52 protein-coding genes (2 of these 52 cut by a window edge) are annotated in these 57,671 nt (G+C 49.2%); 21 read left to right on the forward strand and 31 right to left on the reverse strand.

Annotated features, from left to right (window positions below; all coding sequences use genetic code 11):
• Positions 1-579, forward strand: partial view of an MGDG synthase family glycosyltransferase gene (locus tag AC27N8_RS20715; protein WP_487069305.1) — the 3' portion only. Its footprint begins 567 nt before the window's first position; only the last 579 of its 1,146 coding nucleotides appear in the window; its start codon lies beyond the left edge, outside the window; its stop codon occupies positions 577-579.
• Here AC27N8_RS20715 and AC27N8_RS20720 read toward each other — a convergent pair.
• The 6 genes from AC27N8_RS20720 to AC27N8_RS20745 form a co-directional block, all read right to left on the reverse strand.
• A complete protein-coding gene (locus AC27N8_RS20720) occupies positions 576-1,721 on the reverse strand; it encodes an acyl-CoA dehydrogenase family protein (RefSeq protein WP_487069306.1) in 1,146 nt (381 codons plus the stop codon). The two genes, AC27N8_RS20715 and AC27N8_RS20720, sit on opposite strands and share 4 nt — an antisense overlap.
• A gap of 224 nt (positions 1,722-1,945) precedes the next feature.
• On the reverse strand, positions 1,946-4,024 hold the full coding sequence (locus AC27N8_RS20725; protein WP_487069307.1) for a protein kinase domain-containing protein: 2,079 nt from the start codon (positions 4,022-4,024) through the stop codon (positions 1,946-1,948).
• Positions 4,025-4,168: 144 nt separating this feature from the next.
• Positions 4,169-5,038, reverse strand: coding sequence for a hypothetical protein (locus tag AC27N8_RS20730; protein ID WP_487069308.1), 870 nt, complete (start codon positions 5,036-5,038; stop codon positions 4,169-4,171).
• Positions 5,039-5,224: 186 nt separating this feature from the next.
• The gene (locus tag AC27N8_RS20735; RefSeq protein ID WP_487069309.1) at positions 5,225-6,289 is read right to left on the reverse strand and encodes a MerR family transcriptional regulator; all 1,065 of its coding nucleotides are present in this window, start codon (positions 6,287-6,289) and stop codon (positions 5,225-5,227) included.
• Positions 6,290-6,532: 243 nt separating this feature from the next.
• On the reverse strand, positions 6,533-7,570 hold the full coding sequence (locus tag AC27N8_RS20740; RefSeq protein ID WP_487069310.1) for an aldose epimerase family protein: 1,038 nt from the start codon (positions 7,568-7,570) through the stop codon (positions 6,533-6,535).
• 144 nt (positions 7,571-7,714) lie between these two features.
• On the reverse strand, positions 7,715-8,641 hold the full coding sequence (locus AC27N8_RS20745) for a ketopantoate reductase family protein (RefSeq protein ID WP_487069311.1): 927 nt from the start codon (positions 8,639-8,641) through the stop codon (positions 7,715-7,717).
• A gap of 160 nt (positions 8,642-8,801) precedes the next feature.
• On the opposite strand from AC27N8_RS20745, the gene AC27N8_RS20750 reads away from it, so the two are divergent.
• The 5 genes from AC27N8_RS20750 to AC27N8_RS20770 all read left to right on the forward strand — a co-directional run bounded on the left by AC27N8_RS20750 (position 8,802) and on the right by AC27N8_RS20770 (position 12,691).
• Entirely contained in the window at positions 8,802-9,392 is a 591-nt protein-coding gene (locus AC27N8_RS20750; RefSeq protein WP_487069312.1) for a TetR/AcrR family transcriptional regulator, read from the forward strand.
• 365 nt (positions 9,393-9,757) lie between these two features.
• Positions 9,758-10,099, forward strand: coding sequence for a 50S ribosomal protein L21 (gene rplU, locus AC27N8_RS20755; protein ID WP_487069313.1), 342 nt, complete (start codon positions 9,758-9,760; stop codon positions 10,097-10,099).
• Positions 10,100-10,132: 33 nt separating this feature from the next.
• Positions 10,133-10,450: a 50S ribosomal protein L27 gene (rpmA, locus tag AC27N8_RS20760; RefSeq protein ID WP_487069314.1), complete on the forward strand. Its 318-nt coding sequence runs from the start codon at positions 10,133-10,135 to the stop codon at positions 10,448-10,450.
• A 331-nt stretch (positions 10,451-10,781) separates the two neighbouring features.
• Positions 10,782-11,759, forward strand: coding sequence for an ABC transporter ATP-binding protein (locus AC27N8_RS20765; RefSeq protein ID WP_487069315.1), 978 nt, complete (start codon positions 10,782-10,784; stop codon positions 11,757-11,759).
• 2 nt (positions 11,760-11,761) lie between these two features.
• Positions 11,762-12,691, forward strand: coding sequence for an ABC transporter permease (locus tag AC27N8_RS20770; protein WP_487069316.1), 930 nt, complete (start codon positions 11,762-11,764; stop codon positions 12,689-12,691).
• A gap of 50 nt (positions 12,692-12,741) precedes the next feature.
• On the opposite strand, the gene AC27N8_RS20775 is transcribed toward AC27N8_RS20770, so the two are convergent.
• The 3 genes from AC27N8_RS20775 to AC27N8_RS20785 are packed head-to-tail and all read right to left on the reverse strand — an operon-like array spanning position 12,742 to position 15,583.
• Positions 12,742-13,110 carry a hypothetical protein gene (locus tag AC27N8_RS20775; protein WP_487069317.1) on the reverse strand — a complete coding sequence of 123 codons (369 nt, stop codon included), beginning with the start codon at positions 13,108-13,110 and terminating at the stop codon, positions 12,742-12,744.
• An 11-nt stretch (positions 13,111-13,121) separates the two neighbouring features.
• Positions 13,122-14,867: an ATP-binding protein gene (locus AC27N8_RS20780; protein WP_487069318.1), complete on the reverse strand. Its 1,746-nt coding sequence runs from the start codon at positions 14,865-14,867 to the stop codon at positions 13,122-13,124.
• 14 nt (positions 14,868-14,881) lie between these two features.
• Positions 14,882-15,583 (reverse strand): DUF8166 family protein, encoded by a 702-nt coding sequence (locus tag AC27N8_RS20785; protein ID WP_487069319.1) that lies wholly within the window; start codon positions 15,581-15,583, stop codon positions 14,882-14,884.
• 267 nt (positions 15,584-15,850) lie between these two features.
• On the opposite strand from AC27N8_RS20785, the gene AC27N8_RS20790 reads away from it, so the two are divergent.
• The gene (locus tag AC27N8_RS20790) at positions 15,851-16,213 is read left to right on the forward strand and encodes an ArsR/SmtB family transcription factor (RefSeq protein ID WP_487069320.1); all 363 of its coding nucleotides are present in this window, start codon (positions 15,851-15,853) and stop codon (positions 16,211-16,213) included.
• Positions 16,214-16,262: 49 nt separating this feature from the next.
• Here the strand turns inward: AC27N8_RS20790 and AC27N8_RS20795 are convergent, their stop codons facing one another.
• Positions 16,263-16,661 carry a response regulator gene (locus AC27N8_RS20795; protein ID WP_487069321.1) on the reverse strand — a complete coding sequence of 133 codons (399 nt, stop codon included), beginning with the start codon at positions 16,659-16,661 and terminating at the stop codon, positions 16,263-16,265.
• A gap of 464 nt (positions 16,662-17,125) precedes the next feature.
• Here AC27N8_RS20795 and AC27N8_RS20800 point away from each other — a divergent pair, with 464 nt between their 5' ends.
• The 3 genes from AC27N8_RS20800 (at position 17,126) to AC27N8_RS20810 (ending at position 21,130) form a co-directional block, all read left to right on the forward strand.
• On the forward strand, positions 17,126-17,740 hold the full coding sequence (locus tag AC27N8_RS20800; RefSeq protein WP_487069322.1) for a superoxide dismutase: 615 nt from the start codon (positions 17,126-17,128) through the stop codon (positions 17,738-17,740).
• A 192-nt stretch (positions 17,741-17,932) separates the two neighbouring features.
• On the forward strand, positions 17,933-19,213 hold the full coding sequence (locus AC27N8_RS20805; protein ID WP_487069323.1) for a glycosyltransferase family 9 protein: 1,281 nt from the start codon (positions 17,933-17,935) through the stop codon (positions 19,211-19,213).
• A gap of 345 nt (positions 19,214-19,558) precedes the next feature.
• Positions 19,559-21,130, forward strand: a complete 1,572-nt coding sequence (locus AC27N8_RS20810) for a DUF4129 domain-containing protein (protein WP_487069324.1) — start codon at positions 19,559-19,561, stop codon at positions 21,128-21,130.
• 14 nt (positions 21,131-21,144) lie between these two features.
• Here the strand turns inward: AC27N8_RS20810 and recF are convergent, their stop codons facing one another.
• Positions 21,145-22,335 (reverse strand): DNA replication/repair protein RecF, encoded by a 1,191-nt coding sequence (gene recF / locus AC27N8_RS20815; RefSeq protein ID WP_487069325.1) that lies wholly within the window; start codon positions 22,333-22,335, stop codon positions 21,145-21,147.
• Between the two features lie 164 nt (positions 22,336-22,499).
• Entirely contained in the window at positions 22,500-23,633 is a 1,134-nt protein-coding gene (gene dnaN / locus AC27N8_RS20820) for a DNA polymerase III subunit beta (protein WP_487069326.1), read from the reverse strand.
• A 370-nt stretch (positions 23,634-24,003) separates the two neighbouring features.
• Here dnaN and AC27N8_RS20825 point away from each other — a divergent pair, with 370 nt between their 5' ends.
• Together AC27N8_RS20825 and plsX are read left to right on the forward strand one after the other, a co-directional pair.
• On the forward strand, positions 24,004-24,390 hold the full coding sequence (locus AC27N8_RS20825; RefSeq protein WP_487069327.1) for a response regulator transcription factor: 387 nt from the start codon (positions 24,004-24,006) through the stop codon (positions 24,388-24,390).
• A 20-nt stretch (positions 24,391-24,410) separates the two neighbouring features.
• Positions 24,411-25,469 carry a phosphate acyltransferase PlsX gene (gene plsX / locus AC27N8_RS20830; protein ID WP_487074717.1) on the forward strand — a complete coding sequence of 353 codons (1,059 nt, stop codon included), beginning with the start codon at positions 24,411-24,413 and terminating at the stop codon, positions 25,467-25,469.
• Between the two features lie 88 nt (positions 25,470-25,557).
• Here the strand turns inward: plsX and AC27N8_RS20835 are convergent, their stop codons facing one another.
• The 11 genes from AC27N8_RS20835 to AC27N8_RS20885 form a co-directional block, all read right to left on the reverse strand.
• Complete coding sequence (locus AC27N8_RS20835) at positions 25,558-26,298, reverse strand: response regulator (protein WP_487069328.1); 741 nt, start codon at positions 26,296-26,298, stop codon at positions 25,558-25,560.
• A 29-nt stretch (positions 26,299-26,327) separates the two neighbouring features.
• Positions 26,328-27,119: a phosphate ABC transporter ATP-binding protein PstB gene (pstB, locus tag AC27N8_RS20840; RefSeq protein WP_487074719.1), complete on the reverse strand. Its 792-nt coding sequence runs from the start codon at positions 27,117-27,119 to the stop codon at positions 26,328-26,330.
• 139 nt (positions 27,120-27,258) lie between these two features.
• Positions 27,259-27,483 (reverse strand): hypothetical protein, encoded by a 225-nt coding sequence (locus AC27N8_RS20845; RefSeq protein WP_487069329.1) that lies wholly within the window; start codon positions 27,481-27,483, stop codon positions 27,259-27,261.
• A gap of 73 nt (positions 27,484-27,556) precedes the next feature.
• Complete coding sequence (pstA, locus tag AC27N8_RS20850; RefSeq protein ID WP_487069330.1) at positions 27,557-28,483, reverse strand: phosphate ABC transporter permease PstA; 927 nt, start codon at positions 28,481-28,483, stop codon at positions 27,557-27,559.
• Positions 28,480-29,439, reverse strand: coding sequence for a phosphate ABC transporter permease subunit PstC (pstC, locus tag AC27N8_RS20855; RefSeq protein ID WP_487069331.1), 960 nt, complete (start codon positions 29,437-29,439; stop codon positions 28,480-28,482). Before pstC ends, pstA begins: the two co-directional genes overlap by 4 nt.
• Positions 29,440-29,567: 128 nt before the next feature.
• Positions 29,568-30,497, reverse strand: a complete 930-nt coding sequence (locus AC27N8_RS20860) for a substrate-binding domain-containing protein (protein WP_487069332.1) — start codon at positions 30,495-30,497, stop codon at positions 29,568-29,570.
• Between the two features lie 415 nt (positions 30,498-30,912).
• A complete protein-coding gene (locus AC27N8_RS20865) occupies positions 30,913-31,287 on the reverse strand; it encodes a hypothetical protein (protein ID WP_487069333.1) in 375 nt (124 codons plus the stop codon).
• Between the two features lie 397 nt (positions 31,288-31,684).
• Positions 31,685-33,049 (reverse strand): glycosyltransferase, encoded by a 1,365-nt coding sequence (locus AC27N8_RS20870; RefSeq protein ID WP_487069334.1) that lies wholly within the window; start codon positions 33,047-33,049, stop codon positions 31,685-31,687.
• Positions 33,050-33,150: 101 nt separating this feature from the next.
• Positions 33,151-33,795: a 50S ribosomal protein L25 gene (locus AC27N8_RS20875; protein WP_487069335.1), complete on the reverse strand. Its 645-nt coding sequence runs from the start codon at positions 33,793-33,795 to the stop codon at positions 33,151-33,153.
• A 114-nt stretch (positions 33,796-33,909) separates the two neighbouring features.
• Positions 33,910-35,670: a DNA polymerase/3'-5' exonuclease PolX gene (polX, locus tag AC27N8_RS20880; RefSeq protein WP_487069336.1), complete on the reverse strand. Its 1,761-nt coding sequence runs from the start codon at positions 35,668-35,670 to the stop codon at positions 33,910-33,912.
• Between the two features lie 118 nt (positions 35,671-35,788).
• Positions 35,789-36,253 (reverse strand): hypothetical protein, encoded by a 465-nt coding sequence (locus AC27N8_RS20885; RefSeq protein WP_487069337.1) that lies wholly within the window; start codon positions 36,251-36,253, stop codon positions 35,789-35,791.
• A gap of 216 nt (positions 36,254-36,469) precedes the next feature.
• On the opposite strand from AC27N8_RS20885, the gene AC27N8_RS20890 reads away from it, so the two are divergent.
• The 3 genes from AC27N8_RS20890 to AC27N8_RS20900 all read left to right on the forward strand — a co-directional run bounded on the left by AC27N8_RS20890 (position 36,470) and on the right by AC27N8_RS20900 (position 38,136).
• Positions 36,470-37,096, forward strand: coding sequence for a chromate transporter (locus AC27N8_RS20890; RefSeq protein WP_487069338.1), 627 nt, complete (start codon positions 36,470-36,472; stop codon positions 37,094-37,096).
• Between the two features lies 1 nt (position 37,097).
• Positions 37,098-37,610, forward strand: a complete 513-nt coding sequence (locus tag AC27N8_RS20895; RefSeq protein WP_487069339.1) for a chromate transporter — start codon at positions 37,098-37,100, stop codon at positions 37,608-37,610.
• A gap of 229 nt (positions 37,611-37,839) precedes the next feature.
• Complete coding sequence (locus AC27N8_RS20900) at positions 37,840-38,136, forward strand: GlsB/YeaQ/YmgE family stress response membrane protein (RefSeq protein WP_487069340.1); 297 nt, start codon at positions 37,840-37,842, stop codon at positions 38,134-38,136.
• Between the two features lie 106 nt (positions 38,137-38,242).
• On the opposite strand, the gene AC27N8_RS20905 is transcribed toward AC27N8_RS20900, so the two are convergent.
• The 4 genes from AC27N8_RS20905 to AC27N8_RS20920 all read right to left on the reverse strand — a co-directional run bounded on the left by AC27N8_RS20905 (position 38,243) and on the right by AC27N8_RS20920 (position 43,681).
• Positions 38,243-39,679, reverse strand: coding sequence for a replication-associated recombination protein A (locus AC27N8_RS20905; RefSeq protein ID WP_487069341.1), 1,437 nt, complete (start codon positions 39,677-39,679; stop codon positions 38,243-38,245).
• Positions 39,680-39,785: 106 nt separating this feature from the next.
• Positions 39,786-40,667, reverse strand: a complete 882-nt coding sequence (locus tag AC27N8_RS20910; protein WP_487069342.1) for a DMT family transporter — start codon at positions 40,665-40,667, stop codon at positions 39,786-39,788.
• A 49-nt stretch (positions 40,668-40,716) separates the two neighbouring features.
• Positions 40,717-41,769: a hypothetical protein gene (locus tag AC27N8_RS20915; protein ID WP_487069343.1), complete on the reverse strand. Its 1,053-nt coding sequence runs from the start codon at positions 41,767-41,769 to the stop codon at positions 40,717-40,719.
• Complete coding sequence (locus tag AC27N8_RS20920) at positions 41,750-43,681, reverse strand: AAA family ATPase (RefSeq protein ID WP_487069344.1); 1,932 nt, start codon at positions 43,679-43,681, stop codon at positions 41,750-41,752. Before AC27N8_RS20920 ends, AC27N8_RS20915 begins: the two co-directional genes overlap by 20 nt.
• A 338-nt stretch (positions 43,682-44,019) precedes the next feature.
• Here AC27N8_RS20920 and AC27N8_RS20925 point away from each other — a divergent pair, with 338 nt between their 5' ends.
• A complete protein-coding gene (locus AC27N8_RS20925; protein ID WP_487069345.1) occupies positions 44,020-44,955 on the forward strand; it encodes an alpha/beta fold hydrolase in 936 nt (311 codons plus the stop codon).
• Positions 44,956-44,975: 20 nt separating this feature from the next.
• Here AC27N8_RS20925 and priA read toward each other — a convergent pair whose 3' ends face one another.
• From priA to AC27N8_RS20940, 3 genes are all read right to left on the reverse strand, one after another.
• Entirely contained in the window at positions 44,976-47,600 is a 2,625-nt protein-coding gene (gene priA, locus AC27N8_RS20930) for a replication restart helicase PriA (protein WP_487069346.1), read from the reverse strand.
• A 6-nt stretch (positions 47,601-47,606) separates the two neighbouring features.
• Positions 47,607-49,787 carry a DNA mismatch repair endonuclease MutL gene (mutL, locus tag AC27N8_RS20935; protein ID WP_487069347.1) on the reverse strand — a complete coding sequence of 727 codons (2,181 nt, stop codon included), beginning with the start codon at positions 49,785-49,787 and terminating at the stop codon, positions 47,607-47,609.
• A 225-nt stretch (positions 49,788-50,012) separates the two neighbouring features.
• Positions 50,013-50,147 carry a hypothetical protein gene (locus AC27N8_RS20940; RefSeq protein ID WP_487069348.1) on the reverse strand — a complete coding sequence of 45 codons (135 nt, stop codon included), beginning with the start codon at positions 50,145-50,147 and terminating at the stop codon, positions 50,013-50,015.
• A 524-nt stretch (positions 50,148-50,671) separates the two neighbouring features.
• Here AC27N8_RS20940 and AC27N8_RS20945 point away from each other — a divergent pair.
• Together AC27N8_RS20945 and AC27N8_RS20950 are read left to right on the forward strand one after the other, a co-directional pair.
• On the forward strand, positions 50,672-52,039 hold the full coding sequence (locus tag AC27N8_RS20945) for a dipeptidase (RefSeq protein ID WP_487069349.1): 1,368 nt from the start codon (positions 50,672-50,674) through the stop codon (positions 52,037-52,039).
• Between the two features lie 154 nt (positions 52,040-52,193).
• On the forward strand, positions 52,194-52,970 hold the full coding sequence (locus AC27N8_RS20950) for an enoyl-CoA hydratase-related protein (protein WP_487069350.1): 777 nt from the start codon (positions 52,194-52,196) through the stop codon (positions 52,968-52,970).
• Between the two features lie 142 nt (positions 52,971-53,112).
• On the opposite strand, the gene AC27N8_RS20955 is transcribed toward AC27N8_RS20950, so the two are convergent.
• A complete protein-coding gene (locus AC27N8_RS20955; RefSeq protein WP_487069351.1) occupies positions 53,113-53,574 on the reverse strand; it encodes an NUDIX domain-containing protein in 462 nt (153 codons plus the stop codon).
• Positions 53,575-53,684: 110 nt separating this feature from the next.
• Here AC27N8_RS20955 and AC27N8_RS20960 point away from each other — a divergent pair, with 110 nt between their 5' ends.
• The 3 genes from AC27N8_RS20960 to AC27N8_RS20970 all read left to right on the forward strand — a co-directional run.
• Positions 53,685-54,953 carry a glycosyltransferase family protein gene (locus AC27N8_RS20960; protein ID WP_487069352.1) on the forward strand — a complete coding sequence of 423 codons (1,269 nt, stop codon included), beginning with the start codon at positions 53,685-53,687 and terminating at the stop codon, positions 54,951-54,953.
• A 256-nt stretch (positions 54,954-55,209) separates the two neighbouring features.
• Positions 55,210-56,772, forward strand: coding sequence for a ribonuclease Y (rny, locus tag AC27N8_RS20965; protein WP_487069353.1), 1,563 nt, complete (start codon positions 55,210-55,212; stop codon positions 56,770-56,772).
• A 163-nt stretch (positions 56,773-56,935) separates the two neighbouring features.
• A protein-coding gene (locus tag AC27N8_RS20970; RefSeq protein ID WP_487069354.1) for a PHP domain-containing protein crosses the window boundary here: on the forward strand, positions 56,936-57,671 show its 5' portion. Its footprint extends 149 nt past the window's final position; the window shows 736 of its 885 coding nt (coding positions 1-736); it begins with the start codon at positions 56,936-56,938; its stop codon lies off the right edge, out of view.

A 57,671-nucleotide genomic window follows, 5' to 3' on the forward strand; every position in this document is an offset into this window, starting at 1 on the left:
AATCTGGGCCTGATTCCAGGTCGCTTCACACTCTTTTTGCAAGGTGGTGGCGAGGGATCAGCTCAATTTGGACGGACAGTCGAAAGCATACTCAATATTGATCCCGACCTCCAAATCATTTTAGCCACGGGCACCAATCGAACACTGTACACACGCTTTCAGCACGTAAAAAATGTCACGCCGTTACCGTTCACCAAAGATATCGCTACCTATATGGCCGCAGCAGATGTGATCATGGGCAAGGCTGGACCCAATATGCTCTTTGAAGCTGTGACGCTGGGCAAGCCATTTATCGCCACAACCTACATTCCCGGGCAAGAGGAAGCGAATCTGGATTTTATTCGTCAGCATCAATTGGGCTGGGTCGCCCTTACGATTGAGGAGCAGATCGCGTTACTACAAAAAATCGTAGCGCAACCCGCAGAGCTACGAAATATGGAAGCCAGCGTCAAAGTATATCAGGAAGAGAACACAGCCCAGACCGCTCTCATCCTGCCCATACTGGAAGATTTATTAAGGGTCAAAGCACTGGCAACGAGCCATATCAGCGCTCATGTCTCTTCGATGCTCGATAGCTAGCGGAGATTGCCCAGGAGCGCACGCGCAATCACCAGACGCTGGATCTGATTGGTGCCTTCAAAGATCTGCGCTACTTTGATGTCGCGCATATAACGCTCTACAGGATAGTCATGCACATAGCCTGCGCCTCCAAGCACCTGCACCGCATTGGTCGCCACCTCCATCGCCATATCGGTCGCAAAGCACTTCGCCATCGAGGCATGCATGCTGGCAGGCTCGCCACAGTCCATCTTGTAGGCCGCTTGATACACGAGCAAGCGTGCCGCCTCAATTTTCATCGCCATATCGGCCAGCATAAATTGTATCCCCTGAAAGAGGCCGATTGGCTGGCCGAACTGCTCACGCTCACGTGCATACGAGCAAGCCACATCAAAAGCAGCCTGAGCCACTCCAACCGCAATCGCACCCAGATTGACCCGCCCACCATCGAGAGCAGAGAGCGCGATCTTAAAGCCCTGTCCCTCCTCGCTCAGACGATTCGCGACTGGAACCGCGCAGTGAGAGAAGATCAGCTCTCGCGTCGGGGAAGCATGGAGCCCCATCTTGCGCTCACGCTTGCCAAAGGAGAAGCCCTCAGTGCCTTTCTCAACTATCATGCAGGAGATGCCAGCCGACTTGGTGCCGGCAGAGCTTCGGGCCATCAAGAGATACACATCAGCCTCGCCACCGTTAGTCACCCACATCTTGGAGCCATCAACCACATAATAATCATCCTGCCTCTGCGCCTGACATTGCAGACTCGCCGCATCTGAGCCCGATGAGGCTTCACTTAACGAAAAGGCTCCCAGGATTTCTCCCGATGCCAGATGAGGCAGCCACCGCTCACGTTGCTCGACATTGCCAAAGCGTCCCAGCGTATGAGCAACCATATTGTGCACACCAAAGCCAACAGCAGTCGCCATATCACCGCGAGCTAATTCCTCATAGACCAGTGCACCCGTCAGGCGATCAAGCGGCGTCCCTCCATAGTCTTCAGAGATAGTCATCCCCAACAAACCAAGCGCCGCCATCTTAGTAAAAGTCTCGCGAGGAAAATGATTCTGTTCATCCCAGTCATCAGCGTAAGGAATAATTTCCTGCTGTGTAAAACGGCGCACCATGTCACGCACATCAACTTGCTCTTCGTTGAGACGAAAGTCCATCGCAATACTCCTTCTTCATCTTTTACAAAGGGAAACATATCACAATTAGTGGTAACATATACCGCAATAATATGCAAGACAAGGCCCAGCGAAGCGAAGACCTCGTAGCGTCGGACGCTTGCGTACGATGTCCCAGTGACTCGTACAAGACAGTTGATCTCGGCACGCAGCGCTGGCCTGCCCGATCATACGTCGAGTGGGATATCGTACGCAAGCGTCCGACGCTACTGGGCCTGCCAGACCTGGATAGTACGGTCGACGCCAGCTGAGGCCAATTGGCTACCGTTGGGAGACCAACAGACGCTCATCACGTAGCCGCTATGACCATGATAGATATATGTTTCTTTTAGCTTGGCGATACTCCATAAGCGTACAAGCTTATCGTTGCCAGCTATCGCCAGATGCTGCCCATTGGGGGACCAGGACAGAGCATTTTTAAAGGTCGAATTATCGATTTTCAGGGCCATCGAGAGGTATCCAGCATGCAGGCCACTGATACGCACCTGATGATCGTTACAGGCTGAGGCGAGACGCTCCCCATTAGGAGACCAGGCCAGCGATGTAATCAGGCCTCCATGGCCTCCCAGACTTTTTTGTCCGGTAGTGGGGAAGAATAAGGTAGTCAGGAAAGAGCGTTTCTGCTGCAGACGCGCCGGCTCCCAGACTTTCACAACCCGATCGTTACCGGCGGATGCTATCGAGCGTCCATCGGGCGACCAGACCAATGTGTGAAGGTGATCGGTATGCTCTCGATAGGTGACGCTTACCTCGTGTGCCGGCGTCGTGGCTTCCCAGACTAAGACAATTTTATCGTCGCCAGCGGAGGCGATCGATTGTCCGTCAGGCGACCAGGCAACAACGTTTACGGGTCCAGTATGCTGTTTAAAGGTATAGTCAGTGCGACCACTGAGAGGCTCCCAGAGGCATACCTGACCATCGGAACTGGCAGATGCCAGCAAATGACTATCAGGAGACCAGCAGACACTGTTGACACGTCCCTGATGCTGTTTATAGGTGTACAAATGTTTACCGGTCAGGGCATCCCAGATCTGGACCGTCTTGTCGTAGCTTGCCGATGCCAGATATTTCCCATCAGGAGACCAGGAAATGGATGTGATACGACTGGAGTGTCCCATACAGACATAGAGCATGTTCGCCTGTGGATAGATCACAGGTGGACCGGTCCGTTTTACCGTTGGACGTTTATTGGCTGCTTTGTTACCGACTGGCATCGGCACAGGTAGCTGCACAGAGGAAAGGTTAGGATTCTGTGGCAACGCGGCCAGCGTTGATGAGGTTAATGGCTGCGAGATGGTATTTATGGCAAGACGTGGTAGCGTCTGTCCCATCGTATATTGCATCGTGATGCGTTGCAGTTCCTGACGCACAATCGAGACATGGCTTGGTCGCTGGGAAACGTCAACGTTCACCATGCTCATGACCAGCGGAGCCAGGTCCGCCAACCGCTCATCGTACAGGTTGATGGGCGAAAATTGAAAGGGCGTCTCCGAGGGATCTTCCCCAGTCAGCAATTGATGCAGTGTAGCTCCCAGGCTATAGATATCGGCCCGCGTGGTGGTCTGCGATTTCCCATATTGTTCGGGAGGCGCGTAGCCATATGATCCCAGCGCGGTCGTATCCTTTTCCTGACCGGGCGTAAACAGGCGCGCAATGCCAAAATCAATCAGATAGACATGGCTCTGCGAGGTGATCATGACATTGGCCGGCTTGAGATCTCGGAAGATGATGGCTGGCTGGCGCGAGTGCAGATATTCAAGCACCGAGCAGAGCTGCAAGACGATATCCATGACTTTCTCGATCGGCAACTTTCCAGTACCCAGACGCTGCAAGCGATCCTCTAAAGTTTCCCCATCGATAAAATCCATCACCAGATACGAGCGTCCCAGTTCCATAAACTGCTCATAGATGCGCGGCAAATTGGGATGAGTTAATCCAGCTAGCAGGAGAGCTTCATTTTTAAAAGCGGTTGTCGCGTCGATCAACTCTTGCCCACTGAGCGAGCTCTGACTCATCTCCTTGATCGCAACCAGACGATTGCCGAAGGAAAGATCCGAGGCCTTATAGACAGCCCCAAAACCTCCACGCCCGGCCTGTCCCAGGATAAGATAGCGCTGCTTTAACATCGCCTGAGAGGTAAGAAGTCCCGTCAACGTTGTGCTGGTAATACTGGTATCCGAGGGATCTCCCAAGCGCAAAGATGTGCCACAAACTCGACAGAAGAGAGCTTGCGTCCGATTAGCCCCACCACAATGATCACAAAATAATGGAGAAGACAGCGCCATGAACTTCCTGACTAACAGAAAACATTTGTACTAAAAAATGTTACACGGGTACAGTAGTACAAATGCAAGAGTATTGTCAAGCCATGGTACAAAGCGACTCAAGCAGGATTCCATTTATGCTCCATAAATGAGTCGCTTATCCCGCTAGATCACCAGAAAATCTTTCTGCCGACGCGTAATCCAGAGCACAAATTGATAGAGTGCAAACAGCTCAAGCGCAAACGGGAGATAGCCTGAATAGCCAAGCAAGGGCATCTCAAAAACTTTCCAGAATCCCACAAAGGGAACAGTATAGTACCATTTTGGGAGCGCAAAATAATTCCACATCTCCCAAAAGAAGCCACACATCAGGCCACCGAGCGGCAAGACAATAAAGCGCCAATCCCTGGCAACAAGATGAGCAAATACTGACTTGCGCCCAACAAAATTATTCCATGGATCCAGTAAAAAGAGGAGACTGAACCAGATCAAAGGAAAGCAATAATGTGGAAAAATCCAGGGAAGCACCAGGCAGGCAACGCCAAGCAACTCCAACCCAATCACTACCGGAAGGGCCAGTCGAGGACCTGGATCATGAGCAGAAAGGCGGGGCCGCAAGGGTTGAAAGGAGGAAAGCAATTCTGTGATCTCAAAAACCGCTGGCAGGACGGTACTGAAACATAAACTGGAGAGGAGAAAATAGGCCAGAGGACTATATGATTGATCCAACACATAGTGCCAGTTCTGTACAGGCACATTTAACTCTTCAAATATCCACCAGAAAACGCAGGAACATACAAATAATAAACTGAAACGCCAACGCATCCTCTGGAATAGCGAGGTTCCACGCCGAAAAAACACGCATGCATCCACAAAAAAAATGAAGCTCAACCAGAGCCCAAAAAAGGTATAAAAGCCAAACGGCCTGAGATGCGACCAGGAAACAATCCAGGATAACAAACATAACAGGATAGCAAAGATGCCATAGCGGGGAAAGGTCTGAAGCTGAGTCGAGGATTTAAGGTTTGCAAACACACAAATTCTCCCATAGGATACAGGCACACGCTAAATATATTACCGTACATCTATTTCGCAGGCACCCGGGTAATCTGATTGCCCACAATCAGAGACCACAGATAAACACATCTTAGCTCTTTGGATCATAGATCAAAGCCAGCTTGGTCCGAAACGCATTCCAGCGTCCAGTGGCAGATGCAACGACTAGACACTTTGTTTTACTAAACGCTTTTGCACAAGTGCTTGTATATGTGAAGTAATCTCCTGTAAATCTCCATTAAGGTAAATCCCCTCTGGAATAAGCGTTGTAAGTCTGGGAAGATCGCAAAAAGCTTGCCCACCACAAAATAAAAGCGGTTTCTCTTCAGGCAAGGTGTGTATCAACTGCGCAAGATGCTCTAAGGCTGGCGCATGATCAATATGAGTCAGCGAGACACAGATGGCCGCTGGCGAAAGCTGCCGAATGGTATGTATCAGAGAAGTCGATTCTACACTCTGCCCCAGATAAAAAATTCGCATCCCATTGCGGCGCAAAAAAAGTGAGATCATTAAAATTGCTAATTCATGTAGCTCGCCTGGAGCACAACAGGCAACGATACGCGGCCCAGTAGCAGGGAAACGCGTTGCATGCAAAAGGTTAGTCAACGTAGCCCGAAAAAAATTGCTGGCAAAATGCTCCACGGCTGGTGTCAATTCGCCAATCTCCCATAAACGTCCCACCTCCCACAACGTAGGGGTAATCAACTCACAGCATACCTGCTCAACCGAATACAAAGAAAATACAGCCCCCATCAAAACCTGTGCAGCCTGCTCATCCAGATCCTGGAAAGCCCCGATCAACTGCTCCTGCATAAGATGTAAGGTATAACCCATCGGATACGTATTCCCGGCCGGCATATGACTATAAGATGATTCCGCTGCTGGGATGTCGAAATAGACATCAGCGGTCTCTGCAACAGGATATGATCCTTGCTCGTCATACGCTCCATGCTCTTCTAGATGACGAAATAATGCCACGGCCTGACTGATCGAGATACCACTATCCACGCGCTCTTTGAGCCAGTGGATCAATGCCACGTGACGCTCTGAGTATAAACGGTAGGTATTATTGGCTCGTTCAGGTATCAGCACAGCATAACGACGTTCCCAGGCTCGCAAAGTTGGAGCCGGTACACCAGTTTGCAACACGACAGCTTTGGTATTAAATGTGGGCTGATCCGAATACTGCTTGAGATCAGGCAACGTCATCGATCTATCATAAGTAGACATACATCTCTCCAGCGATCAGGACAAGAGTGAGAAAAACAAGCGCTTCAGTGGATGTAATCCTCAGATTTTCATCTGTACTATAAGATAACATATCACATCCATACCGTCTATGCATCATAGACATGGCAGCCTGGCAGAATGGGTAAGCATACCTAAAGGTTCGCGTGGAAGCTCTCCTGGAGAAATATATTGCCGTTTTTTGCATACAAAAAACGGCAATATATTAAACTAAGCAGTAAAATACTATAAATCGAAGCTCACTCGATACTGAAGCAGGCCACTGGATGACTCTCCCGGGTCTAGCTCTAATAAATGAGCCATCTGCTGACCCTCTTCACCCTGACGAGCAAGATTAATTGCATCGGTCGAGCAGGTCTGATGCTCCAGGCAAAAATAAGGCTCATCAGGCCCTGCCGTATAGACAACCACATGGGTAAAGTCATCGGTTCCAGTGATACCAATTTTGATACCTGGCGTGCGATACTCTATCACAACTGGGGCATCCACCTGGAGCTCGGTATAGACATGATCCAGTTTCAGATGGCTGATAGGTACAGGAGTGCGTAGATCGAATGGAGCATACATCAGACCTGTCACATTAAGGATACGCCCCGTGGGTAATAAATCATCATCAGCCTCCATGACAGCGGTAGCAGGCACATGGATGTAAGTGTCATCCCTCCCATGTAGCGCTGAAAAATAGGGATGGAGCGCAAAACCATACGGCAAGGTCGTTGTGCCAAGATTTTGTACTTCATACTTGATACTAATCCCTGTGCTGGTCAGTGTATAGGTTAAAGAGAGACGGCTATCAAATGGATATGCATCGTATATGTGACCGCTCACTTGATTGACATCAACATACGTGGTCACACTCACAGCATCGGATAAGACCTGCGGCGACTCATATTGCCAGGCACGATCCATCACCAGCCCGTGAATCAGCACAGCATTACCCTGTGGACGTTTCACAGCGGCCAACGAGTACTCATGTCCACGATACGTATAACGCTTATCACGCACACGATTAGGAAACGGCCAGAGCACAAAATCCCCCGTAAAATCCGCATGTTGCAACATCTCGCGCTCGCAGTGGATAATATCATGCTCCCCCACGCGAAAACGAAAAAGATTACTCCCAAACGCAGGCGCAATACTGGCGCTCAGACTACGTTCGGGATGTTGCGTGTTCTCATAAGAGAGCGAGAGCACAATCGAACCAATCTCCGCATCGTCGATAATCTCCGCCGCAAAAGAACTCTCAAGCTGGTCCATTGACATAAATGTAGACCTCACAGATTCAAAAAAACAATCAAAAAGGGACGTACGTGATAGATATATAGTACCACTCTTCCCCGAACACCAAGTAACGCCGTACGCGAGCGCACGACGTTACAAAAGGGAATATTCTCTAAAAAGTAGTGGTCACGCTAAGAACTTCACCAGGCGATCCAGAGTCGGTGTGGCAAGAGGTGAGGAACGCAGTTGTGTCATCATCTCCCGTGCCATCTGACGTGTCTCTTCCATGTCGTCCTCAAGATGAGGGTCGATGCCAAGCCCGGAGATGCGCGTGCGAAACACAGATTGTAGGAGGATGACGGTGATCCAACGAGGAAGCCAGAGAAAGAGCACGGTCAGATAGAAGGGCGTCAGGGGCGTACCCAGCGCTCGCAGAGCCAGCAGCCCTTCACGTGTGGCCTGAACCTGCATCACTACGTTGCGGCGCGACCGCGCATGCAGTGCGCTCTTTCCGCCTGACACCATTACGGATGTAAGGATGCATATATCCATGAGTGCGTGGGTTTTCAACCACGCTTGCATGTCGGAACTCAGTTTAACGCTGAAGCCTGCCTGTTTGAAAATCCCTGCGAGTTGGTGAAGGCGCGGCGTGATACGGCCATCTGTTTCGCCCAGCATCATCGGTACCTGGCGTAGAGGGATATAGCGCACGATATCTCCTCTGCGTACACCACCAACGGATCCAAAGCCAGGAACGACACGCTGCGGATCAAGTTGCTCAAATTGCCGCATGCCAGCCAGATTGTTGAGCATAAACAGCAGGATAGGGACCTGATGGTTGGCCGCAAGGATCGGTAAGACGTCATGGAGCTGATCGAGTCGTACGGTCACAAGGACAACATCATAACTATCGGTTGGAGCCAGATGTTCAACGACGGAAACCCGGACTGTTGTCCTTCGTCCGGTCAATGCATCTTCAAGTTGAATACCATGTGTGCGTAACGACACCGCCCGCTGCCCTCGTGCCAGCAGCGATACGTTGTATCCTGCCTCTTGAAATCTGGCAGCATAGACGCTGCCAACAACACCCGCTCCATAGATCAGAATATTCATATTTATTTTTATCACTTTCTCTTTTTCTGCTTGAGATATTTCCTCAAAAGTGGCGCATAGCCAACACGCCGTTGCAAAAAAAGCGTAACCGATGGTACAATGAGCGTCAATCAGCAATGAAACGAAATGTGTTGCCTATGCAACAGGGGAGAGGAAAGTGATGCAAAAGCTCGATGCCGTTGAAGATCTGCGAGTTCGTCGCACGCGCAAACTACTTCAACAAGCGTTGATCGAGGTGACTGTGGAGAAAGGGTTTGCAGCTCTCACCGTGCGTGATATTACCAGACATGCTATGGTGAACCGCTCAACGTTTTATCGCCACTACCTTGATAAATACGATCTGCTTGAGCAGCATCTCAATGATATATACGACGTGTTGGAGAAGGAAGGAGGGATCATAGATGGGGATCATCATGAAGGGCTCATTGAGCTACTCAAGCAGATCCAACAGTTTCCCGACTTTTACCGCATGGCAATGAGTGAGAAGGCGAACGCCTTTTTGAGCCAGCGCTTTCGTCAGCAGACGCAGCGGCGTGTTTTTGCGTACTTCCAGCAGACGTTCCCCAAAGCCGTATCTGAGCCTGATAAACCACCGCTTGATCTGCAGTTTGCCACAGTCGCCTCGACAGGATGTAGCGCGCTTGCCTGGTGGCTGGAGCAGGAGCAGCCCTCTCCACCTGAACAGTTTGCCCGCTGGCTGCAACAACTCTTCCATGATATCTCAGCCTCCACGCTCAAGCCAAAAACATGAGATCCTTTGCTTTCAAATGGCGCTTCAGTCAGTTGTGAACTTGACAGTGGCTATCATCACTGCTATCATGGGGTTGCGCAAATACGACGTGGCCTTGCCATGTCTAAAAGTGCGAGGACTATCCCTCAAGAGCCACATACAGTCTAGTGATGTGGATCAGCCCCCTACGCTGGATTTGGCCGGTTTAGAAACTGTGCTATGCACGTCAGCATCGGCCAGGCGCATCTTTTGAGCCAAAAATATGAGATAGACAGCAAGAAAGTATCCAGGATGAAGTGGAACTGTTCAGGAAGGCGAGCCACCCATGCCTCCTACGTATCCCCCTGGATCTGCGCGTAGGGCAATTATAAGGAGAAACACAGAACATGTTCGCAGTCATTAAAAATGGTGGACGGCAATATAAGGTTTCAGCGGGCGACACGCTCGAGGTAAACCGCCTTGCAGTCGAAGATGGCACACAGCTCCGTATCGGTGAGGTCCTACTCATCTCCGATACCGATAAAACCTATGTTGGTGCCCCTTTTGTCGAAAACGCCGAGATTCTGGCCACAGTTGTACGCCAGGCACGCGGTGAGAAATTGATTATCTTCAAATACAAGTCCAAGAAGCGCTACCGCCACCGTCGTGGTCATCGCCAGGAACTCACCGTTCTGCATATCGATGATATTCTGGCTGAAGGTAAGAGCCTGGTCTCGAAAGAGAAGTAGGACGCTCAGGCGTATTAACGGAGGAACTATACAATGGCACATAAAAAAGGTATGGGTAGCTCTCGCAATGGTCGAGATAGCAAACCTAAGATGCTTGGCGTCAAGCGCTATGATGGACAGCTGGTAACCGCTGGCAGTATTATCGTGCGTCAGCGCGGCACAAAGATTCGCCCGGGAGTGAACATCGGCGTCGGTCGTGATCACACGCTGTACGCATTGACTCCTGGCTACGTCAAATTTGGTCACGCAACCCGCGATCGCCGTTCAGTAAGCATTCTCAGTGAATTCCCTGATCGCCCATCGTTGGCAGAATTGCTCGGTACCGAAGAAGCTGCGATCGTCGCCGAATAGTCAATCGATCTCCACAGCCACAAAAAGATCTTTTCTATCAAGACATAGAAAAGATCTTTTTTTGCGCTCCGTCCCTCGCAAAATCAGCTCCTTGAGAAGCCTCTTGCTGTTCTGCTGTCGGAAGAGCAAAATGAAATTTGCGATAGCATTCTCAGACATATACACAGAACTGCAACAAAGAAGGGCTTAGAATCGAATAAGTAAAGAGTATGTATCACATTGAAAGATGCAATTTTCTTAGACAAACTTCTTGCGCTCTCATATATGTATACATAATTATCTACATAAAAGAAATAAATATATCCAAAAGCAGAAAGGAACGGCAGTATATATGGTTTATCAGCCTTCTACTGTGACGGTATCCCCAAACCAGCTGGAAGTCACAAAGCGTTCAGATGAAGTGGTGCTGAGCATCAAAGGTCTGAGCAAACAGTATGGACAGCGTATGGCGGTCAATAACTTCAGTCTCGACGTGCATAAGGGAGACATCTTTGGTTTCCTGGGTCCCAATGGGGCCGGCAAAACGACAACCATCCGCATGGTCTTAGGCTTGATCACTCCCACGGCTGGCTCGATTCAGATTCTCGGACAAGACCTACTGCAAAACCGCAAGCGTGTCCTGCCACGTGTCGGAGCCTTGATCGAAACACCAGCACTCTACCTCTATATGTCTGGACGCGATAACCTGCGAGCGGTCGGATCGGTACTGGGAGGCGTCTCCAACGCTCGTATCGACGCGATTCTGGATTTGGTGGGCTTGAAGAGCCGTCAGAAAGATCGCGTACGTACCTATTCACTCGGTATGAAGCAGCGTCTGGGCATCGCCATCTCGCTCTTACAAGATCCCGATCTTGTCATACTGGATGAACCTGCCAACGGACTTGATCCTGCTGGTATCGTAGAGATGCGCGACCTGATGCATCAGCTCTCGTCTGAAGGCAAAACCGTGCTAATCTCCAGCCATCAATTGGCAGAGATCCAGCAGATCTGTACACGCGTGGCGATTATCTCACATGGATCGCTCATCAAAGAAACAACCATCGAAAGCATCACCAAAGGTGAAGGCGAATTCATTGTGCAACTCGAAAAGGCACAGGATGCTCTTCAATTAGTACGGCAGCAGCCCTGGGGCAAGCAAGCAGCTCTTAATGAAGATGGCGCACTGGTCACACTCGCCCCTGAAGGCAAGGGGCGCAATCTCAACCTCTTCCTCGTCCAGGCCGGCTTTGTGCCCGATACTCTGGCCCTCGAAACCAAAGATCTTGAAAAGATTTTCTTGGAATTAACAAATAATGAATCAGGAGAGTGATCGTGAGTAGCACAATCAGTTCAGCAATTAAACTCAGCGAAGCCGAACACGCACAATTACGTGCATCCACCCCCAGATTCTTCGGCATCGTGCGCGGAGAATTGCTCAAAATGTCGCGCCGCCTGTCAACATGGATTCCACTGATAATTGTCTTCTTGTTCTTGTTGGCCACAACACTTATCCAGCTCGTGAGACCACACATTGGTGATGCAATTAATAGCCAGCCACTGCCATTTCTCTACTCGGTCGTACAAGATGGTCTGGGCTTTGTACGCGCCTTTACCGGCCTGTACTTCCTGATCCTGACGGCGTATGTGATTGGTCTGGAATTTCAGATGGGAACTATTCGCGTACTCGTCTCCCGTGGTGTGGGCAAGCTCACACTGCTGTGCGCCAAAGTAACCAGCATCGCAATTGTGGCATTATTGATACTGCTTGTCACCTTTATCATTGAAGCCATCCTGATCGGCATCGTCCTTATCATCGGCACAGGCAACCTCAATGCGCTCAACGCCATTACGCCACAGTTCTGGTCTGACACCTTGGTAGGCGTCGGTATCCTACTAATCAGCACAGCCGTCACAATCCTCTTAGGAACTTTCGCCAGCGTGCTCGGACGCTCTTTGACGATCGGCTTGTGCCTCGGTCTGGCCTGGTTTCCAGCCGATAACATTGGCGCATTGTTCTTCCGTCTGGGCTATGCGCTGACGGGAAACGACTTCTGGCTCAAAGTAACAGGTTACTTCCTGGGTCCCAACTTGAACGCGATGGCTCCTTCTGTTTTACCGGCATCCCTTCATGTGGAACCAATTCTCATCGGACCACTGGTTACCGTCGACGGATCGCATACCATCTGGGTCACCGTTGTCTACGGCTTGATCTTTGCTGCGGTCGCCGTCATCCTGACCATGAGACGCGATATCAAAGAGTAATTGTTCTTACCTCCTCTCAACGGCCCGCAAACGTCGGGTCGTTGAGAGCCTTATGCTTTGCGTGCCAGGGCGAGGATTTCAATCACGATAGCGGCGGCAAGAATCACGATAGCGGTAAGCAGGTTCCAGCTATGCAGTAAGCGCAGAATCAGGTTGGCGATGATCACAAATGTGAGTAGGAGGCTCTGCCTCAAAGATTGCCCAACAATTGAGTAATTACGACGTGTAGCGAGGAACCGTTGTCCTAACATGTAGGCAAGGGGAGCAAATGTGCTGATCAAGGCAGCAGTGAGCAGGAAAAGAAATATGACCAGCACCAGTGGCGTTGATGGACGTATCTGATAGGTAAACAAAAACAGACCGCCCCAGATAAATAGGGCGATCAAGAAGATACCAATAAGAACTTCACGTTGTTTCATGAGAACTACATCTACCTTAATAAATTGAAGCCTCGATTTCCATTCAATGGCGCCTCGGTACGGCGACGACTCTCTTCAGTATCGCGTTGAAAGTACTGCTGCCACATATCGGGAGCATCTTTACTCTCACCACCGTGCTGGGTATAGCGGGTACGCACACGACAGATCACCGGAGTGTTCACGGCAGCCCCTGCCACGATAACCTGTCCTTTTGACAGGGCCGGCAAGTTATCGAGCAGATCGCGTCCGACGCCCTCGATCGCGGCCGCCACACTCTTCTGGTCGATCTCGTTCACGATGCGCATAATACACTGTGTCTGACACTGGCTCAAGACATCTGCATCCAGTTTACCAGGCCGCTGACTAATTAAACCAACACCGATGCCAAATTTGCGTCCTTCTGCCAGCACCTGTTTAAGGATGCTGGTCGAGACAACTTCAGTTCCTCCCGGGGCGAAATGATGCGCTTCTTCTATCAAGACAAAGACCGGATAGGGCAGATATGATTCACCAGAGTGAACTTTCCCACGTTCCGTATCCATGCGAGCCTGATTCAGACGCCGCAAGATAGTGGCAACGATAACCTGTTGATCACGCTCATCGATCTCGTTGAGCTGAAGCACGGTGCATTGGCCGGGACGAAAGATCTCCGAGAGGTCAAGGTGCTGCGTATCATCAAAGGTAAAGCTGTGCTCAAAGCGTTGCTCCACGCGCCATGTCAGCGCATGGACTGTACTCGAATCATCAGCACCTTCGCTATCATCATCGTTCTTCTGATGCGCAACCGCTTTAATCGCTTGCTTCAGATCCGCTGCTCCCCAGGGATAGCTCTTCTTTGTCTCCTTGACTTTGCGCAAGGCACGGCTAAGCAGATACTGTTGTTTCTCGGTCATCTCCGGGAGAAGCTGGCGCATATCCCCGATATTTAGCGTTGAGATACGTACCTTGACCTGATCAGGTTTGTAGACCTGCACCTGGGCACGATAGCCCCGACCAGTCCCATCGCCATCCTCAGAGAACTGTGGATAGTTGGCGATCTGATCCAGAGTCCCATATTCGCCATGCGGATCGACGATCAAGACACAGGCTTTGTTCTGTGCTTTCATCAATTCCTCGATCACGACGCTCGCAAGATAGCTCTTTCCTGCGCCTGTGCTAGCAATGATGGCTAGATGCGTGCTGACAAGATCTTTCACCGATAACACAACTGGAACGGCGTTAGGAGCGCGTGTCAATAATGAACCGATCGTGGCTGAGCCAGGCTCCATGTCATGCTTGCGACTCAGAATCTCGGACAGCATTAAGTTGTCGGCCAGATAGATCTGCTTACCCGATTGAGGCGGGATCCAGGGATTAATAAATGAGCCGGTGGGCTTATCATAATATCCCATAATCGCCACATGTAGCTCATATAACTCGTTCGTGTGAGAATTGTAGCCGACCATCGCCGCAACCTGTGCCGGAGGAATCTCTGGCTCGCCGAGAAAGGTATCTGGATACAGTTGCAATGGCAGGCGTTTGATCACACGTCCCAGGACACGACGCAATGGTAGTTGAGCAGCAGAGCCATTCTGTCCAGAGATATCAGGATCTATGAGCTCATAGTAGACATATTCGCCGTTTTTTAAGACCTGCTCATCGTCACGTGAGACAAAGGTATATTCATGAGTCGCCTCACCGGGGCCTTTTGTGATGCCAACCGGACGCCGTATAGCAGGCTGCTTTATAGGAGACATCATCCCTGATTGATCAAACATACTGGGCACCTCCGCTATCCGGTCGTTTCCACTTTAAGCCGCCAGGCAAAGTTCCGTTTGACAATAGAAAGGAGCGCGAGATTTTGAGGAAAAAGGCGCTCTAGTTGGTCGATAATACGTAAGGTCACCATCGGTAACAGGCTGCTGCGCTGCGCTATGATGTGCGGAATATATCCCATGTGCAGATAGGGATCTTGACTTCCTGGGCCGCCCACGGGATCGCGAAAGAAATGAAAAGCTTGTACCTCTTCATCAGTCATCGTCTCGATCACGCTATCCAGCTCAAGCGAGAGCAAAGGTACTCCATGCATCACCGAAAGCACCTCTGGACGACCACCGGCCTGCAAGCGCTGCTCCATCATACCAAGCATCATGATATAGATCAGGACAGCCTTCTCCGAGATGTAGTCGGGCGAGAAAAGCTCGACCTGCGTCTCGTTTGAGAGCCGTGGCCCCAAAGCACCAAAAGCAGGATTCTGCAAGATGGTGTCGTAGATAATGCCGACCGCATATGTTACTGGTTCTCGACTCTGTCCCAGAGCTACGCCGAGCATATCATCAGGATCATCCGACCGCTCCCCACGTAGCGCAATACGCACGAAACGACCAAAGGCGTAATCAGCCGGACCCGGTTGGATATCAGCCTCACGCGGCGCAAACACTTGACACACATAATTAATATGCGAGTCCGACTTGACGATTTTCCCGATATTCATCGTTTTCAACAATCCTCAAAAGCAACAATTAGCATAGATAGTTTGGCGGCATTATAACACAGACTCTGATCCTTCTGCGTTTTCTACGGCTTTGGATGGTACCTCTGAGCGGATCAGTGTGTATGATCATGCTTCAAACATCGTCATACTACAAAAAGCCCTTCATCCTATGCTAAAATAAACGCTCATGGATACCCATATTCTAGCTCTAGAGAGAGGAAAAAATGCCCACAACATCAGATCCATCGCAGTATGAAAGGGAGGAAAATGCGCCGCCCACCCGAAATCGATAAACATGTAGATGCTTTCCTATCGACTGTCTGCGATACAAGCAGGCGCTATATTTTAGAATTATTAGCGACTCCTGATCCAGAGACCGGTGAGGAGAGAGCGGCCAGACGCTCAGGAGATATTGCCAAAGCGATCAATCTTTCAGCAGCTACCACGTCGGAGCATCTCAGCCAACTGACGAAGGCGGGATTAGTCGTTTCACGCCGTCAAGGAAACACAGTGTATTACCAGCTCTGCAATCACGATTTGGTAAAGGCTTTCCATGACCTGATGAAGGCACTCGATGACGACTATAAGCTGAATCAAGACGAAAAATTACATTCACAAAGCTCGAATTAAAATATCGCTGGTTCACGATAGAGCCTGATAGATATATGCAGGTTATCATTTAAGCAATCAGGTGCTCGATAGCTTGCAAAAAATCGTCAATCTCTATCGGCTTATTCATACCAACAATATGACGCCTGGCTAGCTCCGCACGGGGAAGGAGAGCACTTAACATTAAAGCGGGGACGTGAGCAAGTTCTGGCATCGCGTGCAATTGATCATAGAGGGCAAGTCCGTCCATATTAGGTAGTTGATAGTCCAGGATGAACAGATGTGGCTTAATCTCTTTGACAAGCTGGAGAGCATCGACGGCATTAATAGCATACATCACAATATAAGAAGTTTCTTGTTTAATTATTTGCTGTAATACTTCTCCAATACTCTCGTCATCTTCCACCAATAAAATAGTTTTCACATTAAAATTTACTTGCTCTTCTCCTTGCACTATATTGTGAACCATGTCTTGCTCCATGCTTTTGTGAATACGTACCTGATTTTTAAGCCCTTCAATTTCGCCCGACACCGAAATTCAAATCAGATTATAACACGTTTCTACTTGATAAGGATAGTTTCTGTCCCTAAATCATAGACGTAGTCAATACAACTATTTCATAAAATTCAGCTCAAACGTGAGTTATTTTCCCCGTTACGGATGAAAAATCTGTCTTCTTTCACTTCGTCGTATGCGTATACTATTAGGGGCATCATAAAGCGGTGAAGTTTCCAATCAATCCCGAATGCCTTCATCTACAGATTTTACGCTTCGGCTTGACAACAGCCCGCTCCATCGCATACAACTAAACATGTGGATAATATCCTCCCATCACTGCTTGCTCGATAAGCAATCAATAGAGTAGTGTGGGACCTCAATGTCAAACTAGGAGATTTTCGCTCCTACTATATTTGAGTAAGGAGAAATGTGTTATGGCTTTTACACTTCCTGAGTTGCCTTATGATTATGCTGCATTAGAGCCCTATATCGACGAACAGACAATGCACTTACATCATGACAAGCACCATGCGACCTATGTCACCAATGTCAATGCCGCTCTCGATGGTACCGAGTTCGCCAATCTATCCATTGAAGATCTGATTGCCCGCCTCAATGAGGTCCCTGAGGCAAAACGGACGGCCGTCCGCAACAACGGCGGTGGTCATATTAACCATACAGCATTCTGGGAAACGATGACTCCCGGAGGCAGTAAAGAGCCCACTGGCGAGCTGGCAACAGCGATCACCGCGAAATTTGGCTCTTTTAGCGCCTTTAAAGATGCATTTAATGATGCTGGCGTGAAGCGCTTTGGCTCCGGTTGGGCCTGGCTTGTCCTCGACAAGACCGGCAATCTCGTCGTGACTTCAACCGCCAATCAAGACAGTCCACTGATCGATGGTAACATTCCTCTGCTCGGCAACGACGTATGGGAGCATGCTTACTATCTGAAATATCAGAATCGCCGTCCAGAGTACCTGGGTGCCTGGTGGAACGTCGTCAACTGGGACGTCGTCGCCAAACGCTACGCACAGGCTCGTGGAAACTAAGCATACAAGATCTGTGTCTACATCAACGACACCAACAGAAACCGGACCCTCCTCAATAGATGGTCCGGTTTCTGTCGTTAGCAAGGCTTGACGCTTCTCCCTCTAGTTTGATACACTTCCTCAAGTTAATTTTCAGCCACATTTCACCCACACGGAGAGTAGATTCCTCGATGAGTACCCTTGAGAGTAGCGATGCAAGAATATAAGCTGGCATTTTTAGCGCATGTCGCAGCCGATCCCCGGCCAACGTTATCAGTCCAGGAGCAAGCTCTTTTAGAGACCAATAGACAACTATTAAGTCAGGCAACAACGATTATCATACTGCTGGGAGGCAAAGCTGGCAGGCTGGGTGAGTGTGTCGTGGGGACAGCTCTCTTGACGGGGACGCTGGAGGCATTACGCTGGCTCAAAAAAGAGGGGACGCCCATTCATTTGCTGATCGATACCGACGCGGCCGACCTTTTTCTACCCGAAAGTTATCAACAGACCTACTGGTCACCGATTACTGTTCACCGCTGCCAGCATACAATCGAGGATATCAAGCTGCTACCTGCAATGCTCGCACTTCCTGCATTAGAAACTGAGCGTGCTGTTGTGCTCGATCTGCATGGAGCACACGATGGTTTGCCCTATCTGGCCATCGAGGACGATGGCCAGATCGACACATGCACGTCCTCTGATCAGCAAGCGCCACGAAGATCGGAAGCGCCCTTAGCCATCCTGGGACACCTATTCCGCGTTGGCATCCGCAACTATGCCCAGCGTGGCCCTGAACGACGCTACGCCGACTATATCGAGGACCTTTTTGCGCTTCCGCACAACACACTTGACACCTCATCGATTCAGCCAAGTATCCTGCTAACTGATGACGAGATGCGTTATCAACAATTAATGGCTGATTGGCATATCGATCAAGTGGCATTTAAGATAGTATGTATCTTTCAATCGGTCGTGCTGGCAAAATGCTATGAGAAGTGGGATGAAGTGATGGATCTGATCTGCCAACACTTTGCTCACCATATCCCCGGACAAAAAATCGAGTTTCTGGTACTCTGCGGACCCGATAAAGATCTCCCCCTCGGTTTCACCAGACCCGACATCGCAGAATGGCTCCAGGATTATACGGGGATAGAGCAGAACGCCCATGTAACTATCCAGAGCACACAATCGCTACACGATCTGGCAATCATCATGCAACACGCAGAGCTAGCGCTCTCTAATGATACTGGGCCAGGACATATCGCCGGAGCCTTGAAAATCCCCACGATCGTCCCTTACTTGCCAGGAAACATCTATGCAAAATCCATCTGGGCCTCCACCCCCTGGCATCGAGGAGTGACGCTGGAACCCAATCCATACAGTTATCAGCAACTCGAGGCTGCCGTCATATGGGGCAAGACCGATATTATCGATAGCATAGATCCCACCAGTATCTATCGAGAAGTAGAACCGTATCTGCCCAAAAGCTCCTGAAAATTCTCCATCACTACGCATTTCAGGTGACGCGAGCAAGCTGTACATAGATGGTTTTATACTATACACCCTATCTGATTGCGTAGGTAGTACTTCTAGCAATTTTTATTGACTTATCCACACTCACTGTGGATAAGTGTGGATAACTACCAGGAAATGTGGATAACTCTCACATTTCATCAGAACTTATCACTCTCAGTTCGCTCTATCATCAGGTAAGATGAGCAAGACAGCCGCTTCTATTATCTCTGGTAGGTTCCTGTTTTGCCCATAGAATTTATACTTTGGACAAGATATACTATACCTACGAATGAAATAATTGCGTATAAGAGGAAGGCGACACGCATGGATCTCACCCCACAAACGTCAGGACCCGATCCAATCAAAATTGGACCCGCAGGCACTGGTCCACGTGCTCTGGCCGCTACGATGAGTTGGGGCGAGCAGTTGCTGCCTCTGGCGTATGCCGCGATGCAGTGCTGTTGGATTGCCGCGTTGCTGATTGGTTTAGGACGTTTAAATGTCTTTACCCAAAAAGGAACAATTATACCGCTCTGGGCACCATTTCTTATCATTCTCGTCTCAGCCTGGTCCGCGCTGACATTACCCGATCACACGTCACAGACACAAAAACAACCACGATTCTCACTAGCACAGATTCGTAGTTCGACTGCCATGGTCATGATCATCCAGGCATTGCTTATTTTATCTGTAATCTGGGGAAGTTTCTACTCTACGATGGCCCTGTGGAACCCGATCTGGGTTGGTACATTTATTTATGATCTTATCCAGATAAACACAACAGCTTTTGCCAGCGTTGCCATTGTTCTGATCACATACGGACTAAGCTATTATGGTATACGCATCGCACGCTACAACAAGGAGCCAGGCACGGTTACCTCGGGGCTAATTACTGGTGGCATCATCTTCATTGTAGTCATTCTGATTCAAGCAACATCTGATCTTGATCAGGCTGCTCTCGTCCTCTTCTTGCTGCTTTTCTTCTGCCTGGCACTTTTCACCAGAGCACTTGCCTACTCAATCTTTGTACGCCAGGAGCATCTGATCGGGCTGGACGGAAATAAATACACTCAGGATCGTCTGGTTGTATCGACGGTGAGCCTGATTTGTCTCTTTCTGGCAATTATCGCCCTGCTAGCGAGCTTTATCATCAATCCAGAGCTACTCATCGCTCTCGTACGGGGTATGGCTCCCATGGGAAAGCTCTTTGACAAAATCGCCGGCTCGCTTGCAGGTTTTATTGCCTTTCTACTCTCATTCATTTCATTAGGGGGAAAGGTAAAGCCTTCGACACAGCTACACGGAACCCAAAATCCATTAGGCGATTTGAAGCAGTACCCAGCGAAACCGATACCTCCTGCGGTGCAAACTTTTGCATCAGCACTCGTGATCATTCTGATCATCGCAGCTGTGGCCGTGATTATTTTATTGATGGTTCGTGCCTTAAACAAACGAGGACAAGCCAGACAAGTGCAGCGTGATCAACACGAGAGCCTCTGGTCATGGCAGCTCTTCTGGTCCCAATTCAAGAGGTTGTTACTGGCCTTGCTTAACCGTTTTAGGCGTCATGAGGAGGCACAGGTTGTACAGGATCAGCCTGGCGCAGAAGAAGATATCACAGCGGTTAATCGCGATGTGAGAGCCATCTATCGTGCCTTTCTGCAATGGACAGCCAGTCGTGGCTTCACTCGGCAACGCAACGAGACTCCCCATGAATTGAAGCAGAGATTACATCAGCCCTTTGCGCTACTGACCCCTGAGATACAGGTGGTCACAGAGATCTACACCACCGCACGTTATAGTCAGGATCAGCCCACAGAAGCCGAGGTTGAGCGTATGGAACAAAATTGGCACAGTCTGCAACAGAAAAGCTATGGCATCAAGTCAGAGCCGTGAGTGCTGACGGAACGCTATTCTTTTAGCAGTGCGCCTTCAGTCACACGATAGCGATGAGAGCGTAGAGCGAGCTCCTCTGGAAAACTCTCCAGGTCGGTGGAAGTCAGCATCACCTGCTCATAATGAGAGACCTGGGCCAGTAGATACTCGCGCCGTAAGCTATCCAACTCGCTAAAGACATCGTCTAACAGGAGGATAGGTTGATCCCCTGTGCTGGTTTGCATAAAGGTCAGCTCCGACAATTTCGCCGCCAGTGCAGCCGTGCGTTGCTGTCCACGGGAACCGTAGGAAAGCATATTCACATCATTGACTAAAAACTCCAGCTCATCGCGGTGAGGTCCACGCAGACAAACTCCCTGTGAAATCTCACGTTTGCGGATCTCAAGCAGTTGCTCGCGATAATGTTGCAGAGCTTCGACTGGATTCCAACTCGGATCAATGCGAAATGATGAACGATAGTTGATCTGTAGCTGCTCTCGGCCACCACTGATCGCCTGCTGAAATTGATTCGCCTGCTCGTTCAAAGCATTGACCATCCGTATACGCTCATGGATGATCTGGTTGGCAAGCTGTGTCATCTGTTCATCTAGATAATTAAGCATCTTTGGATCTTCCTGGTTCTCGCGGATACGCTTCAACAGAGCCGAGCGTTGACTGACGATCTTGCGATAGGTGACCAGGGCCTGACTATAACGGGGCTGAAGCTGACATAAAGCGCGATCCATAAAGCGCCGACGCTCATCCGGACCACCATCCACCAGATGGAGATCGCTCGGAGCAAATAGCACTACTTTCATCTGACCAATCAGATCCAGGGTCCGTCGGGGCACGCCATTGACTTTGTAGCGCTTACGCGGACTATGCGCAGGTAGCTCAATACTGCGCGTCTTCACGGGAGAAGTATCAGAGGTTGGAAAGGTAGGGGGCGTGGGATCTATCACAATCATCTCTAGCTGGATGCTATCTTCAAGACGCTGTACCGTGCCATCCAGCCGTGCAATGTGGTCTGTCGCCCGCCAATTTACCACCTCGCGATCGCTGGTAGCATGAAATGAGGTCGCAGTAGCTAACATACTCACAGCCTCAAGTAAATTCGTTTTACCCTGAGCATTCTCCCCATGAAAAAGATAGAGACCGGGTCCCAACGACAGTTCTAACTGCCGGTAGTTACGAAAATCGGTTAACGAGAGGCGAGAGAGATACATCTACCCATCCATCTAGCGACAACTGTAGAGACAACATCAAAACAACCGGAAAAGATGCGCACACTGCCTGGGATGAGAGGTCTGTTGTACAGCCTTCCGCAACAAAAAAGACCTCTTATCCATATAGCGGCACGCATGGTGACAAGTAATATATGAGGCGAGCGTTAACGATTGGTGCTCATGGGCATGATAACATATGTATAATCGGCAGGACCAACTGGTCTGACAACGCCGGGACGTGCAGCTGAGGTCACTTCCAGCGCAACTTCAGGAGTATCCAGGATGTTAAGAACATCGGTCAGGTAGCGCACATTAAAGATGATCTCCTGATCGGGTCCATCGACGGCAGCGTTGATCGTGGTAATGTTATTACCAATATCCTCAGCAGTCGATTCAAGTGTCAGAGATCCTCCCTCAGTGCCTGAGCCACTGGTAACCTTGATACGCGTGATGTTTGAGCTGTCACGAGCAAATGGCGTCACGGTTTTCACGGCGGCTGCAAATTCTTTGGTTTCTATCACGGCACGCGTTGAGAACTCTTTAGGGATGGCCGCTTTGATGTTCGGGAAGGTACCCTCAATTAAACGTGAGACCAGATCGATGTGCTCTGTATGGAAGAGTACCTGGCTACGGTTCGGAGTCACAACCATCTGCACAGCGCCCTCTGAGGGCAGGATGCGTGCCAGCTCACTCAAGGTACGGGCGGGAATGAGGATGGAGTTGTGCTCAGAGGTGTGCCCCGGCAATGAAGAGACACGTAAGGCCAGCCGAAAAGCATCGGCGGCGGCAAATGAGACCTTTTCGTCCGCCACTTCAACCAGGATGCCTGTCAGTACAGGACGCGAATCGTCGTCGGCAGCCGCAAAAACGACTTGCGAGATCATGTCTTTCAGCAGGCCCGCATCGAGGATAATCGGCTCTTCGTCCCCTTCGGCACTCGGGATCAGTGGAAACTCCGATGGGTCCATTCCTTTGATGTTTGCGTTACTGCCAGGGCTCTTGACGTTAATATCATTGGAATCTTCAACAACCGTCAATTCGACCTGACCCTGACGCAAGCTGTTCACGAGATCCGTAAATGTCTTGGCGGGAACCGTCGTTGTGCCCTCTTCCAAAACGTCCGCATCAATCAGGCAATTAATACCAATCTCTAAATTGGTGGCAGAGAGCTTTAGGCTCCCCTGCTCGGTCGATAGTAAAATATTTGCCAGGATAGGGAGCGTGCTTCGACTTGAGACTGCATGGCTCACGGTAGAGAGCCCACGATTCAAATCCTGTTGCTTACATGTGATTTTCACGAAAAGATTTCCTCCAGACACAACCAAAAACCGTACTTTAATACTTTGATTTTCATCAAGTTTTATCGCTAGTATAGCGCATCTAGCTCGCAATTGTAAACGACGACGCAGCAGATTATTTGTTCCCTCTTTATCGTACACCCGCGACCTATACGGAGCGCTTGATATGCAGCACGATCTCTTCACGAGCAGCAACTGAACCATAGTCCTACTTGTCACGAAAAGAAGATGTGATATACGCACCCACTGTTCGGTGGTGTTATAATACATTTGTCTGCGCAGAGCGGCCCATATACTCGCTTCCTGGCTGGAAAGAGGGCTGGCGCTGCATGCGGTATTGTTTTTTGTGAGATGAGGGGATGATGCTTCCATGACCAAAAAGATCCTTATAATGGACGATGATCCGACAATTGCGGATTTACTCACTGAGGCATTGGCAGATGAAGGTTATGAGACGTTTATGACAACTCAGAGTCTGCGTTTCTATGACGCGGTTCGTGAGCACCAACCCGACCTCGTTATGCTCGACCTGATGATGCCTTACCTGGATGGGCGCGATGAATTGAAGTTGATGGCGATGGCTGTCGACCATCAGATTCCTGTCATTGTGGTTACTGCTTTGCTGGGCGCCGGCAACGAGGAAAAAGAGTTCCGTGAGGCTGGTGTCGCGCACATCGTGTATAAACCGTTCGATCTCGACAAGCTGGTAGAGCTTGTGAAACAGACCATCGGAGAACCTGGGGGAAAAAAAGCATGACTGCTGCCAATAGTGCTCCTATTCGCGTCGCTCTCGATGTGATGGGCGGGGATAAGGCACCTGGCGAAACCGTTTTGGGTGCGATACAGGCTGCTCGTGAATATAATATGGGCGTCTATCTCGTTGGACGAGAAGAGATTATCAAGGCTGAACTTGCCAAACATGATACCACGGGGCTGGATCTCCCCATCATCCATACCGATGAAGTGATTGAAATGGATGATCATCCAGCCACAGCCGTGCGCCGCAAGAAAAATGCTTCGATGACGCTCGCTTTGCAGCTTGTACGCGATGGGAAAGCATTAGGAGCTGTCTCGGCGGGAAATAGTGGGGCTATGATGGCTGCATCTCTTTTTACGCTCAAACGCTTGCCCGGAGTCGATCGACCAGCCCTCGGCGGCATCTTTCCAACCAGAAAGAACCCCTGTCTTGTGATCGACATGGGCGCCAATACAGATTGTAAGCCCGAATATCTGACACAGTTTGCTTTGATGGGTTCTATCTACATGGAGCGTATCTTCAAGGTATCCTCCCCACGCGTTGGCCTGCTCTCCAATGGAGAAGAAGAGACAAAGGGGAATCAACAGGTTATCGATACGCATCAATTGCTGAAACAGTCAGCTGGCACCCTTGGTATCAACTTCATCGGGAACGTTGAAGGACGAGATATTCCTACTGGCGCTGTCGATATCGTTGTCTGCGATGGCTTTCTCGGGAACGTTATTCTTAAATTTGGTGAGGGTCTGGCCGAGACGATCATTGGATTACTACGTGAGCAGTTGACAAGCTCTCTTGTGAACAAGCTGGCCGCCGCGATCCTGAAGCCAGGACTACGCAAGGTCTTTGGACGTCTGGACTACGCTGAATATGGTGGTATCCCCTTGCTAGGCGTCAACGGATCAGCGATTATCTCTCATGGACGCTCCAACGCCAAGGCGATCAAAAATGCGCTACGCGTCGCCCGGCAGACCGCCGAAACAAATGTGGCAGCAGCAATCGCCGAAGGATTGGCGAAATTGTCCACGAACACACCTCTCCCGGCATCAGAGCCAGAAAAATTGCCTCAAACAGAAGCCTGAAGACCTGAGAGCAAAGAACAGCCCGCTTGATCATGTACGAAATCAAGCGGGCTGTTTTATAGGCAACCAGGCATATACAAAAATTGCATCAGAAACGGAAAACGTAACCCACACCACGTACTGTTTGGATCAGTTTGGGATTGGCTGGCTCTTCTTCTAATTTCTCACGTAGCCAGCGCACATGCACATCAACGGTACGTGTATCGCCTACGTAATCGTAGCCCCAGACATTATGGAGCAGTTGATCCCGTGTCAAAACGGTCCCACGATTACGCACCAGATAGGTGAGCAGATCAAATTGCTTGGGCTGTAACTCTAACTCCTGGCCTCGACAAATCACACGCCTACCAGCCTGATCAATACGCAATGGTCCAGCAATCAGTTCGCTATGCGGATGGCCTGGAACACCTCCAGCAGCGTCAGCAGTCCTTGGACGCTCATCAAGCTCAAGAGGATAATCCACGCGACGCAATAACGCTCGAATGCGAGCCAGGAGCTCACGTCGTCCAAAGGGCTTGGTCACATAATCATCAGCACCGACCTCTAAGCCGACAACCTTATCGATCTCATCAGCTTTCGCTGTCAGCATGATAATCGGCACAGTCGAGGTTTTCTTATCACGCCGCAATTGGCGGCAGACTTCAAGTCCATCCATTCCGGGCAACATAATATCGAGCACAATCAGATCTGGAGTCTCATGGCGCGCAATCTCCAATGCGCTTGCACCATCCGATGCCGTCAACACCTGGTAGCCAGATTGCTCCAGATTATATGTAATCGCCTCAACTAAAACCTCTTCGTCATCCACAACCAGAATCTTACGTGCCACAGTCTTCTCCTGACTGCTACTGATCGATATTAACCGAAACGTCCGCTGATATAATCTTCCGTCTCTTTGCGAGTCGGATGTTCGAAGATATCAGGTGTAGGGGCCTCTTCTATTAATTTACCATTCAGGAAAAAACCTGTAAAGTGAGAGACACGTCCAGCCTGCTGCATATTATGCGTCACAATGACAATGGTGTAATCTTTTACCAGCTCGGTGATCAGTTCCTCAATTTTCAAAGTCGCAATTGGATCAAGTGCGGCACAAGGCTCATCCATTAACAACACCTCAGGCTCAACCGCCAGAGCACGTGCAATGCACAAACGCTGCTGCTGTCCACCGGAGAGTCCCAGAGCTGATGTATGCAAGCGATCCTTCACTTCATCCCAGAGAGCAGCGCCACGCAGGCTCTTCTCTACACGCTCCTGAATCACTTTTGGAGACTTCCCCTGAACTTTGAGTCCATAACCAACATTCTCAAAGATCGATTTAGGAAAAGGATTGGGGCGCTGAAAAACCATGCCGATGCGCTGGCGTAAGAGGACAACATCGGTTTTCTTGTCATAGATATTCAGGCCATCAAACTTGGCCTCGCCTTCGATGCGCGTTCCGGGGATCAGATCATTCATACGATTCAATGTACGGAGAAATGTGGATTTACCACATCCCGATGGGCCGATCAGCGCAGTTACCTGACGATCGCGTAGCGGTAATGACACATCATACAAAGCCTGCTTTGATCCATAGAAAAATTTCGCCCTGTTAACATCTATCTTCACCGCAGCATTGGCATTTAGGGTCTTTGTAGGATCAAAATGGCCCATATGTTGTGTGGCTTCAGTTACATCAGACGTATTTTCTTGCTTCTCATTATCCAGCTGGCTAATTTTTATTTGTTGACCCTGAGCCAGTGAGGCCGCATTCTGACGTTGACTCTCCATCATATCTCCTCTTCACACTTTTCTAGATCAATGCATACTCTTTATGTAAAGGAATGGCCGCATCTACAATCATGCGATCATCAACAACAATCAGTCGAATGTAGCGTCCGGCCAGAGCCTTACTAATAAAATAGGGACGCCCCTCGTAGGAGATATGCCCACTTCTGGCAACTTTACGTGAATAGATGTTGGCACCTTCCGGTAGTGCAATGCTTTCAGCCGCGCTATTCGCTGAAATATTTATCATTATCTAATCCTCGCTCCTCGTGTTTGTGCAGCATCTACCGCACAGATGTTTGTCGGGATAAAAGTTGAGCACATTACGCAGCCATAATTTTGCGTTGAATCAGTCGCCCTGTAAAGCGCGAGCCCAGATTGATCACCAACAAAATGATAATCAGCAGGGCCGCCGATCCAGCGGAGACGGCATTGGCAACATCCTGTGGAACAGTGCCAGATGTTTGCAAGTAGAAAATGTGGATAGTCAGATTATCGGTACTGATCATGGGATTGAGCGTATAGACGTTGGCACCATTGGAGGCTCCCATCGTGAAGATGATCGCCGCCGCTTCCGCAATGATTTTTCCTGCGGACAGGACAATCCCTGTGATGATTCCTGGCACTGCCGAAGGGAGCACCACTGTTCGGATCATATGCCACTTGGTCGAGCCAAGCGCCAGACCACCTTCGCGCTGCTCTCGTGCCACGGTTGTCAGAGCATCCTCAAAGAGACGCAGAGCAATCGGGAAGTTGAGACAGAGCAACGTCAGCACACCAGATAGACGACTCAGACCAAAGCCAAGCACCGTCGAAAAGACCAGATATCCGAATAAGCCCAGCACCAGCGATGGCACACCGGCAAGCGTTTCAGCCGCAAAGTGGATCACTGTCACGAAAGGACCCTGAGGAGCATATTCAACCAGATAAATAGCAGCCGCCAGGGTGATCGGTATCAGAATGATCTCAGTGAAAATCAGTATATAGAGGGTGTTAAAAATCTGCTGCCCAACGGTGCCAGTCCCATTACTACCATAAAAGTCTGGATTGAGCAGATAAGGGACGCCATTGATCAACAAGTAGATTAGGATCAGCAAAAACACCAGGGCACCAATTAATGTTCCCAGAGCCAGTACACCACTGGCGATATTATTTTTGAGATGTAAGCCACGCACCAGACGCTCTAAAGATTTGAGCTGTTCATCATCATGCTGAGCCGGGGTCGCGGACATCTGTGGTTGGGCACTCATTTGTACACACTCCTACTGGCAATATAGCGGCTCACGCAGATGAACAAGAAAGAGATTATCAGGAGTACAAAACCCAGCATGAAATATCCCGCACGTTCAGTACCGGAAGACTCACTGAAGTAGAGCAAAATGGCATTGGTGATATTGATGTTTGGCTGAAAAAATGCTCCAAGCGAAAAGAGGTTGCTAGGTAGATGAGTATCACCTTGCAGGACCAATCCTACAGCCAGAGCCTCACCAATCGCACGGGCCATACCCAGCACAACCGCTGTCGACAGTCCCGCCGCCGCTGCTGGAAGGACAGCATCCTTCATCATCTGCCAACGGGTTGAGCCAAGCGCCAGACTGGCCTCGCGTACGCTATTTGGCACTGCATTGAGGGCATCAATCGATACACTTACTACGGTCGGCAAGACCATGATGACCAGCACCAGAATCGCAGCGCCCCAACCAACACCCGCGTTAGCTGCCGAAGGTGCCACTGGAGCAGCAATATTCTTTATAAAGGGCACCAGCACGACCAGTCCCAGAAAGCCGATCACGACCGATGGCATCCCTGTAAAAATTTCTAAGATGGGACGCAAGACAGCATTCACCCATGCAGGAGCTATCTCAGTCAGAAAGAGTGCCATCGCAAAGGCAAAGGGAGTCACAATCACAATAGCAAGCAGCGTCGTGACAACCGATCCCAGTATAAAACCAAGCGCACCAAAGCTAGGAGAAGTCGCCTGCGGATCCCAATTCGTACTTGTAAAGAAATCTTTCGCAGCGGGATCCTGGAACATCTTCAAGCCATTGAAACCCAGAAAGATAAAAACACCAAAGATAATCACAACCACCAGGACAGCACAGACCAAGAAGATTATATGTGCAACCTGATCAATCCAGCGTCCTCGCCGAGACCTCGTACTGAGATTCTCTTCTTGGAGCTCCATATTCACACTATTAGCCGCCACAATCACTCCTCCTTGCCTGAACTCTCAAGACAGCTTATCAATTTGCTCTCGTACGCTATCCCCGGAACTGTTCATGCATGTTCCGGGGATAGCTCTGCTCTATAGATACCAGGAATAACGTTTCCTGATCAGGAGGCAGGAGTCTTGGCAGAGATGGCTGATGCATCTACCGCGCTGAGGTCAATGAAACCATTCGACGAGCGCAAGGTCGCGGCACTTGGTCCTTTGATGTAGTCAATGAATGACTTCGCCAGGCCGGTGGCAGCACCTTTTGTGTACATGTGCTCAATATTCCAGAACTTGTACGCATCCGTTTTCACGGCGTCGGCGGTAGGACCCTTTCCATCAATATTAACTGTAGTTAATTTGTTCTCCGTCGCAAAATGGATGGTATCATAAGCGATCGCACCCGTTTTACCCTGTACAGCGGTGGCTACAGCACCTGAAGTCGACGCTGTCGTGTGACTGGCACCGGAGACCGTTTCGGTTGTGCCCAGAACATATTTCTCAAAAGTGTTACGTGTACCAGAACCTGAAGCTCGGCTAATCACTGAGATCGCAAGGTCAGGGCCACCAACCTGTTTCCAGTTTGTGACTTTACCTGAGTAAATATCTTTCAACTGTGCAGATGTTAAATTAGTGACGCCAGTCACATCTTTATTGATAATGACGGCGAAGATAACTACAGCAACCTGATTATCTGTCAAGCCAGGATATTTTGTCTTATCCGCAAAGCCATCAGAATTACCAACATTCAAGCTACCAGAATTCACGCCTGTCAGGCCAGCTCCACTACCTGTCAATTGGGTCGTGATATTCGCTCCAGAACATGCAGCTTGATAAGCCTTCGCAGCTGCTTGCACTAACGGACCCAGTGCAGTCGAACCACCAGTATTCAATGTACCTGAAACACAGTTGAGTCCGCTTGTGTTCGTAGTAGGAACAGGGGTCGAATTACTCGCGTCAGTACCACCAGTACTCGCCCCACAAGCAGCAATAAGAACGCTCAGCATTGCCAATGAAATCAGTATAAATGCAATGCGCCACTTCTTTAACATGGATACTCCTAATTCTCTTCCAGTGAGTCACAAAATTCTGTACACAATGAAATAATTATCGATGCGAAGATTTCTAGAGCTATTCACACTCTTTCGAGAGCTTCTTCATCTTTATTTGTCGCAATCGTAAGATATCATTGTTGAATTAACTATGCTTTATGGATATGTTAAGGGAGGGTTAAAGTTCTCCACCATATGATTATGATGAATCACCAAAATACAGCATATGTAAGCTAAAAACACTCTGGAAGCCAATTAACAACAAAAAACCCTACTATTGACCTGTTTAATAGTAGGGTTTAAGAAGATCATTTTTAGCTACTCACATCTACACATTTGCACTATCAAAGCCGTCGATATTACACTGATAGACAAAACGATCTCATGTGTTGACGGAGTACTTGTTCGGATACACTTAGCTTACGGTTTCATCTGAGGATTGTGCTAATTGGTCTTTGACAGCCTTCTTCTGGCGTTTGGCTTCGCCGCCCAGCTTGCCAATGCGACTATAGAAGTCCGGGGATTGGCGTGATTTGGTGGTATTTCCGCCCTTCTTTCCCATGGCGGAGAAATGTTTCGCACCATACTTATCCACATTCGCCTGTCCACCTTTTTGAGCAATCTCGCGATAATAATCGCTGCCACGCTTCTCTTTAAGAGTCAAGCCTCCTTTTTTGCCGATACGACGATAGTAGTCTTCTCCATATCGATCACGTACCGTACTGCCACCCTTGCGACCAGCCTCTGAATTTGTCATCGGTACGGGCTTTACTTCATCTTCAGACAACATACCACTAACCCCTTTCCCGGATTCCGCCAGGTACTTTACTCTGTAGGCGCGTGCTTCTTATCAACAACGCATCTATCCACCACACTGAATACATCTACATACGCTAAAATAACGCGCAGACAAAAATGCTGCTCAGATGTCAGCAAGTCTGTATATAGATTATACTGAAGGATTTCTTCTTTTGTCAATAACCCCTGAATTGAATGTTCTATTGTACTACTACAGCCATGATACAAACAAGTCGATAATCATGAATGTTACACAATAATCGAATATCATCATCAGATAGTGTTATCTACATTGAAGCATAAAGAAGTATCTTAAAAGAGAGGAGATCAGATCACTTTGTCAAGCGCTGATTCCTCTCCCGTTTACATGTATGTAGCTGATGCGTGGCTTATTGATTCTCGTTTGAGGTCTTATTATCGCGCGGAGGCTTGCGCTGACTGGCATTGCGTGTACGACGTGGCTTTGAGACTTGATCAAAGCCCAGATCGCCAGTGCGCCGAATATGAGGTCTTTTGACGTCCTTTACTTCTTCGGACATATATCCCGGATACTTTTGAGCTGTACGCAGATGCTGTCGCAACACTTTCATCTCATTAAATTCAATCGAGAGGCGCCGATAAAGTCCTTCCCAGATCGCCAGAACTTTGACGCGATCGTGATCCGAGATGATTTCCAGGCTTTTTTGTCCCATTCTGGCTCGTCGCTCTGGATCAGAGAGTAACTGATCCATTTCGGCAGCCAGCTCGTCACTGGCTCCAGGAGCAAATAGGAGGCCGTTCTCTTCGTGGTGCACCAGTTCTGGCAGTGCATATGAGTTGGCGGCGATGACGGGCAGACCACAGGCCATAGCTTCCATTGTGGCAAGGCTCTGAAGATCAGCCTCGGAGGGAATAACAAAGAGTGCCGCTGATCGTCTCAGTTCCAGCAGATCCTCATCGCGTACGAAGCCCAGGAAGCTGACACGATCGCCGATACGCAGCTCCTCGACCTGAGCTCGGAGCTCGGCCTCAGCTGGTCCCGAACTGACAAGGGCAATATGGGCATCTGTCTTCATTTGAGCGACCGCATCGAGCAAGATATTCACGCGCTTCTCTTCGCTCAGGCGATTCACATGGAGTACGAGAGGACGATCCTCCGGTAAACCAAACTGGCGTAAAATTTGCGGGTTATGTGCGCCGACGCTATATTTTTGTAGATCAATACCATTTGAGATGGCGGCGGCGGGAGCGCGCAGTCCATGTTCATACAGGAGATTTAATGCGGTCGCAGTTGGAGCGGTCACATACTCGCACCGATTACAAAAGTTCACGAGATAAGAATAGGTAATGGAGCTAAATGGCTTCCCAAACACAGGATCAGCAATCAAGGAGCGGCTCATGTTAATTGGCAGATAGTGGTTGGTGGCAATGACCGGTTTGCGCAAGCCGCCCGCCAACAGTTGAGCAATATTCCCGAGCACGATTGGGGAGTGAATATGAATAATATCGGGATCGCTACGCTTAATCAGATTGCGTACAGGGACAAAAGGTAAAAATGGGATACGTAATTCTTTATAAGTCGGCCACTCAAAGGATGAGAAACGATAGACGCGTACTTTCTGTTCCATACGGCGAATATCGCGTGCGCCATAGCTAGGAGCCACAACCCACACCTGATGCCCCCGATTGGCAAAGTCCACCGCCAGGCCATGAGTTACAGAGGGGACCCCCCCCACCATCGGAGGATACTGGTCTGTCACGATCATAATACGCATATCTACCACTCACTTCCCACAGGGATTTCTGCAGTGTAACAGGACAGAGAAACGGATGACCTATCACGTCATCCGTATCGACGTATCCTGCTACATTGAGCTTATTCAGCAGCGCTTTCAGTGGCCGCAGAAGTTCCTTCAGTCGTCTCGGTGGTTCCCTCAGCAGCAGTTGTCTCAGGGATTTCAACGCGTGGAGCAGAGATCTTCACGATCGGTTCATCACCATCGGTGATCAGAGTATAACGCGCTGGCAAATTGACATCCTTGGCATGAAGGGTCGAATCAATTTCGGTCAATACTGAAATATCGACATCCAGACTCTCAACGATATCTGAAGCCGCAGCATCAACCACGATTGCTTCCATCAAGTGCAGCAGAACGCCACCCTCAATTTTCACGCCCGGTGCTTCACCCACAAAATTCAACCCCACTTTAAACTCAAGGTGCTCACGCACATTGATACGTGAGAAGTCCACGTGAATGATTTTTCCCGTGACCGGATTACGCTGGATATGACGTACCAGCACATTCTCAGCGGCCGAGCCAGGCATTTTCAGCGAAATGATGTTACTCAACCCATGTTGACGTCTCACATGATCAAAAGCAAGCGCCTCAACCTGAATCGGTGTAGAATCTTTCTTATGCCCATAAATGTTTGCAGGGACAAGACCCTCACGACGCAAACGTTTCGTCGATTTGCCTAAAACCGTACGTGGAGCTACTTCTAATACAGTTTTTTCTGCCATAACTAACTTCCTCCTCTTTCCGAAAGAACAACCTATGCTAGTGAGATAGATGCAACGCTTCTATCATTATACCGATAGATAGGAGGCGGCATCCACTCATACAACGGATAAAATTTACTGCTTATTTCTTCTTACGTGAAAGAAGGTCATCAACGCTTCAAAATCCTTAGTATTCAGGACATCTTCAGCGCGTAACCATCCTTTGCGTGCAACCCCTATACCATATCGCATATCCTCTATTCCCGCAAGCGCATGGGCGTCTGGATCGATCGGAATCAGAATACCTTTATCGCGCGCTTTACGTACATAGCGCCAATCCAGATCTAAACGTGAGGGATGGGCATTAATCTCGATACACGTTCCATGCTGAGCGGCTGCATCGATCACGCGCTCAACATCGATCTCATAACCGGGACGCCCCAGCAAGATGCGGCCGGTGGAATGTCCAATAATATCGACATAAGGATTGGCGATGGCACGGAGCATCCGTTGCGTCTGCTCCTCCAGCGAGAGGGTAAAATTGCTGTGGATAGATGCAACGACAAAATCCAGACTGGCCAGTGTCTCATCATCAAAGTCGAGAGAACCATCGCGCAAAATATCGCATTCGGTCCCTTTCAAGATATGGAAACGGCCAGCGAACTCCTCATTGAGAGCATCAACCTCTTCGCCCTGGCGCTTCAGCGCCTCAGCATTCAATCCTCCGGCATAAGAGGCCGCCTTACTGTGATCGGTCAGCCCAAGATACTGATAGCCTCGCGCCATACACGCCTCAGCCATCTCACGAATAGTATTCTGTCCATCGCTCCAGGTCGAATGAGCGTGCAGGACGCCACGCAGATCACTTTCCTCTACCAGTTTGGGTAGAGCGTGACGAGCGGCGGCCTCAATCTCACCAGTATCTTCTCGCAACTCAGGTTCAATATAATCCATTTTGAGAGCCGCATACATATCAGCCTCGGTCTGACAGGGGATCAGCACCTCATGGCCATCCTCAATCTTAAACAGCCCATAGTCATTGATCGTCATGTTCATACTCTGTGCCCGGCGGCGCAGGGGAATATGATGCTCACGCGAGCCAGAAAAATGATGCAATGTATAAGGAAATTGACTATCACCAACCACACGCAGATCCATCGCGATCCCACTATTCAGCACCACGCTCGACTTCGTCTCGCCCTGGCCTGTGATCGCCTTCACGGATGGTTGACTGGTAAAGAACTCCATAATCCCTCGTCGCACAGAGCTATCCGCCTGATCATCGATGCTCAACACCATATCGATATCTTTGACGGTTTCACGACGACGACGCAGGCTTCCTGCGACCTGCAAGCGCACCACAGCTGGAAGCGAAGCCAGAGCTGTACGCATCCGTTCGGCCTCCACTTCAGCCACATCATAGAGGAAGCGATCCGCATGTTGACTGAGAAAATTCAGCCCTTGCAAGATCTTATCCTGAGTCTTCTTGCCAAAACCAGGCAGATGAGCCACACGATCATCCTTACATGCCTGCTCCAGTTCCGCGAGGCTGGTCACATTGAGCTGTTGATAAATCGCGTTGATACGCTTGGGACCCAGGCCGGCAATACGGCGCATCTCAAGCTTGACCGGTGGAGTCTCGGCCACCAACTCATCGTAAAAAGCAATATGCTCGGTGGTCACCGCCTCCTCAATACGCTTGATAATCGTTGGACCCAGACCAGGAGTCCCTTTCAGTTTGCCATCGCGGACCAACTGTCCAATATCGCCATCGAGCGAGCCCAACGCGCGAGCTGCGTTCTCATATGCACGCAGTTCAAAGGTATTGCTCCCCTCTTTTAAAGCCAGCAGGACCGCAATCTCTTCTAGCAGATTAACAACTTGATTTTTATCCATGAAAACCTCTTCTATTTCCTTAGATTCGGAAAAGAAACGTACTATCTCGCACATCTCTCATACGCGTGAACGCAACGTAATCACGAAATGGCGCTTCCGAATGCATCTGGGTAGCAGGTTATAAACGCATATCGAAAAACTCAGGCGCACCGGTCTCAACTTCAAAAGGATGGCGTCCCTTGAGATCCCTTGTCAGATATTTCTTGCAATCGAAATGAGCTAACAGCCAGCAATAGATATCTTTTTGAGCAAAAATAGCGTCCCATGGCTGCTCCTCACCCATATCAAGCACCTGATTACAGACAAAACAGCGAGCCATACCAGCCGCAACAGCACGTTCAAACCACGTCAGCACAAACTCATGCATATCATCGAGATTCATCATATCCAGTGACTCCTCTGGATAGCCAAACAGGACCGGATCAGGACATTCACGAAAATCCTCGCTGGCCCGGCTGAGCGCCAATACAGGAGCGCGTACGGAAATTTTTATCTCATCATCCACAGGATCATCGGCCGACGAAATCACATCAGTCAAAAGCAGCCCCTCGCGGGCAAACCAGGCTAAAAGTTCGTTTCGCATCTCTATACTATATGACAATTGACATACGCATACCAATAAAGAAACAAAAGCCACTCCCCAGAACGATCAACAGCGTGCCCAGACACCTCCTATCAGCACAGCTGACGCAGCACAATAAAAATCCTTTCCAGCGCTCCTTCCATCGATAGTAGATAATGTATAAATGTAACATGACAACAACCATTATCGACCTTACTCTAGCAAAGGCTTCATACTATGCAAACATTGCCGCAAAATAGCGAACATACAACTGACGAACGTCAACCCAGCAACCGGCGACTCTTCCTGATCTGGACCAACATTGGTCTGCAATCATTTGGAGGCGGAGCCACGACCATCCTCCTGATCCAGCGCGAATTCACGGAGAAGCGTCACTGGCTTACGATGGAAGATTTTACTCATCTTTGGAGCCTGTGCTTATTAGCTCCTGGGATTAACTTGATCGCTATAACTATTCTGATTGGCAAGAAGTTAGGCGGTATTGGCGGGATATTTTGCTCTTTAGCTGGTTTACTCTTCCCCAGCGCCTTGATCACCTGCTTGATCGCCGCTGGCTTTCAAAGAATTGAACACGTCCGGGCCGTTCAAGCCGTCCTCCAGGGAGTCGTACCGGCAACGGCTGGAGTCATGCTGCTTGTCGGCTTCAACTTCGCCTATCCACAGCTTAAAAACGCGTACAAAGAGAGCACAGCCAATCTCCTCCTGAGCATACTACTCATCGCCCTCTGCACCGTAGCGATCCTCTTACAGATCCCGGTTGTCATCGCACTAAGTGGCACAGCACTCTTAGGAGTAATCTGCTTTACCCGTCCCATCATAAAAAAGAAAGCGGCAGAGCGTTAAGATGATCAATCCACTCATTTATTTCTTTATTTTTCTCAAAGCGACGGTTTTTTCATCTGGCGGCTTTAGCAACCTTCCTAGCCTGCATCAAGATCTACTGGCGAGCAAATGGGCCAGCGAAGCCGACTTCGCGGAATCGCTGGCAATAGGTCAGATCAGCCCCGGCCCCAATGGACTGTGGGTGATTGCTTTAGGGTATTTAAGCTATGGCTTTCCAGGAGCCTTTTTAACCCTGATTGCCATTACTATCCCACCATTCTTTGTACTGGTCATCGCCTCGGCCTACACACGTCTGGAGCATCAGCGCTGGATAGCAGGACTGATGCGAGGGATCACCCTGGCCGTCGTGGGAACTTTCCTGACAGTGTTCTGGACCATCCGCAGCAGTTCCGTAGGCGATTGGCGTAGCTGGTTGATCTGTGCCGTCGCCTTTGCGCTCGTCCTCAGCAAGCGTATTAATATTCTGCTTATTCTGGTACTGGCGGGCATCGCCGGTTATTTTATTTATCGTTAAGCACAGGCATATTTTATTTATGCTTACGAACAAAAAAAGAGGCACACATAGAAATCTTACTCGCACGCGTAATGTGTTTGCATCTATCCGACAATTTGAATCGTATAAGATCTAGATAAATGTTAAGTTAGGCGTGTAGTGAAAATTTATAATAGATCTTACTACCTTAAAGGCATTTATCGGGATTATCGAAGATTTTATAGATTCCAGGCATTAGAGGAGAAATAACATGGCAGCATTAGTAATGGGAGCAGCTTTTAGCCCAACAGGTCTGATTATTTGGCTGATTATTGGCTTGATCGCTGGCTTCATTGCAAGCCGCATCATGAGCGGCGGTGGCTTTGGACTCGTCGGAGACCTGATTGCTGGTCTGGTCGGAGCATTCATCGGCGGCTTGATCGTCAATCTGGTTGCACCAGATGCTAACTTTGGCTTAATCGGAAGCATCATTGTATCCATCATCGGAGCTTGTATTGTCATCGCCATCGTGCGTGCAGTAGCTCCTGGATCACGCGGTCGCTTGTAAATCAAGCACCAATGGAATAATTTCCATTTCATAAAGAGGGCCTGTTGAAGCTAGATGCTGACAGGCCCTCTTTATTGTGTCTCGTATGCCAGCCATGAAAGTTGGATCAGCTCTCACGGCGCTTCTCCAGCCACTTCTGGATACTCGCCTCTTTTCCCTGCTTACCGGGTTCATAAAAGCGTCGTCCCTGCAAGCGTTCTGGCAGATACTCCTGCACCTTGACCGCCGGAGGCCGCTCAGGATCAATCAGATCCATATCCTTATAATAGTCATGAGCATATTTATAATCCTTGCCATAGCCAAGATTTTTCATCAGGTGGGTGGGAGCATTACGAATCCACAACGGCACGGGATCAACATTTCCGCCTGCAATTTCGGCCCGAATCTGATTATACGCATTGTACACTGCGTTGCTTTTGGGAGCTGTAGCCAGATAGACAATCGCTTCCGCGAGGATCACACCCGCCTCCGGCATGCCCACAAAATGGACTCCCTGCTGCGCCGCCACGCAGATGGTCAAAGCCTGTGGATCAGCCAGACCGATATCCTCAGACGCCATTCGCACAACCCGCCGAGCCACATATAAGGGATCTTCGCCAGCTTCAAGCATACGAACCAGCCAATAGAGGCTTCCATCAGGATCTGAGCCACGGACCGCTTTATGTAAAGCTGAGATCATATCGTAATGTTGATCGCCACCTTTATCGTATTGCAAAGCGCGATGTTGCATAGCATCTTCAATCATCGCAGTTGTCAGACGCACAGGTTCCCCCGATGTTGCTGATCCACCCGCACCCAGAACCGCCAACTCCAGGACATTCAAAGCTGTACGCGCATCACCGTTGGCGAAAATAGCAATCTGTCCCAACACATCATCTGCGACCACCACATTCCAGCGACCCAGACCGCGCTCTTTATCCTGCAAAGCGCGATGCAAGATCGCCAGCAACTGAGCATCATCGAGCGCATTCAGCACAAAGACACGCGCCCGCGACAGCAAAGCAGAGTTGACTTCAAAGCTAGGATTCTCGGTAGTCGCTCCGATTAAAGTCACCACTCCACGCTCAACATACGGCAGAACAGCATCCTGCTGCGACTTGTTAAAGCGATGAATTTCGTCGATAAACAAAATCGTGCGCTGCTTTGAGAACTGGCGCAGCTTACCAGCCTCATCAACAACTCGACGCAGATCGGCAACGCCAGCCGAGACCGCACTCAACGTCACAAAGCGGGCGTGCGTATAGCGAGCCACCGACTCCGCCAGAGTCGTCTTGCCGCTCCCGGGAGGTCCCCAAAAGATCATCGACGAAACACGATCCGACTCAATCAGGCGGCGCAGCAGTTTATCTGGTCCCAGGAGATGCTCCTGCCCAATAATATCGTCCATCGAGCGCGGACGCATCCTGGAAGCGAGAGGCTCACCGACAGGAGCAGTAAATCTCTCAGAGTCTGATGCGCTGACAGGCGCTGGAGAGATCTGTTTCATTGCTGTATTTTTCTCATGAGGCGTCTCGTCAGACCCAAATAGGGGCGATTGTTTCATCTCAAAAACTCCAGAGGTAACGTCGGCTTACGTGGCGAATAGTCCTCTTCAGTATATCAAAGCATATCAAGTAGAAACAACGCGGCCCCCTGCAACACTTATCCGTTTATACATTTACTAAGAAGATACCACACAAAATCACAATAATCCCCAACCACTGACTGCGATACAGACGCTCACGCAAGAAAATCCAGGCCAGAATAATCGTCACAACACTATAAAGAGACGAGAACATAGTTACCAACGAGACCTCTCCTTGCAACATCCCGGTGGTATACCCAATATACGCCAATGTATCGAAAAAGCCGAGAGCGATTAACGTCCACCACAGCCCGTGCGGCGGAACCTTTAATGATTGCTTCGTCAGCGGAGCCAGCAGAAGAAGTATGCATGGCGTCATAATGCGGATCAGCCAGACAGGAGTAATATTCCCCAGTCCTGGCGTAACAAAAAAACCGAGTAACCAGAAGTTAGCACCATAACCAAGCGCAGCAATCAAAGCCATGATAATCCCTTGCAAAGAGCCATCATGCCACCTCAACATCTGCTTCAACGAGCCCGCAGTACGACTCTCAGGGATTGAGCAGATAAACACTCCCAGCAAAACAAGAGCAATGGCCAGATTTTGCATGGCCGTCAAGACTTCTCCACTCAGGAAGGCCAGAATAACTGTTACGATGGCATAGCTGGATGCAATTGGCGAGACAAGACTTAAAACGCCTACTTCAAAGGCCCGATAGAGCGCCAGTGAGCTACCTATATTCAATAACACCGCAAGCAGAGCCCATAACCATATCAACAAATTGTTATGTACAAATATATGAGAAAACGTTCCATTTGCCCATAAATAAATGCTCAGACCAACAATCCCAGAAAATTGTTGATAGCAGAGTGCTCGATAGCTTCCAATACGTTGACTTACTGAACGTGCAAAAAAATCGCCTAATCCCCAGAAAACAGCAGCCGTCAGACCAAAAAATATTCCCATAGAGAGTATTATACAACGCTTCAGCTTATTAAATGACTTCAAAGAAAAGCTAATATATTATTCTTTCTGATTCCTTACATATATTAGCAAGTTCAATCTCATAACCCTGATCAGTGGGAACCTGCCAGTAGTGCAAACGCCATCCAGCTCCTCCTTTTTGAAGCATAAGACGCCACGCCCTGGCATGATCGCTATCACGAACAAGCTGTGGGCTATCCGCGGCTTCACTCTGCCGATAGGGATGCAATTTATATCCCGAGATATCTTTTGCTCTGTCAGCAACCACATTCGAGGCAGCACGAATAATGCTCTGCAATATAACCCCATTTGTGTCTAATTCTCGTTCATTTACGGATTTAATAAAACGAGGTCCTAATCGCAGTATACTCATACTAAAATCGACAGTGGGCTGATCCATTCTGTACTGTTTCTCAATCATATGGATAATTGCATATTCACCTTTAGCCCATACATCAATGATATTCGTAAGAGGTTGCAAATCATCCGGAGTAATAAGCAGAGGAATTATTTGAGTAATTTTATTATCAGATGAGCGTGGGAAATCAGGAAGAAGGTCTAGAACAACGACAGAAATTTCTATCTCTTTTGAGTCATCCTCCATCACAAGGGTTGCAAGATACAAATTCTTCCCAAATGGATGCTCGATATATTTGCATGCGCAAAGATTGGCAAGCAGTAGAGACAAACCCTCATGTAAATATGCAGGTGACCGCATAATAAATTGTTCTGGTTCTATAAGAATAGATTTCTCAGCCATTTCTACAGCGTATTCTAACGTATTTAAATGATCTTCAATATCAAGACCATTTCTAAAATAGTCATTGACATTTCTAGCAATTTGGCTGACATTAATATCCAGATGATATCTCTGCTTGAGTTGACTTAGATGTAAAAAGCTAGGGAATTGTCCATTAGCTTCTAAAAGTTGCGATGCTTGTTGATAATGTAACCAAACAAAGGGAGCTGTAAGTGCCTCTTTTAACCAGGATTCCAACGTATCCAACCACTTTTCCACCTCTTCTCTCGTTGCCTGCTCGGAAGGAAGCTGGATAATAGCAGGATCAATTATAACGCTCGTCATTTTTTCCGCTTTTCACTTTCTTCTTCAACCCTTCTGCGGTAATCCTATCTTCTTGTAACATAGTTTCATCAAAAAAGCCATCCGGCCAATTAAGAATATTGCCTTTTGCCGAAATTTCTATTGGATTAAATTTAGAGGCACCTTGTTCATCTTGTTCTACAAAATAAATCAAACAATTACTGGCTTCCTGCCCCTCTGCTTGTACTATATGATAGCGTAACTGACTGACAAGATTTTCACTATGTGTTTCAATGAGACACTGTTTACCACACTGAGCTAAACCCATAAAAAAATCACCAAGACGAGCCTGTACACGCGGATGCAAATGTAATTCTGGTTGCTCGACAAGCAGAAGTGTATTGTTAGGAGCAAGCAATCCCATCACCAGAATAGGTAGGAGTTGACTGACCCCGACACCAATTGCAGTAAGTGGAAGAGGCTTATGACCTTCTATATGCACGACCTGCCAACTAACTCCACTTTGACCTGCTTCTTGAATCTTCACCTCATTTGCTACTCCTAAATACTGCACCCAGGTATCCAAAGCAACTTTTAAAGTATTGCGTTCTATTTTCTTTTCGAGAGGATTAAACCATTCAGTAGGTGCCATTTGGTTAGCATCGTAGACAGCTGCTGCATACTCCCCTTTAGCACCAACATCGTCTAACTCACTACTGGGAGCAAACCTTTGGGCCGCTTGTGGATCAGCACGCAATGGGCCTAAGTAACGTATTCGGCTGGTAAAAAACCTTGTAATCTGTCCTACAGCTGCTTCAAGCATCTCAACATAAATATTATTCGTTATTGATTCTATTGCTTCATTTCCCTTTTCACCTCCGGTATCTATTTGAGATGACCCTTCTAAAATACCTTGTCTTATAATCCTAAACATTTCTTTATTATATACTTCTTTTTGCTTTATTTTTATTATGCTATACCAGGCAATCAAATCAGCAAAAGTCTCACCAGAAAATCCTTCGCTAATTTTCTTATTTTCACAAAAAATGGATAATGCTTCTTTTATGCCATTTGGAAGCAATCCATCATGCTCGGACTGATCAAAGAACTCTTTAAGCGAGTTAGTATACTCAACAGGATCTAACAAAGCCCTTCTTACTAGCCCTACTAAGCGCTGCTTGCGACGCTCCTCAATAATATATTTCCCAAACAGGCGTGTAGGAAGAAAATGAGAAAGGGTTATTAATGACGAACCTGGTAAGCGATCAAAAGGTTCTGCCATTTTTGATATAAATTCGCCTAAATAATTTGGCTCTTGGAGAGGATAAGGCACAAATCTTAAATACTCGGGCAAAACCCCTTTGAGAAATTGATCGAGTTCTTCCGGTGTTAGAACGTGAACGTCCATATCAAATTTAAATGGAGTTCCGACTTCACGTTCTTGCTCAAGGAACAATCTTTGTTGGGTGTAAGAAGATAATGCGGTGACTACTTCTAATAAAACACGCTCAACATTGACCTTTGATGCTTCAATAGCAGATGCACTGGTACCATCGCTACTAGCGCTCCGAAACTTAGAGCTTAACTTCACAGACTTAATACCTTTACTTGATGCTGCTATAACCCTACGTTCTTCTAGCCTTGATTTAGAACTTGCTGATATCTTGGCATTCTCTTTTTCTATTTCCAACTCAAAGCCAACCTCGAGCGTTCGTAAGGATGTTTGCTCACTCAATATATCTTCAAAGGTGCCTAGCTGGACAGTCGGACCATTTGGAAGTAGCGCTCTATCTAATATACGATTGCTCAGAGTCTGTGAGATCATCAATATTGACTGAATAAGACTGCTTTTACCAGAACTATTGCGGCCAGCCAGTACGGTAACAGGAGCCAACTTTAAATCACCAGAATCAAGAATAGGCTTGAAGTTTTTTATCTGCCAGCTTTTCAGCATTATCGCGTCCTTTATTTTTGTGTCCCATATGCAAAAAAGAATGTTGGAGGCTCTCTTAAGCTTACACCAAATTTTAGATGGATATCATTAGTGTACGTACCACAACTAGCTGTATCATAAATTTTGCTCTTTTAAAATTATAACACCAACATCTTTTGCTCCCAAACCCAATCCACATTAAAATCTTATGAAGAACGAGATCGTCATAGACACTAGTACAATTGATGGATAAAAGCCTCGATACATGCTTTCTTATTAATGTATGTGAGATAATCCTAAGGGCCAAGTATAGGAATCGCATTATCTATTTTTACTCGTGACAAAGAGGATCTAAACGTATGAAACATAAAATCTGGCTTTTAGCGGGCGTAATCCTGACGGCAGGCATCGTAAATTATAAAATAAGGTATAATGACTGGCAGCGTTCCCAGGCTGCGTATTTAAAAGAGGGAAGCAAGCTTATTTCTACAGAGGCTGGCACAGTGGAGTATAGTATAAATGGATTAGGCCCCGCAGTGCTGATCTCCCATGGTTCTCCTGGGGGCTATGACATGGGACTTGCCTTCTCTGATCTATTGAACAGCCCAAATTTCACCTATCTAGCTCCATCGCGCCCCGGTTATCTGCGCACACCACTTGAGACTGGTCGATCACCTGAGGAGCAAGCGGACATGTATGTGGCTCTCTTGGATGCATTAGGGATCGAGCAAGCATCAATTATCGGCATCTCTGGTGGAGGACCATCCGCGCTTCAATTCGCCTTGCGGCATCCTGATCGCTGCCGTAGCCTTGTCTCGATCAGCGGAATCACACAATATTATTCAGAACAAGCCAGCTGGCAAGCCCTACCATTCCTTCAAAGAATTATCAAACAGACCATCAACAAACTATCATCCTCTGACCTGGTACTATACACTATCCTTTTATTAACGCGACTACGGCCCAAGGATCCTCTGACAGCCGCACTGGTGCGCACAGCCACCCTCTATGCTCAGCGCAAGCGCGGCTATGATAATGACATGGAACAATTTTTGAAAATCAGTCGTTATCCGCTACAGAATATCAGCGTGCCCACATTCATCGTCCACGGCATCAACGATGACGAAGTCTTCTTCGCAGATGCCAAATTACTCGCCAGTGAAGCACCGCAAGCTAAACTCCTGGCCGTGCCAGACGCAAAACACATGGCGTTCTATACCCATGCCAGTATTGTTATGCCCGCCCTGCGCGATTTTTTGCTTCAGACAATAGAGCGCCAGGAAACGACCAAATAAAATATTCTCACAGAACTCTTTTACAGCGAACTTACAGGATCGATATCGATATCCCAGTCGGGAGCTTCGAGCACGCGTAAGAGCCGATGCAGATCTGGGCCACGCACAATCAACTGCCAACGATACTTATTGCGTATCCGCTCCATCAAGGCAGGTGCTGGCCCAACGATATCAGTATCAGCCAATCCCAGACGCTCAATCCAAACCTTCAAACGATCGCACAGCAGCAAAGCCTCGTTCTGACAGCGCTGGCGATTCTCATGACTATAGGTAAATTTAACGAAGCGCCGAAATGGTGGATACTGATAGCGCTGCCGTGATGCGATTTCCAGCTCATAAAATGTGTGATAGTCATGGTGCGATGCTGTCTCAATGCAAAAATGTTGTGGATTAAAGGTCTGGATAATCACATGGCCAGCTTCACGACCACGTCCAGCGCGGCCAGCTACCTGGGTCAGAAGCGTAAAAGCACGCTCGGTTGTTGAATAATCGGGCAAGCCGAGAGCGATATCTGCCGAGACAACCCCAACCAGCGTCACGCCCGGCAGATCGAGTCCCTTGGCGATCATCTGCGTCCCGATCATGATATCAGCTTCGCGATTGGCAAAACGATCAAAGAGTTGCTCATGCGCTCGACGATTACGGGCGGTATCGCGATCCCAGCGCAGTAAGCGGGCATCGGGAAACAGACGCTGAATCGTCTCCTGAATCTTTTCAGTGCCCAGACCAAAATAGCGGATGCCCGAACTCTTGCATTGAGGACAAAACTGCAAGACTTTGCTCTGCTGAGCACAGTAATGACAGAGCAGGATACGCTCGGTTGAATGATAGGTCATGGGAATATCGCAGCGATCGCACATGACAGTATAGCCACAGTCGCGGCACAGGACACAACTGGCCGCACCGCGACGATTGAGGAAGAGGATCGCCTGCTGCTTACGTTCCAGGACATTCGTCAATTCTTCTTGCAAGCGGCGGCTAATAATGCTCGTGTTTCCAGCATGGAGTTCGTTGCGCAGATCAACAACCTCAACGGGAGGCAGTACCGCATTGATACGTCCGGTCAGTTCAACCAGCCGATAATATCCTTGATTGGCCAGATAAAACGACTCAACCGAAGGAGTAGCGCTTCCCAGAACGACAGGAATATTTACAATCGAGCCAAGCGTCAGAGCGGCTTCGCGTGCGTGATACGTTGGACGACGTTCAGCCTGTTTATAAGCAGGCTCATGCTCTTCGTCAATGATGATGATGCCTGGATTGGGTAGTGGAGCAAAGAGTGCGGAGCGCGAACCAATCACCACATCGACCTCACCGGAGCGAATGCGCCTCCACTCATCGTAGCGCTCGCCCATCGTCAACTCGCTATGGACAATCGCCACGCGATCGGGAAAGCGGCCAGCTACGCGCAAGACCGCCTGAGTCGTCAAAGCGATCTCCGGCACCAACATAATCCCCTGCTTGCCCTGTGCAATAATAGCCGCCAGCGCTTGTAGATACACCTCTGTCTTACCACTACCGGTAACTCCGTGCAACAGGATAGGTCGCAGATCAGACTCCGAACCCACAATACAATCCAGGGCATATTGTTGTGCGGAGGTGAGCACCAGAGGAGTCGTCGCAAAGGCCAGATGGCGTCCAGCCAGAGGATCACGACGGATCTCGGTCTCCTCAATCAGCAGGATATGCTCTCGCACCAACTGCTGGAGCTGCGCCTGCGTCATACCGCTCGCCTTGCAGAGAGCGTTGGGAGACCAGTACGTCTGAGCATCGGCATTATGCACCAGGAGATCCACGGCTGCCAGTTGATGTTGAGCACGTAAACTCTCCTTATCGTGCTTGCTCAGAGTCAACGTCGCCGTAGCGCTAACAGCTTCAGGTAAAGCCCACGGATCAACAATCATCTTGCGATCCTTTTTACCGCGCCCTTTAGGCAACATGACATGATCAGGGATGACTGAAACAGGAGTTGGCAGCGCGTTACGTAAGGCGACAGCTTCAGTGCGTGCCCGCCACTCATCCAGAGCATCGCCACGAGCAGCCAGACGTACAATCCGTTTATTGCTGGCCTTAGCCTTGGGAGCATCAAGTTGCGAGGTCTGCAAAAAGAGTTCATTTTCACGGGCCTCTTTCAATACAGCTTTGGCACGAGTTGGCCCCAGGAGCTCTTTTACGCGCTCGACATCGATCGTGCCTTCGGATAATAACAATCCGATCAGCGCACGTAGTTGCAACGATCCGCCTTGCAGAGCGGCATCCAGCGCCGCGCTCTCGCGATCTGCCAGACGCAACACGGCACGTGAGCGTTGCATCAGGCCAGGAGGAAGCATCATCTGAGCCACATAGGCCAGAGGCGTTACATAATAGTCAGCGATCCACTGAGCCAGCGCCATCTGATACGATTGAAGCGCCGGCTCGACATCCAGAATAGTGCTGACGGGACGTAACTCTTCGTCAGGTTCAAGTGCCACCCACTCATCCAGACTGATAGACCAGACAATCCCCTCAACGAGCCGCTCCCCATAGGGGATAGCAACCAATTGACCCGCACGTATAGTAGCCGTCAGTTCAGCAGGAACCACATAGGTGAGCAATGAACGCTCACCTAACCAACTGGCAGCCGACGTTAGAATATCCGCAAGCATAGGTTCTTAACGCCTCTCAAACGCACGCGAAAGAGCATTCAGGCCAAAATGCACCATCGTAGGACGACCATGACAGCAACTATAGGGAGCCTGAGTCTGTTCAAGCTGCTCAAGCATCTCGCGCATCTCGCTGACAGTCAAAAAGTAGTTCGCCTTGATAGCAGCCTTACAAGCCACGTTAGCAAGAGCACGTTCCTCCCAGGTCTCTGTATCGCCCAGACTATCAGCCGACGTGAAATCGATCATCAGCTCATGCAGTGAATGGGCATTCATCTGCTTGACCAATACACTCGGCACAGCATGCACCTCCAGCGTAGCGGCAGCATCGTCTGAAGCAAACTTAAAGCCAAGCTGCTCCAACTGCTGCTGATGCTCTTCAATCGACTCCAACTCATTGGGAGCCAGTTCAAGTTGAATCGGCGTCAATAAGAGCTGTGACATCGGGGCACGCGCTTTGAGTGTCGTCACCATCTTCTCAAGCAGGATACGTTCGTGGGCCGCATGCTGATCGATCAGATACATGCCTCCCTCGCCCTCGGTCACAATATAACTCTGAGCCACCTGACCAACCACGCGCAACTTGGGCAAGCGTCGCGCAGTCTGCGGATCTATCGTAGCAGGACCTTGCACGACTTCCGGCTCGATGGCTGTGAGCATCGACGCCTGCTGCGGATACGCCTGGGCATTTTTTTGCTGCTGTACTTCCGCAACGGCACCCTGTTCGGGCTCATCCCGAGCGGACTTGCGTTGAGACCACATCTGCTCAATAGCCGACATCTCAGAGGTCGTATCGTCATCTTGAGAGATCTCCGGCTCCGTTGGACGCGTTGTGCGTCGGGTGGAGGAGCCTGCGGGTCGCGTCGTAGCTGGCTCTTGCGTGTGGATATGACTCTGCCAGAGGCGACCAAGCATGGGAGGTTTGGTACCTGTTTCTTCCTCGGTTACGGTCATCCAGGGATTATCCTCGGGAATGGATTGGGGAATCTCAGTATCAGATGACACAGTAGCGTTTAGCTCGCCACCGTCTGCTTGCAGCACCTCACCTGTCTCCTCATCTATCGCAAGGCTATCGAGATCCAGGAAACCCAGATCATCCGTAGTAGCATGGCTCCGCCGAGCATTAGAAGCTGGAGTTGGGGTAGCCGTTGATGGATCTGATTGCTCAGGCTGCCAGCGAGGCATGCCAGGCTCATCGAGCAAAGCCGCACGTACACCACGCAGGATGGCTGCATAGACGCGCCGCTCTTTCAAAAAGCGGATCTCCGTCTTGGCCGGATGCACATTGACATCCAGAACAGAGGGATCGATCTGAATGTTGATCACCGCAATTGGATGTCGTCCAGTCAGCAGCAGCGAGTGATAGGCTCCTTCGACCGCCGAGGTGAGCATACGGCTGAGCACCCAGCGTCGATTGACAAAAAAGGAGATGTGTTGTCGATTGCTTTTATAGGCAGTTGGCCGACTGGTATAACCTGTGATAACGGGATAGGTGGGATCGTCAGGCTGTCCTTCAGTCTGCACTGGGATCATCTGCTCGGCAATCTGCAAACCGTAGACCTCAACCAGGACACTGGATAACTGACCATCGCCGGGAGTCATAAAGATCTGCCGCCCCTCACTAAAGACGCTGAAGCGGATCTCGGGATAGGCCAATGCATACTGCTCCAGCAGATGATGGCAATGGCTGATCTCTGTATTGCGGCTCTTGATAAACTTGAGTCGGGCAGGAACAGCGCTAAACAAGTTGCGCACCGTGATAGTCGTTCCTTCGGGAGATGCCGTCGCCGTAACATCTGACATCTGACCATTCTGAGCACTAATCTGGTTACTCTGTTCGGTACCGCGAGGGCGGCTAACCAATGATACTTCAGCCACCGCCGCGATACTCGCCAGAGCTTCTCCACGAAAGCCCAGCGAACGAATGTGCTCCAGATCATCAATATTCGAGACCTTACTGGTAGCATGTCGAGTCAGAGCGAGGGGAAGCTCCTCAGGAGGAATGCCGCTCCCATTATCAGTAATCCGAATTAACTGCAAGCCTCCATGGCTCAAATCGATACGAATCTGGGACGCACCGGCATCGATACTATTTTCAATCAATTCTTTCACGACGGAGGCTGGCCGCTCCACCACTTCTCCCGCAGCAATCTTAGCCGCAACATCAGGCGTGAGTTGTCTAATGGGCATTATTTCACTACTCCCCACATCAAGCAGATCAAGTTTCTCTACAAAGCCGAGTAAGAACGAGTGTTCAGATGGCATTATAGCATAGCGCTGGCTCCAATAGACTCTAAGCGGGACTTTTTGAATTCAAATGACAGGAATGTAATTATCTCACCACGATTGATAGAGTTAGCCATAAAGAATTAAAAGCGGGAAACTTCCTCTTTGAAGCTTCCCGCCCGATGATGTTTAATCTACCTTCTTCTTATGGCTTAATAATTTCTTTTTTCTCGCTGACTTCAATCGATCAATGATTTGCCAGAAACTTACCACTGCCGCTGGAACTCCAAGCGCAAGCGCAAGTACTGCCAGAAACTCGTTCATATACCGCCTTTCCCTCGACAAAGGAACAGGCGCCTGGGCTCTCTTTGGTACAACATCCCCAGAGTTGCATCCATACCTGCATGATGAGCTTCAATTGCTCAAAGCACATTCAGTATGGGCACTATCGACAAATAGCATACAGGTATGCTACCATTGTCAATGGTCACAAGGAGAACATATAAAATCAGTATTCACATTGCTGGTTTTAGACCTGACTCCTGTTCACGATTATAGATCAGTGGACACCAAACCATTCCCCGGAAATGCTCTCGCTGCTCAGCATTGCGCGTTTCATGGCGAATGGTTTTTTTTACTCCGAAGAGAAGTATAGCCTATACAGAGAAAGATAGCAATTAAAATTAGAACAAATATTCTAATTCAATTTGCCATGCCTGCCCTGACTCCTCTAAGAACGTAATGATAAACAGGAGAAAATATCTATAGCTTGCCTGTTATTTCTCTGGACAAGACAGATCTAGCCTGCTACGATAATGCCAGATGAAATATACGAGGAGGAATTGTCTATGACTCAGATTGAAGCGTACATTACAGAACATGAAGGTCTGTTTCTGGAAGATTTAAAAGCCTGGCTCCGTATTCCCAGCATCAGCACATTGCCGGAGCATGCCAGCGATATGCAGCGGGCAGCGGATTATGCGGTCGAGCAGTTAAAGCGCCTGGGCATTGAACATGCAGAAAAAATTCAAACGCAAGGACATCCGCTCGTCTATGGAGAATGGCTCCAGGCCAGTGGCAAGCCCACATTGCTCATCTACGGACATTACGACGTGCAACCAGTTGATCCTGTAGAGCTCTGGAACTCGCCACCCTTCGAACCAGATATCCGCAACGGTAATATCTATGCGCGCGGCGCGGTCGATGATAAGGGACAGGTAATGCTCGTCTTCAAGGCATTAGAAACGCTGATCAACGTCAACGGCACGCTACCTATCAACGTCAAAGTGCTCATAGAAGGCGAAGAAGAGGCCGGTGGAGAATCGGTTGAACACTACATCAAAACGTATCCTGAGCGCCTGGCTTGTGACGCGGCCTTCATCTGCGATACAGGCATGCCCAGCGCCGAGACGCCAGCCCTCATCACAGGCCTGCGCGGGATCATCTATACAGAGGTAGAAGTTCAGGGTGCCAAACAAGATCTCCACTCCGGCGTCTATGGAGGAGTAGCTCCCAACCCACTGCACGCCCTCGCGATCATCATCAGCCGCCTGAAAGATGCCGATGGACACATCCATGTTCCCGGCCTGTATGATAAGCTGCGCCCGGCAAGCGCCGAAGAAAAAGCATTCTGGCAACAAGATCCCTTGCACATGAACGAAGGTTTTGCTCACGAGATGGGAGTCAAACAACTATCTGGAGAAGCAGAGTATCCACCAATTGAGCGTGCCAGCGCTCGCCCAACGCTTGAAGTCCATGGCATCAGCGGAGGCTTTACCGGAGATGGCGCCAAAACAGTCATTCCTGCCAACGCCAAAGCGAAGATCAGCCTGCGCCTGCCACCCGATCTCAAATCGGAAGAGGTCTTTGTGCTTTTCGAGCAGGCCGTCAAGGACGTCTCTCCGCCTGATGTAACGGTCAAAGTCATCAACATACATGGAGGAGAAGGCATCCTGTTCTCGCCAGATACTCCAACCATCAAAGCAGCGGCAGACGCACTCGAAGAAGTCTACGGCAAAGCCCCCGTCTACCTGCGCGAAGGAGGCTCGATCCCGATCGCCGCCCTCTTCAACGACATCTTACACGTGCCCGTCGTCCTGATGGGATTTGCCCTACCTGACGATAATATGCATGCGCCCAACGAAAAATACTCCCTGAGCCAATTTTTCAATGGAGTCCGAACCGTCGCCAACTTCCTCCAAAAACTCGCCAGGTAACATCATAATCAGCTTGATCGTGGCATGCGCTGAGTACACGACGCTACTTTGTGACTGCCACGTTTCTCCTCAGCCATGATAGTGATATACTTAGTATGGTTAACTGCACAACTATGCATAGATAGAACACCACATATTGAAGGAGTTCGAAAATATGGCTGAGTATACATATATCCTCGTTGAGCATGAGCAGCGTGTCGGCATTGTGACCTTACAGAGACCAAAAGAATTGAATGCACTGAACTTCCAACTGGTCGCTGAGTTAGCTGATGCGCTAGAGGAGATGGATCGCGATGACGCGATTGGCTGTATTGTTCTGACCGGTTCTGGTGAGAAGGCTTTCGCAGCTGGAGCGGACATCAAAGAGATGGCCGATAAATCACCAATCGATATGATGATAGGCGGCTTCTCATCCTGGGAGCGTATTCGCAGGATTCAAAAGCCTACCATTGCGGCGGTCAATGGTTACGCGCTGGGCGGTGGGCTTGAGTTAGCAATGCATTGCGATATCATCATGGCCTCAGAAAATGCTCGTTTCGGGCAGCCCGAGATCCAGCTTGGCATTATTCCAGGAGCGGGCGGCACGCAGCGTCTGGCGCGTACTCTAGGCAAGTACCGCACCATGGAGATGGTTCTCACCGGTGGCACGGTCAGTGCTCAGGAACTGGCGCAGCTGGGATTAGTCAATCATGTTGTACCACCGAGCGAACTCCGTCAGGAGACGCTTAAGTTAGCCAATAAAATCGCGAGCCAGGCACCTATTGCAGCTCGCCTGGCGAAGAATGCGGTCATGGCAGCCTTCGAAACATCGCTCTCACAAGGATTAGAGATCGAACAAAAAAACTTTTTCCTGCTCTTTTCCACCGAGGATATGCGTGAAGGTATGCAGGCTTTTATTGAAAAGCGACAAGCAAACTTCCAAGGCAAATAATACACAATCAGTACGTTTATTTAACGAATCTCATCACGTTTCTTGCTGTATAGCAAGAAACGTGCACATAACTTGAGACGGATAGTTTTCTGTCGACGTCCTGGGATACTTTGTAGCTACAAATTGGGATAAAGAGACAGCATTAATTCACTAGCTCACCCTGCGCCGCCGAAGTATAAGCCTCTTGTAGTCTGGGCACAGTCAGATAATTTGCCAGCTCATTGGGCTCGATCCAGCGCATATCGACGGCTTCCCAATCGGTATGAATTTGATCTGGTGTTGCTACCGCAAAAAGAAAAGGATGGATGTAGAAATGTCGTCCCAGCGCTTCATCGATATGTTCGACGACTGTTCCACGTCGCAACATCTGCACCTGATCGCGCTGCAATCCGGTCTCTTCACCGATCTCAACAAACGCTTGCTCAACCGGAGTCACGTTCGGCTCAACGAATCCGCTGATGCCCGCCCAGTGGGCATGATAGCTCCCGACACGTTGACTTCTTTGCACGATAAGAATACGCGTGCTTTCTTCATCAGTACGTTGGAGGAAGCAAGTCACAACATGTGTAGGCCGTAGTGAAGATGACGAATGTGATGAACTCATTTAGCACTCCTTCATTTCGTGATGACAGCCATAAATATTTTCTTGTAGACTCAAAGACGGTTATTCAAGGATAACGCATACAGACTATCCACATAGGAGTATATCCTCGTATGCAAACACAAGAAACAGCGTCAAATTCTGCTCAACTGGCAGATACCAATAACGTCAAACAAGCGTGGCTCACCGCTCTGACTCCCTGGTGGAAAGCCGCTCTGATAGCGCTACCAACCTTTCTGGTAACGCGTCTTCTGATGATCTTTCTCACCTATTTTGGCGGTGTCCTTTTCAACGTACAGAGCAACTCTTCATTTCCCTTGACCCTACAATCCATCCTTTACTACTGGTATCAATGGGATGCTCCACGTAACCTGGCCATTGCCTCACAGGGATACACTGATCCAACGTATACCACATTATTCCCACTTTATCCTGCCATTGTCCACCTTGTAAGTAGCCTGTTGCATCTCGATACACTACTCACCGGCATGATTATCTCTAATCTCGCCTTATTCGGAGTAATGATAGTCATTTATCGTCTGGTTGACAATGAATTTGATGCAGGCACGGCCAAACGTTGTATGCTTTACATTGCCATCTTTCCTACCGCATTATTCTTTTTCACTGCATACAATACAGCACTCTTACTTTTCCTGACGATCATGACCATCTACCTGTTGCGCCAGGGCTCCTGGTGGTTAGCAGGTTGCTTTGGAGGACTGGCGGCACTGACAGATCTCACAGGCATACTATTATTCGTCATTTTCCTGTGTGAATTTGTCAGACAAGAAGGTCCTATCGTGCGACAAGCATGGCCTGAAAGCGAAGGAAGAACAAAAATAATTCTGGTCAGTCCCTTGCTGGCATCCATTTTGATCCCATTTGGCTTGCTGATCTATGCAACCTCGCTCTCAAAGCCATTTCATGATCCTTTTATCTTCCTGCACCCATCGACAAGCGGACAACCTGGCATCTTTGGTGGGCTGACTACTGCTCTTCACACGATTAGTAGTGGATCATTGAATACATTCGCTGCAACACATAGCGTTTTTGAGCTCTTACTGCTCTTCGGTATGATTGCTTTATTAATAGCTGGTTTTAAAGGCCGCGAACGTCTGGCGCCGACACAATGGCCGCTCCTCGTCTTCGGAATTCTGATGATCATCTATGCCTTACTGTTTCCCAATCAGTTAGGATTACCATTCAACCAATACGATCCCTTACCATCCATGCAATACGCCGCATTGCTATTCATTCCTGGATTTATCATCCTTGCTCGCATGGGACGTTATCCCTGGGTACATCAGACATATCTTTTGTTCGCGACTCCATTGCTGGCATTCCTGGTCTTCCAAATGTTCAAGATGCTGTGGGCAATGTAGACATGAACAGAGCAAGTGACTTTTTGGAACAAAACATCTAGAAAGGTGTGACACAGTTAAACACACGTGAAATAGCTTTTTGCATGTGATTTAATTTTTCTTCTTGACGTATAGTTAGCACTCTTATATAGTATGCTTGACGCATAGTACACTTTTACGCATTGCGTGCAGCGAAAAAATAAACACAAAGTACATTATATAGTCATTTTCGAGCCTTGATAGGCCTGATCGCTTTTACCACTGGAGGTAGGCCAACGTGACAAATAATCCAATCGTCTTGGCCCTCATTATTATCATTGTTGCAATTCTGTCCGGAGTTATTGCTCTAATTGTTGGCGTCTACATCGGGACATCGCGGAATAAAGCATCTTTCGAAGAAAAAATGCGTGCTCAAAAAGATATGAGCGAGCAGCGTCTTCTCACTGTACAGGATCAGCAGAGCCAGGCATTACGAGAAGCACGCGACGAAACTGCCAGTATTCGCACCGCTATTGAACGTGAGAATGCAGAGCGGCGAACAGAATTACAGCGTCAAGAGAGACGCATTCAACAAAAAGAGGAAAACCTCGAACGCAAAATCGACGCGCTCGAGCTACGTGAGCGTAAATTAAATACGAAAGAGCGTAGCCTTGACCAGATTCGTGAAGATATGGAAGAGGTCAAGCGCCAGCAAATCAGTGAACTGGAGCGCATCGCCAAGTTAACTGAGGAGCAGGCGCAGGAACTTCTGCTAGCCCGTATTGAGCAGCAGGTTCGTACTGAAGCCGCACAACGGATGCGCCGGATTGAAGAGCAAGCACGTGAGGAGGCGGAAGCCAAGGCACGTGAAATCATCACGCTCGCCATCCAGCGCTGCGCCTCAGACCAGGTAGCGGAAGCCGTCGTCTCCGTTGTGCCGCTCCCCAACGACGAGATGAAGGGACGTATCATCGGTCGCGAGGGACGCAATATTCGAGCGCTGGAGGCTGCCACAGGTGTTGATCTCATCATCGACGACACGCCTGAAGCGGTCATCCTCTCAGGCTTTGACCCTGTACGCAGAGAGATCGCTCGCGTTGCATTGACAAAGTTAATCATTGATGGTCGTATCCATCCGGCCCGAATCGAAGATGTCGTAGCGAAAGCGCGTCAGGAAGTCGATCTCATCGTACGTGAAGCCGGAGAAAACGCCGCTCTGGAAGCCAACGTTCACGGCTTGCAGCCAGATCTACTCAAGATCTTAGGACGCTTGCGTTTCCGCACCAGCTATGGACAAAATGTGCTCGCACACTCGGTTGAAGTCTCCATACTGGCAGCGACGATGGCTCACGAATTGGGAGCAGACGTGAATGTCTGTAAAACCGCCGCTCTCCTGCATGATATGGGAAAGGCTATCGACCAGGAGGTCGAAGGTCCCCATGCCATTATCGGCGGAGAAATTGCGCGGCGCTTCGGAAAATCACCGAAGATCGTGCATGCCATGGTTGCCCATCATGCCACCGAGACTGAGCCCCAGACGATAGAGGCGGCAATTGTCCAGGCCGCTGACGCTATCTCGGCAGCCCGTCCCGGAGCCAGAAGAGAGACCATTGATCTCTACATCAAACGACTCGAAGGGCTGGAGCATATCGCCAATTCATTTACTGGCGTCGAAAAATCTTTTGCCATCCAGGCAGGACGCGAAGTGCGCATCATCGTCAAGCCCGAAGAGATCGACGAATATGCCGCCGGACGTCTGGCCAGCGACATTGCACACAAAATTGAAGAAGATATGGATTATCCTGGACAGATTAAAGTATGTGTGGTCCGCGAGACACGCTCCGTCGATTACGCACGCTAAAACTCATTGTTCAAAAGTAGCGTCGTACGCTTGCGTACGATGTCCCACTCGACGTATGATCAGGCAAGCCAGCGTCGCTCACCGCAAGCCTGCCGTCTCGTACGAGAAACTGGGACATCGTACGCAAGCGTACGACGCTACTTTCAGGGGAATAGAATATATTATGACTAATACAGTTGATTTACATACCCATTCAACCGCTTCTGACGGCCTTTACGCTCCCAAAGATCTCCTCCAGCAGGCTCATGAGGCTGGCTTAAAGACTTTGGCGCTGACAGATCATGACAGTACCGAGGGGATTGAGGAGGCTGCTGAGGCCGCTCGCCAACTTCAGATAGATCTCATTCCAGGGATTGAGCTCAATACGGATGTGGATGGAGGGGAGATTCATGTGCTGGGTTATTTTTTAGATTATCAGCGTCCAGCTTTCCAGAGTACACTCAAGATATTACGCGATGCGCGGGTGCGTCGCGGTGAGCGCATGGTTGAATTGCTCAATGAACAGGGCATCCAGATCAGCTGGCAGCGAGTCCGCGAACTGGCCCAGGGATCAGTAGGACGTCCTCATGTTGCCAAAGCGCTGCTGGAGGCCGGATACGTACAATCGATCGCCGAAGCTTTTGATAAGTATATCGGCTCGGGATTGCCCGCCTATGTGCCACGCTACAAGCTTTCGCCCACCGATGCCATACATCTGATCAATAGCGCCAGTGGTCTGGCAGTCATTGCACATCCCATAGGCTTCCCGGGACTGGACAAACTACGCGCCTGGTTGCCGTCCTTACAAATAGCCGGGATGGTTGGTCTGGAGACCTATTATGGTCCCTACAGCCATAAAGATGAAGAAGCCCTACTTTCTCTCGCCAAACAATATCACCTCATTCCAACAGGAGGCACTG

This window comes from Dictyobacter sp. Z7_2, from assembly GCF_057551105.1.

Excerpts from the sequence above, each read along its gene's own strand:
- AC27N8_RS20720 (WP_487069306.1), bottom strand. The coding sequence starts at position 1,721 with ATGGACTTTCGTCTCAACGAAGAGCAAGTTGATGTGCGTGACATGGTG.
- AC27N8_RS20725 (WP_487069307.1), bottom strand. The coding sequence starts at position 4,024 with ATGGCGCTGTCTTCTCCATTATTTTGTGATCATTGTGGTGGGGCTAAT.
- AC27N8_RS20735 (WP_487069309.1), bottom strand. The coding sequence starts at position 6,289 with ATGTCTACTTATGATAGATCGATGACGTTGCCTGATCTCAAGCAGTAT.
- AC27N8_RS20740 (WP_487069310.1), bottom strand. The coding sequence starts at position 7,570 with ATGTCAATGGACCAGCTTGAGAGTTCTTTTGCGGCGGAGATTATCGAC.
- AC27N8_RS20745 (WP_487069311.1), bottom strand. The coding sequence starts at position 8,641 with ATGAATATTCTGATCTATGGAGCGGGTGTTGTTGGCAGCGTCTATGCT.
- AC27N8_RS20750 (WP_487069312.1), top strand. The coding sequence starts at position 8,802 with ATGCAAAAGCTCGATGCCGTTGAAGATCTGCGAGTTCGTCGCACGCGC.
- rplU (WP_487069313.1), top strand. The coding sequence starts at position 9,758 with ATGTTCGCAGTCATTAAAAATGGTGGACGGCAATATAAGGTTTCAGCG.
- rpmA (WP_487069314.1), top strand. The coding sequence starts at position 10,133 with ATGGCACATAAAAAAGGTATGGGTAGCTCTCGCAATGGTCGAGATAGC.
- AC27N8_RS20765 (WP_487069315.1), top strand. The coding sequence starts at position 10,782 with ATGGTTTATCAGCCTTCTACTGTGACGGTATCCCCAAACCAGCTGGAA.
- AC27N8_RS20775 (WP_487069317.1), bottom strand. The coding sequence starts at position 13,110 with ATGAAACAACGTGAAGTTCTTATTGGTATCTTCTTGATCGCCCTATTT.
- AC27N8_RS20780 (WP_487069318.1), bottom strand. The coding sequence starts at position 14,867 with ATGTTTGATCAATCAGGGATGATGTCTCCTATAAAGCAGCCTGCTATA.
- AC27N8_RS20785 (WP_487069319.1), bottom strand. The coding sequence starts at position 15,583 with ATGAATATCGGGAAAATCGTCAAGTCGGACTCGCATATTAATTATGTG.
- AC27N8_RS20790 (WP_487069320.1), top strand. The coding sequence starts at position 15,851 with ATGCGCCGCCCACCCGAAATCGATAAACATGTAGATGCTTTCCTATCG.
- AC27N8_RS20795 (WP_487069321.1), bottom strand. The coding sequence starts at position 16,661 with ATGGTTCACAATATAGTGCAAGGAGAAGAGCAAGTAAATTTTAATGTG.
- AC27N8_RS20800 (WP_487069322.1), top strand. The coding sequence starts at position 17,126 with ATGGCTTTTACACTTCCTGAGTTGCCTTATGATTATGCTGCATTAGAG.
- AC27N8_RS20805 (WP_487069323.1), top strand. The coding sequence starts at position 17,933 with ATGCAAGAATATAAGCTGGCATTTTTAGCGCATGTCGCAGCCGATCCC.
- AC27N8_RS20810 (WP_487069324.1), top strand. The coding sequence starts at position 19,559 with ATGGATCTCACCCCACAAACGTCAGGACCCGATCCAATCAAAATTGGA.
- recF (WP_487069325.1), bottom strand. The coding sequence starts at position 22,335 with ATGTATCTCTCTCGCCTCTCGTTAACCGATTTTCGTAACTACCGGCAG.
- AC27N8_RS20825 (WP_487069327.1), top strand. The coding sequence starts at position 24,004 with ATGACCAAAAAGATCCTTATAATGGACGATGATCCGACAATTGCGGAT.
- pstB (WP_487074719.1), bottom strand. The coding sequence starts at position 27,119 with ATGGGCCATTTTGATCCTACAAAGACCCTAAATGCCAATGCTGCGGTG.
- AC27N8_RS20845 (WP_487069329.1), bottom strand. The coding sequence starts at position 27,483 with ATGATAAATATTTCAGCGAATAGCGCGGCTGAAAGCATTGCACTACCG.
- pstA (WP_487069330.1), bottom strand. The coding sequence starts at position 28,483 with ATGAGTGCCCAACCACAGATGTCCGCGACCCCGGCTCAGCATGATGAT.
- AC27N8_RS20860 (WP_487069332.1), bottom strand. The coding sequence starts at position 30,497 with ATGTTAAAGAAGTGGCGCATTGCATTTATACTGATTTCATTGGCAATG.
- AC27N8_RS20865 (WP_487069333.1), bottom strand. The coding sequence starts at position 31,287 with ATGTTGTCTGAAGATGAAGTAAAGCCCGTACCGATGACAAATTCAGAG.
- AC27N8_RS20870 (WP_487069334.1), bottom strand. The coding sequence starts at position 33,049 with ATGCGTATTATGATCGTGACAGACCAGTATCCTCCGATGGTGGGGGGG.
- AC27N8_RS20875 (WP_487069335.1), bottom strand. The coding sequence starts at position 33,795 with ATGGCAGAAAAAACTGTATTAGAAGTAGCTCCACGTACGGTTTTAGGC.
- polX (WP_487069336.1), bottom strand. The coding sequence starts at position 35,670 with ATGGATAAAAATCAAGTTGTTAATCTGCTAGAAGAGATTGCGGTCCTG.
- AC27N8_RS20885 (WP_487069337.1), bottom strand. The coding sequence starts at position 36,253 with ATGCGAAACGAACTTTTAGCCTGGTTTGCCCGCGAGGGGCTGCTTTTG.
- AC27N8_RS20890 (WP_487069338.1), top strand. The coding sequence starts at position 36,470 with ATGCAAACATTGCCGCAAAATAGCGAACATACAACTGACGAACGTCAA.
- AC27N8_RS20895 (WP_487069339.1), top strand. The coding sequence starts at position 37,098 with ATGATCAATCCACTCATTTATTTCTTTATTTTTCTCAAAGCGACGGTT.
- AC27N8_RS20900 (WP_487069340.1), top strand. The coding sequence starts at position 37,840 with ATGGCAGCATTAGTAATGGGAGCAGCTTTTAGCCCAACAGGTCTGATT.
- AC27N8_RS20905 (WP_487069341.1), bottom strand. The coding sequence starts at position 39,679 with ATGAAACAATCGCCCCTATTTGGGTCTGACGAGACGCCTCATGAGAAA.
- AC27N8_RS20910 (WP_487069342.1), bottom strand. The coding sequence starts at position 40,667 with ATGGGAATATTTTTTGGTCTGACGGCTGCTGTTTTCTGGGGATTAGGC.
- AC27N8_RS20915 (WP_487069343.1), bottom strand. The coding sequence starts at position 41,769 with ATGACGAGCGTTATAATTGATCCTGCTATTATCCAGCTTCCTTCCGAG.
- AC27N8_RS20920 (WP_487069344.1), bottom strand. The coding sequence starts at position 43,681 with ATGCTGAAAAGCTGGCAGATAAAAAACTTCAAGCCTATTCTTGATTCT.
- AC27N8_RS20925 (WP_487069345.1), top strand. The coding sequence starts at position 44,020 with ATGAAACATAAAATCTGGCTTTTAGCGGGCGTAATCCTGACGGCAGGC.
- priA (WP_487069346.1), bottom strand. The coding sequence starts at position 47,600 with ATGCTTGCGGATATTCTAACGTCGGCTGCCAGTTGGTTAGGTGAGCGT.
- mutL (WP_487069347.1), bottom strand. The coding sequence starts at position 49,787 with ATGCCCATTAGACAACTCACGCCTGATGTTGCGGCTAAGATTGCTGCG.
- AC27N8_RS20940 (WP_487069348.1), bottom strand. The coding sequence starts at position 50,147 with ATGAACGAGTTTCTGGCAGTACTTGCGCTTGCGCTTGGAGTTCCAGCG.
- AC27N8_RS20945 (WP_487069349.1), top strand. The coding sequence starts at position 50,672 with ATGACTCAGATTGAAGCGTACATTACAGAACATGAAGGTCTGTTTCTG.
- AC27N8_RS20950 (WP_487069350.1), top strand. The coding sequence starts at position 52,194 with ATGGCTGAGTATACATATATCCTCGTTGAGCATGAGCAGCGTGTCGGC.
- AC27N8_RS20955 (WP_487069351.1), bottom strand. The coding sequence starts at position 53,574 with ATGAGTTCATCACATTCGTCATCTTCACTACGGCCTACACATGTTGTG.
- AC27N8_RS20960 (WP_487069352.1), top strand. The coding sequence starts at position 53,685 with ATGCAAACACAAGAAACAGCGTCAAATTCTGCTCAACTGGCAGATACC.